We start from the raw sequence: 55,598 nt of genomic DNA, 5'->3' as shown, positions 1-55,598 counted from the left end.
TCGTGTTCGTCCACGCCGCCATCCTGCCCCTCGGGGCGGAACGCGCGGTCACCACCCACGGGATTCGACGTCGGCGTCGGGCAGGTGCGCAATCGTCCCGGGTGCCGCCGTGTCGCCCCCGGGCACCGCCTGGCCCGGCGCGCAAGGCACGACAGTCGCCAGGTGTCGGCGCGCCGCCAGCCGGTCGGCGATCAGGGCGAACAGCGAGATGGCCAGCACGTCGACGACGACCAGCTGCCAGGGCGCGTCGGCCACCGTCTCGTCCGCGGTGAGCCCGCCGTACGCGGCCGCCAGGGAGAACGCGATCAGGTTGTTCGCCACGTGCAGCGCGATCGCCGCCTCGAGCCCGCCGGTCCGGATCGTCAACCAGCCGCACAGCGCGCCCATCACGACCAGGTCCAGGACGCCCCAGCCCGTGCCGAACCCGTGCGCCCCGGCGAACAGCAGCGCCTGGAGGCCGATCGCCGGCCAGGGCGAGCGCAGGTACGAGCCGACGGCCTGCACCAGCCAGCCCCGGAAGACGTACTCCTCCGCCGCGGCCTGGAAGGGCACCAGCAGCAGGACCATCAGCAGGCCGGCGGCGAACTCCGGCGCACCCACCCACGCGTCGGCCGGGCCCAGCAGCGAATCCTCGTCGGTGGTCAGGTCGAGCAGCAGGTCCGCGCCGAGCACCATGCCGATGATCAGTGGTGCGGCGACCAGCAGGCAGCGGCCCAGCCAGCCCCACCGCAGCCGACCCGTCACCGAGGAGACCGTGCCGGCCGGACGCCGTTCCACGAGCCGGGCGGTGGCGAGCACCAGGGGAAGCAGGAGCGCCAGAGCGGCGATCAGGATCGCCGCGTCCGGGACCGGGCCGAAGACGGGCAGTCCGTCGGCGTCGCTCGGCCGGTCCGTGAGTTCGGCCACGACGGTGACGACACCGAAGAGCAGGCACATCCCCACCACCGCCGCCCCGGCCAGGGCGACGGTGCCGGCGAGCGGGCGCCACCAGCGGTACCCGGCGGTGCGGCCGAGCCGGTGGTACGGGGAACCGGGCGGGGCGCTCTGCGACATGTCTTCGATCATGGCAGCCGGGCCGTCCGGCTCGTCATCGCCCCGGCGGCGTTCCCGCACGGAGCGTCGGTCTCCGCCCGGGCCGGTACGCCAGGCAGGATGTCCCCATGACGCTCGTACTGCCCATCGACCCGGAGGCCAACCGGCTGCTGGAGCGCAGCCCGCTGGCCCTGCTCCTCGGCATGGTCCTCGACCAGCAGGTACCGATGGAGAAGGCGTTCTCCTCGCCGTACGTGCTCGCACAGCGGCTCGGCCACGAGCTGGACGCGGCGGAGCTGGCCGGGTACGACCCGGAGGCGCTTGTCGCGCTCTTCGCCACCCCTCCCGCGCTGCACCGGTTCCCGAAGGCGATGGCCGCCCGGGTGCAGGAGGTGTGCCAGGTTCTCGTGGACCGGTACGACGGGGACGCGTCCCTGCTCTGGTCCGACGTCACCGAGGGCCCGGAGCTGCTGCGCCGGGTGTCCGAGCTGCCCGGCTTCGGCAAGCAGAAGGCGCAGATCTTCGTGGCGCTGCTCGGCAAGCGGTTCGGGGTGACGCCGCAGGACTGGCGGGAGGCGGCTGGCGGGTACGGCGATCCGGGCGCGTACCGGTCGGTGGCCGACGTCACCGACGCCGACTCGCTGCGCCGGGTGCGGGAGTACAAGCAGCAGATGAAGGCGGCGGCCAAGGCGAAGACCGCCAGCGGCTGACCCGGTGGCTCAGGCGGCGGTGGGGTGCGCCAGTGACGCCAGCGCGCGCCTGACGTCGGCAAGCGAGACGGTGGCGGAGTCGTCCAGGTCGGCCAGGCCCGCCTCGATCCACTGCCGCATCAGCGTGGTGACGCCGATGCCGCGGGCGTCGGCGGCGGCGCGTACCCGCTCGTAGGTGTCCAGGGGGAGCCGGACCGACCGGCTGACCATCGGCACGTCGGTGTCGGGGGTGGGCAGGTCCACCGCCGGGCTCTCGTCGATCAGATCGGCGATCCGGTCGTCGCCGCTGTGGAACTGCTTGGTCGCGTCGTTACGGTGCATCGTCACGGCCCCCCTCATCGGCGATCTCTCCGTACGGCCTCGTCGTAGCGCTTGGACTCGACGTCGCTCAGCTCGCGGGCGGAGAGGATGTCCCAGTCGTTGTCGGTGCCATCGGCTTCGGCGAGCAGCACGGCCAGTCGGCGGCCCCGGCGGGCGGCGGCGTAGACCACCATCACGTCGTCGCCCAGGTGGCGGATCACCCGTCGGGCGCTGTGCAGCGCCTCCCAGACTTCCCCGGGTGTGACGTCGTAGACCCTCAGGTTGGCCAACGCCTCGTCGGTGAAGCTGAACCTGCTGCCCACTGCGGGAGCGTACCACGGGCGTAACACGCACCGGATCACTCGAAGTTCGCTGATCACGGTCCAGCGGTGACAGGATGAGGCGTAACCCCCTCGAGGAGGTCCATGGTGAAGCGGCAGGCGTACCAGCCGATTCTGATCACCGACGCCTCGCGCAGCCAGAACGATCAGCTCACCAGCCGTCAGCGCCGTTACGTCCTGATGATGGGCATCCGGGTGGCCTGCATCGTCGCCGGCGCGATCCTGGTCGGCGCGAACGCCCCACTGCTGTGGCTCTGGCTGCCCCTGTGCGCCCTCGGCATGGTGCTCATCCCGTGGCTTGCCGTGCTGCTGGCCAACGACCGGCCGCCCAAGGAGGAGCACCGGCTGGCCAACCGGTTCCACCGGCGGCAGGTGGACGACACCCCGCCGATGAGCCTCACCGCCGAGGAACGCCCCCACAAGGTCATCGACGCCGAACCCTGACCCGTCCCCGGGCCAGGGTCCGACAGGTCACGGCCGTGGCCGCGCACCGACGACCAGGGCAGCGCGCCGAACGCTAGGGCTCGCGCCGAACGCTAGGGCTGCGGTCGTGCGCCCACGGTGGAGACGGCCAGCGCGCCCAGGTCGGTGGCGCGGCCCATCGCCGCCGCCGGTGTGGCGCCGCCGAGCCAGGCGGTGAGCAGGCCGGCCGCGAAGGCGTCGCCCGCGCCCGTCACGTCCACCACCGCGACCCGCCGCGCCGGGGCCACGCTGACCACCGAACCCCGGTCCACCCAGACCGCGCCCGCCGCGCCGCGCTTGACCACGACCCGCCGGGCCGTCGCCGACAACGCCCGGCCCTGCGCCGCCGGGTCCAGCCCGCCCGCCAGCACCGTTGCCTCGTCCGCGTTGACCAGCAGCAGGTCGACATCGCGTACCCAGGCCAGGAACGCCGCGGCGCCGACCCGCCGCAGCGGCGCCGCGGACGCCGCGTCGACGCTTGTGGTCAGCCCGCGCTCACGGGCCGCGGCCAACGCCCGCAGTCCCGCGCCGCGCGACCCGGCGTCCAGCAGGGTGTACGCGGACAGGTGCAGATGCCCGGCGTCGGGCAGCGCCGCAAGGGCCCGCTCGACGTGCCCGTCGCTCAGCCGCAGGTTCGCGCCCCGCTGGGTGACCATTGTGCGTTCGTCGTCACCGGCCAGCACGATCACCGTGCCGGTCGGCACGTCAGAGACCCGCTGCACGGCGCAGTCGACGCCGGCCCGGTCGAGTTCGGCAACCCGGTCCCGTCCCGCCTCGTCGTCGCCCACCGCGCCGACGAGCGTGACGGGCACCCCCTGCGCGGCGACCCAGGCGGCGGTGTTGGCCGCCTGGCCACCACCGCCGAGGCTGATCTCGGCTGTGGTGTCCGAACCGGCCGCGAGCGGCCCCGCCAGTACCGCGACGACATCGGTGAGCACGTCCCCGACGACGACCACCCGGGCCGCTCGGGTCATGCCGCGACGGCGGTGTTGCGGGCGGCCGAGGCGACCGCGATCCGCGCGGCCAGGTCGGCGTTGCGCAGGATGATCCGGACGTTCACCGCCAGGCTCGCGCCCTCGGTGGCCGAGTGGAAGTGCGCCAGCAGGTACGGCGTGACTGCCTTGCCGGTGATTTCGTCGCGCTCCAGCCGGGCCAGACCGTCGGTCAGGGTCCGGTCGTGCAGCTCCGGGTCGAGCTGCTCGTCCACCGGCAGCGGGTTGGCGATGATCAGGCCGCCGGTGTGCACGGCCAGTCCGTCGCGGGCGGCGAGCACGTCCGCGACCTGCTCCGGGGACTCCAGCGACCAGTCCAGGTCGAATCCGCCGTCGGTCAGGTAGAAGCCGGGGAAGCGGTGGGTGCGGTAACCGACCACCGCGACCCCGAGCGTCTCCAGCCGCTCCAGCGTCGCGCCCACGTCGAGGATCGACTTGACCCCCGCGCAGACCACAGCGATCGGCGTCCGGGCCAGGGTGATCAGGTCCGCCGACTCGTCGAAGGTGTGCGCCGCCTCCCGGTGCACCCCGCCGAGACCGCCTGTGGCGAACACCCCGATCCCTGCCGCGGCGGCCACGGCGCTGGTCGCGGCCACGGTGGTGGCGCCGTCCGCCCCGGTCGCCGCGGCCACCGCCAGGTCGCGTACGGAGAGCTTGCTCACGCCGTCGACGGTGGCCAGCCGGGTCAGCTGCGCGTCGTCCAGGCCGACCACCAACTCGCCGCCGACCATGCCGATGGTCGCCGGGACGGCCCCGGCGTCCCGGACCGTCTGCTCGATCTCCCGGGCGACCCGCAGGTTCTGCGGCCGGGGGAGGCCGTGCGAGACGATGGTGCTCTCCAGGGCGACGACGGGCCGGCCGTCGCGCAGGGCGTGGGCGACGTCGGTGCCGTAGCTGATGCGAAATTCAGTCACGTTAAGCACGGTACGGGGTCGGGCTCCGGCCGGCCTCAAGTGGACCCGGCCGTGATGACCTGCCAAACTTGACGGTTGGAGGTGCAGACGTGAGCACAGAGGTTCTCGAACGTCCGGAACTGAAGGACGCCGACACCGGTCCCGAGATGTTCCACTACGTCCGCAAGGAGAAGATCGCCGAGAGTGCCGTCATGGGCACCTTCGTCGTCGCGCTCTGCGGGGAGACCTTCCCGGTCACCAAGGCCGCCAAGCCCGGGTCGCCGGTCTGCCCCAAGTGCAAGGAGATCTACGACTCGTACCGCGAGTGAAGCCCGGCCGGCCATCCGGCCGGCGACGTAGCCTGCGGCGGTGACCACCTCCACCGCCCTGCTCCTCGCCGACCTGACCGGGGTCGCGGTGTTCGCCGCCTCGGGCGCCTCGGCCGCGGTGGCCAAGCGACTGGACCTGTTCGGCGTCGCGTTCGTCGGCTTCGTGGCCGCGCTCGGCGGCGGGATCCTCCGCGACCTGGTCATCGACGAGGTGCCGCCGCTGGCCTTCGCCGACTGGCGGTACGCGGCCACCGCCGCGATCACCGCGCTCGCCGTGTTCTGGCTGCATCCGCAGCTCGCCCGACTGCGCACCACGGTGCTGGTGCTCGACGCGGCGGGCCTCGCGCTGTTCACCGTGACCAGCACGCTCAAGGCCCTCGACGCCCGGGTGCCCGCCGTCGGCGCCTGCCTGATCGGCATGCTCACCGCGATCGGCGGAGGGCTCGCCCGGGATCTGCTCACCGCCGAGATCCCGGTGGTGCTGCGCCGGGAGATCTACGCGCTGGCCGCGCTGGCCGGCTCGGTGCTCGTGGTCCTGCTGTACGCCACCGGACAGACCGGACCGGTGCCGCTCACCGCCGCTGCCGTGCTGGTCTTCGGGCTGCGACTGATCGCGCTGCGTCGGCGCTGGTCCGCCCCCGTGGCGACGCTGCGACCGCCGCGCACCGGCGACCCGGAGTGGTGAGGCGCCGTTCCGCTGGGGTGGCAGATGTGACCAGCGTGGCGTCGCCTGGGCTGTGCGCCCCGCTCTGGTTATGCTGAGTCGGCCTTCGCGGCAGCTACTGCGCGGAGGCGTTTTCATGGGCGGCGGTTCTCGTGGCCCTCGCCCCGGGTCCGCCGTCGTGCGGTCGGAGAGGAGCTTCGCGTGGCAGCCCGGACGCCGGTGCTCGAGACGTTCCCGGCACTACGTGCCTGGCAGCGCAAGGCCCTGGTGGAGTACCTGCGCCGGCGCACCGAGGACTTCACAGCGGTCGCCACACCCGGCGCCGGCAAGACCACCTTCGCCCTGCGGATCGCGGCGGAACTGCTCGCCGACGGCACCGTCGAGGCGGTCACCGTGGTCGCCCCCACCGAGCACCTGAAGAGCCAGTGGGCGGAGGCCGCCGCCCGGGTGGGCATCCAGCTCGACGCCGCGTTCCGCAACGCCGACGTGCACTCGGCGGCCGACTTCCACGGCGCGGTCATCACCTACGCCCAGGTCGGAATGGCCCCACAGGTGCACAGGCGGCGCACCATGACCCGGCGCACCCTGGTCATCCTCGACGAGATCCACCACGCCGGCGACTCCCGCACCTGGGGCGACGGGGTGAAGGCCGCCTTCGAGCCGGCCGTACGACGGCTGATGCTCACCGGGACGCCGTTCCGCTCCGACGACAACCCCATCCCGTTCGTCAGCTACGAGCGGGGCGGGGACGGGCTGCTGCGCTCCCGCGCCGACTCGGTGTACGGCTACTCCGACGCCCTGCGCGACGGCGTCGTGCGGCCGGTGCTCTTCCTGGCGTACTCCGGGGAGACCCGGTGGCGCACCAACGCCGGGGATGAGCTGGCGGCCCGGCTCGGCGAGCCGATGACCCAGGACCTGGTGGCGCAGGCGTGGCGTACCGCCCTGGACCCCGCCGGGGACTGGATGCCCCAGGTGCTGCGGGCAGCCGACGCCCGACTCACCGTGCTGCGCAACGCCGGAATGCCCGACGCCGGTGGCCTGATCATCGCCACCGACCAGCAGACCGCCCGCTCGTACGCCAAGCTGATCGAGCAGGTGACCGGCGAGAAGGCCGCCGTGGTGCTCTCCGACGACCAGGGCGCGTCCGCGCGGATCGCGACGTTCGCGGCGTCCGACCAGCGGTGGCTGGTCGCGGTGCGGATGGTGTCCGAAGGGGTCGACATCCCCCGCCTCGCGGTCGGGGTCTACGCCACGAGCGCCAGCACCCCGCTCTACTTCGCGCAGGCGATCGGCCGGTTCGTGCGGGCCCGGCGACCCGGGGAGACCGCGTCGGTCTTCCTGCCCAGCGTTCCGCACCTGCTCGGCCTGGCCAGCGAGATGGAGACCGAGCGGGACCACGTGCTCGGCAAACCCAAGGATTCCGACGGCCTCGACGACGACCTGCTGGAACGGGCACAGCGCGACGACCAGGCCAGCGGGGAGTTGGAGAAGCGTTTCGCCGCCCTCTCGGCGACCGCCGAGCTGGACCAGGTGATCTTCGACGGCGCGTCGTTCGGCACCGCCGCCCAGGCCGGCACCCCCGAGGAGGAGGAGTACCTCGGTCTGCCCGGTCTGCTCACCGCCGACCAGGTGTCCCTGCTGCTGACCAAGCGGCAGGCCGCCCAACTCGCCGCCCAACGCCGCCGGACCGCCGACGGGGCCGCTCAGCCGGCCGCTGCGCCCGCTGCGGCGCCTCCGGCACCAATGAGTGCCGCCCAGCGTCGTGTGGCGCTCCGGCGCCAACTGAACGCCCTCGTGGCCGCCCGCCACCACCGCACCGGCCAGCCCCACGGCAAGATCCACGCCGAGTTGCGCCGGCTCTGCGGCGGGCCGCCCAGCGCCCAGGCCACCATCGAGCAACTCGAAGAACGCATCGCCACCGTACAAACCCTCTGACCTCACCACCCCACCGGCACCGGCGGTTGTAGTGGTGTCCACGTGTCGCTGAGGCCACTACTTCCGTGGTTCGAGCGCGAGGCGCGGCGATCACACAGTTTCAGGGATGTTGCTGCCTCCCCGGCGTCTGAGGCAGCAACATCCCTGAAGTTGTGCAGATCTTGGCGAACCTCAGGCGGTGCGGCGTGCGGCCTGCCCAGAGGTGCGGCGTGCGGGACGATCGGGGCGCGAGACAGCGAAAAAGCCGGCCGGAGGCACCCTCGGGGTACCTCCGGCCGGCTATGTCGGTTTGCGGATCTAGTTCGCCATCAACTCGGCGCCACGCCAGCTGAAATCGGGCTCCGTTGCGAACCGCTCGGTGATCTTCACGAGATCCTCCGCGTACTTGTTCGCGTGGTGCCCACAGAACACCAACTCGCTCCCACCCGCCAGAGTGATCCGGAGCTTCCCGGCAGCATTGCAGCGGTCGCACCGTTCATCGGCGGCTGGGGGCGCCACCGTCTCGGGCGGCGGCGTGAGGGTCGGGGTCATCGCCTTCCTCCTCTGGTCGTCACCGATGAACAATCTCTTCGGTCGTTGCTCACCTATCGTGCAACACCCTTGACGGGCCTTGCCTTCCCTGTGTGCCCGCGGGGGACCGAGGTCACACATGGCAGGGACAGTGTGCCGTGCACCCAGGGTGCCACGTCAACGATCACATTCGTGCATCCGGACGATCACCATCTGGTGTTGCACACCAGGTGGTCAAAACGACACGTTCGGTTGACGAAACCTGCTCAGTCCAGGTAATCCCGCAGGACCTGCGAACGCGACGGGTGCCGCAGCTTGGACATCGTCTTGGACTCGATCTGCCGGATCCGCTCCCGGGTCACCCCGTAGACCTGGCCGATCTCGTCGAGCGTCCGCGGCTGGCCGTCGGTCAGGCCGAACCGCAGGCGTACGACACCCGCCTCACGCTCGGAGAGCGTCTGCAGAACCTGCTGGAGCTGGTCCTGCAGGAGCGAGAAGGAGACGGCGTCGACCGCGACCACTGCCTCGGAGTCCTCGATGAAGTCACCGAGCTGGCTGTCGCCCTCGTCGCCGATGGTCTGGTCCAGTGAGATGGGCTCCCGGGCGTACTGCTGGATCTCCAGCACCTTCTCCGGTGTGATGTCCATCTCCTTGGCCAGCTCCTCCGGCGTGGGCTCGCGGCCCAGGTCCTGGAGCAGCTCGCGCTGTATGCGGCCGAGCTTGTTGATGACCTCGACCATGTGCACCGGGATGCGGATGGTGCGGGCCTGGTCGGCCATGGCGCGGGTGATCGCCTGCCGGATCCACCAGGTGGCGTACGTGGAGAACTTGTAGCCCTTGGTGTAGTCGAACTTCTCCACGGCCCGGATCAGGCCGAGGTTGCCCTCCTGGATGAGGTCGAGGAAGGCCATGCCGCGACCCGTGTACCGCTTCGCGAGGGAGACGACGAGCCGGAGGTTGGCCTCCAGCAGGTGGTTCTTGGCGCGTTCGCCGTCGCGGGAGATCCAGCCGAGGTCGCGGACCATCTCACGGGTGAGCTTCTCCTCGCCCTCGTCGGCCGCGCGCAGCCGCTCGGCGGCGTAGAGCCCGGCCTCGATGCGCTTGGCCAGCTCCACCTCCTGCTCGGCGTTGAGCAGGGGGACCTTGCCGATCTGCTTTAGGTACGCGCGGACCGAGTCGGCGGAGGCGGTCAGCTCGGCGTCGCGCCGGGCCTGCTTGAGCGCCTCGGACTCCTCGTCGTCCCACTCGAAGTCGTTGTCGGTGGCGGAGGCGGCGGCGTCGGTCTCGGCGGCCTGGGCCAGCTCGGCCGGCTCCTCCACGACCACGTCCTCGATCGTGGCGGCGAGCTCCTCGGGGTCGATCTCGCCGTCGGCGCCCTCGCCCTTGGCCTTGCCGGCGGCCTTGGCCGGCTTGGCGCCGGCTGCCGCGGCGACCGTCGCCTTGGTGGCCCGGGTCGACTTGGTGGCCTTCGCCGGCGCGGCGGCGGCAGCCACGTCGGCGGTGCTGCCGGCGGCCTTGCGGGGGGCGACCTTGCGCGGGGCGGGCGTCGCCGGGGCCTCGTCGGAGGCGGGGGCCTGCTTCGGGGCGGGGGCGGCGGCCTTCTTGGTGGTCTTGGCGGTGGTGGCCCGGGACGCCGGCGTCGTGGACCGGGCCGCGGCGACCCGGCGGCGGGTGCTCGCCGAGCCGTCCACCACCACGGTCACTCCCGCCTCGGAGAGCGCCCGCAGAATCTTCTTGGCCTGGGCCGGAGTCACCTCGGCGGACTCGACGGTGCGCGCGAGCTGGGCCGACGTGAGCTGACCACCGGCGCTCTGCGCGTGGGCGATCAGGGTGTCGGTGAGCGAGCGAACGTCGGCGCCGGTCTGGCGGGGTTCTGTCACGAATGACCTTCCGGAGGCGAAGAGCGGGCACGGCCGGGTCGTCCGGCACAGCATGGGTCAACCAGGCCGGGCGATGTGGTTGAGGGGCCCCCGTGTCCCGGGCCGGCCGGTGGTCGGCGGTCCGTGGCGCGTGGGCAGGGGTGAATTGTAACGCCGTCTGCGGCGATCATCCTGCGCCGCACTGCGTAACGGCGGTGAGACCGCCGATTCGGCGCTGATGTGGACTTTGTAAGGATGATACTCGCGTACGGCGCTGAGGGCTCGACCGTCGTCGCCGGCCGACGGTTGACCAGCGATGGTTGCCGTGGGCGGGCCGGGGAGCTGAGCACTTAGCGCACATTACCAATACAAAGCGGACATGCCGGTCAGACCCGACACTGGCCGGCGTCGTTTTGTCGCCGCGACGATGGATCATGGTGGGGCCGCAGGGCGCCGGCGTGTGGAAAGGGACGAACCATGACCGGCTCGACGCCGACGCCGCAGGAGTTGCTAGCGATCGCGATGGACGTGGCCCGGGAGGCGGCGGACACCGCGTACCGGATGCGGGCCGCGGGGGTCGAGGTCGCCGCGACCAAGTCCACGATCACCGACGTGGTCACCGCCGCCGACCGGGCCGTCGAGCGGCAGGTCCTGGACGCCCTGGCCACGATCCGCCCCGACGACTCGGTGCTCGGCGAGGAGTACGGCGAGGAGCCCGGCGCCGGTGCCCCCGGCGCGACGGGCAGCGGGGTGCGGTGGATCGTCGACCCGATCGACGGCACGGTCAACTACCTGTACGGACTGGCGCACAGCGCCGTCTCGCTGGCCGCCGAGGTCGACGGGGTGGTCGTCGCCGGGGTGGTCCGCAACGTGTTCACCGGCGAGGAGTGGACGGCCACCCTCGGCGGCGGCGCCTGGCGGGCGGGGCAGCGGTTGCGGTGCTCGACGGAGACCGACCTCGGGCAGGCGCTCGTCGCCACCGGCTTCGGCTACGACGCCGCGCGCCGCTCGCACCAGGCCCGGGTGGTCGCCGGACTGATCGCGCACGTGCGGGACATCAGGCGCCTCGGCGCCGCCGCCCTGGACCTCTGCCTGGCCGCCGAGGGGCGGGTGGACGCGTACTTCGAGAAGGGTCTGGCGGCCTGGGACCAGGCCGCCGGCGGGCTGGTGGCGAGCGAGGCGGGGCTGCGGGTGGCCGGCCTGCGCGGGCTGCCGGCCGGCCCGGACCTGGTCATCGCTGCTCCGGAGGCCCTCTTCGCGCCGCTGCACGACCGCCTGGACGACCTGGACGCCGCCGGCGGCCCCTGAGGCGCCCCGGGCCGCCCGGCTACTTCTTGACCGGCATCGGGCAGGTGCCCTTGGGTGCCTCCGGCGCCCCGGAATCGCCGAGGGACTGGTTGACCTCGGTGGTGGTGGCCAACTGCTGGAAGCCGTTGCCGAGCACGACGTCCACCGTGTCGTCGGTGCGCTTCTCGTCGTAGCCCGGGTCGGCGTTGTTGAGGAAGTACGCCTGCAGCAGGTGCGCCGAGCCGACGCCCTTCGGGCCGTACCGCAGCACCGCGATGCCGTCGACCTGCTTCTTCTCGTTCGCGGTCTTCTTGACCTGGAACTGCCGGTTGCTGAACTCGTCGGCGACCGTGCGGGCGAGGCCGGGCTGGTTCGTGGCGTTGTAGACGTTGATCTTCACGTCCTTGCGCTCGCGCAGGGTCAGGTCGGCCAGGGGCCAGCCCTCGGGGCAGCCCGCGGCGGTGCCCGCCTTGCCCTGGCTGTCGCGGACCACGGCCACGACGACGAAGACCAGGGCGATGACCGCCAGCAGACCGACGACGACGAGTGCTCGAACTCGCGCGAAACTCATCAGGGCACTCCCCGGGACGTCAGGTGGGTGGCAACGATCTCTGACCGCCGGCCGTCGAATACGCCGCTGAGGTTAACGGTTGTCCGGCCGTCGCGTGGAAACAGTCCGACATGCCGGCGCGGCGACCGCGAACCGGGTACTACTACCCCTATCTTCGTGTCGCCTGAGTCACATTGGGAACAACTTCGCGTGCTGGGGCGTACATCTCAGCCGCAAGGGCGGTATACATGCCTCGCCCAAGGGGGGGTAAGGTTCCGCGCTCGCAGGGGAGTCGCCCCAGCGGTCCCGACCCGTTCGGTCCCCGGGTCGGGTGCCCGACACAAGTGGTGGCCGGCCAGCGGAACCGAAACAGCGTCGCCCGGCGTTACAACCGGGAAGCGACAACATCGATATGGGAGAGTGAAACCGATGGCCACCGACTACGACGCCCCGCGTCGCGACGAGGTCGACCTCGGCGAGGACAGCCTGGAAGAGCTCAAGGCACGGCGGGTCGACTCACAGTCGGGCGCGGTGGACGTTGACGAGGCCGAGGTGGCCGAGAGCTTCGAGCTGCCCGGCGCCGACCTGGCCGACGAGGAGCTCACGGTCAAGGTGCTACCGATGCAGCAGGACGAGTTCCGGTGCGCCCGCTGCTTCCTGGTACATCACCGCAGCCAGTTGGCTGTCGAGCGCAACGGCGAGCTGATCTGCCGCGAGTGCGTCTGACACGCATGACACCAGCGGCGGCCTCCTGATCGGGGCCGCCGCTCCCGGTGTAGCAGTGCGTCTCCGGTGGGTACCTGCTTGACTCGTAACGGGTAGCCCACAGCACCGGGAGGTCCGACCCATGAGCGATCGAGGCGAGACCACCGACGGTGGTGCCGACGACCTCGGCGCCACCGTTGCCGCGTTGACCGCGGACGACATCGAGCCGGCCCGACGCCGTCAACTGCTGACACGCATGGTCGGGCAGGCCCGCGCCCGGGGGATCTCCGACCTGTTCAAGCCGCGCTCCGCCGTACGGTGGATGGTCGACACCGTCGCCGAGATCGCCCCGCACGTGCCGGTCCGTGACCTGGCCACGCTGCGCGCGCACTTTCCGGGGCTGGACGACACCGCCCTGGCCGAGCGCCTGATCCGTAACGCGTCGCGGACCACCGCGGCGATCGGCGCGGCAGGTGGGGGAGTCGCCGCCGTCGAGTGGACGGTGGCACCGACCCTGCTCTCCGCACCGGTGCTGCTCGCCGCCGAGACCGTCGCCGTGGTGGCGGTGGAGCTGAAGCTGGTAGGCGAGCTGCACGAGATCCACGGCGTGGAGCTGCCGAGCACCGGCAGCCAACGGGCGGTCACCCTTGTGCACTCGTGGGCCACCCAGCGCGGCGTCAACCCGATGGTGCCCGGCGTCGGGGTGGGCGCGGTGCTCGGCACCGCCGCCCGCAAGGAGCTGCGGGACATGCTGCTGCGGCGCTTCGGCCGGAACCTCACCACGCTCGGGCCGTTCCTCACCGGCGCGGCGGTGGCCAGCTTCCTGAACCGTCGGGCCACCCAGCAGATGGCCGAGCAGCTTCAGGTGGACCTGCGCCGCCGTGGCATCGCCCGCCCGGCGCCGCCGCCGGAGCTGCCCGGGCCGCCCACCGGCACCTGAGCGGGCCGTCGACGTCGGATCAGCTCGGCTCGCCGGCCGACCGGTCGGCGAGCCGCAGCGCGTCACGGGCGGCCAGCACCGCCTCGGCCAGCTCGACCGGGCGCCTGGTGCTCACCACCCAGAAGGGCGTCGGGTCGGCCGGATCGTCGAGCACCACCTGCACGGCGCCGCCGATCCACGGCCGCTGCACCACGAAGGCGAGCGGATCCGCGCCCACCCCGAGCACCTCACGGCGGCCGGCGGCGTCCAACGGGACGACGTCGGCCACGAACCGTACCGGCAGTCGGGCGTCGTCCACCCGCAGCTCGGCGTCCACGACCGCGACCCGGATCCGACCCAGCCACCACAGCCCGGCGGCAGTCGCCGGCAGCAGCACCGCGAACGGCAGCCAGGCGCGGACGCCGGGGGCGCCCATCCAGATCTCGACGGCCAGCAGCGCGGCGGCCACCAGCCCCGCCAGCCACAGCCACCAGGGCAGGTCCAGCCGTTCGGCGTACGCCGGGCGGGCCGTCGCGGGCGACTGACCGGCGGACGGGGAGGGCGACATGCTCACTCCTGCGAGGGTACGGCGCACGACGGGCCGGCCAACCGGCAGGATGGCAGGGTCACCCCGTGAACCGGACAGAAGAGGGGACCCGTGACCGACGTCGTACCCGTGCCCGTGCGGCAGCTCGACGGTGAGCTGCCGCTGCCCACGTACGCCCATCCCGGCGACGCCGGCGCCGACCTGGTGGCGGCCACGGACGTGGAGCTGCCGCCCGGCGGCCGCGCCCTGGTGCCCACCGGCGTCGCCATCGCGTTGCCCGAGGGGTACGTGGGTCTGGTCCACCCCCGCTCCGGTCTGGCGGCGAGGCTCGGCGTGACCGTGCTCAACGCGCCCGGTACGGTCGACGCCGGCTACCGGGGTGAGATCCTGGTCAACCTGATCAACCATGATCGGGACACACCGGCGAAGATCTCCCGCGGCGACCGGATCGCCCAGCTCGTGGTGCAGCGGGTCGCGCGGGCCCGGTTCGAGCCGGTGGCCGAGCTGCCCGGGTCCCGACGGGGGACCGGTGGGCACGGCTCCACCGGCGGACACGCCGGGCTGGTGCCGACGCCGGCGGGTCAGGGTCGGGTCGAGCAGCGGCCGGACGAGCCGGGACGCGGGCGGACGGAAGAGGTGGCAGGGTGAGTGTGAACAGCGGAGGGTGGGCGCAGTGATCTTCTCCCGAAAGCGGGCAGGTGCCGAGCGGCGCACCCGCGACGAGCGGACCACCGAGGTCCTCGACCAGGGTGCCGAGGCGTCGGCGCTGGTGCGCGGCCCGTACGACATCTCCGAGGTCGACGACGACGTGCAGCGGCTCGACCTGGGCAGCCTGCACATCCCGGCGATCGCCGAGGTGGAGGTGCGGGTGCAGGCCGACCCGCAGGGTGTGGTCCAGCAGGTGGTGCTCGTGCACGGGGACAACGCGTTGCAGCTCGGCGTCTTCGCCGCCCCCCGGTCCGAGGGGATCTGGGACGAGGTGCGCGAGGAGATCCGCCAGTCGTTGCTGCGCGACGGTGCCGCCGCGCAGGAGGTCGAGGGCGAGTACGGCCCCGAACTGCACGCCCAGGTACGGACCCCGGACGGTCCGACGAACCTGCGGTTCGTCGGTGTCGACGGGCCGCGCTGGATGGTCCGCGGTGTCTTCCAGGGTCCGGTGGCGACCGACCCGGCCGCCGCCGGTCCGCTGGCCGAGTGCCTGGAGGGCCTGGTGGTCGACCGGGGCCAGGAGGCGAAGCCGGTCCGCGAGCCGCTGCCGCTGCGGCTGCCCCGGGAGATCGCCGACCAGGCCGGCGCCGAGGGCGGCTCCGCCGTCGCCGAGCCGCGCCAGGTCTGACCGACGCGCACCAGCGGCGCCGGAACCCGCCCCGTCGGCGTACGCTGGCGGCACGGTTCCGGCGCCGCCGGGGCCGGTCGAGACCGGTGAGCGTGGAGAGGGTGACGCGGAGGTCATGATGACCGACGAGGGCAGGGTGTCGCTGCGGCGGCTCCTGCAGCGGTTCACCGCCAGCGAGGCCGAGATCGACGCGCAGGAGCTGCGTCGGGAGAGCGCCGAGTGCGGCGGCATCCCGGCCCAGATGTGCTCCCGGGGTCAGGTGGTGTCGGTCGCCGGTCGGCTGCGCACCGTGGTCTACACCCCGAGGACCAACCTGCCGACGCTCGAGGCCGACCTGTACGACGGCAGTGACGTCGTCACCCTGGTCTGGCTGGGTCGGCGGCACATCGCCGGGATCGAGCCGGGGCGGCACCTGACCGCCCGCGGCCGGGTGGCGGTGCGCGACGACCGCAAGGTCATCTACAACCCGTACTACGAGCTGGACGCGCCCAAGTGACGGCACTGCGGACGGAAGGCCGGCGATGACCACGGGACAGGACCGGGCGGCGCAGCCGGACACCGGCTCCGAGGACGACGAGCGCCTGCCGACGATCGCCGAGCAGATGGCCGACCAGCTCGGCGGGTGGCGGGGGCTTGTCGAGTCCAGCATCCCGGTGGTGGTCTTCGTCCTGGCCAACATCATCGGCGAGCTGCGGCCCGCCGTGATCGCCTCGGTGACGGTGGCGGTGCTGATCGCCGGGCTGCGGCTGGCGCAGCGTCGGCCGATCCGGCACGCGATCAACGGGCTCTTCGGCGTCGGTGTCGGCGCCGCCATCGCCTGGCGGACGGGCGACGAACGGGACTTCTACCTGCCGGGCATCCTCTACGGCATCGGCTACGGCGTGGCGCTGCTGATCTCGGCGGCCATCCGGCAGCCGCTTGTCGGCTGGATCTGGTCGGTGCTGGTCGCCAAGGGCCGCTCGGAGTGGCGGGCCGACCCGAAGCTGGTGCGCACCTTCACCCAGCTGACGGTGCTCTGGGGCGTGGTCTGGCTGGCCAAGGTCGGCGTGCAGGCCGGCCTCTACCTGGCCCACCAGGACACCGCGCTGGGCGTGGCCCGGCTGGCCCTGGGCTACCCGCCGTACGCGCTGCTGCTGCTGATCACCGTTTGGACGGTGCGCCGGGTCACCCGGGAGCCGCAGCCCACCCCGCTGCCCGGCGCCTGAGCGTTCCAGGCGACCCTCAGCCGCGCGGTCAGCGCGAGCCGCGGGTCCGTTCGACGCTGTCCGGGCCGAGGATCACCGCGCGGACGTCGTCCTCCACCTCGGCGGTGCAGACGAAGATCAGCTCGTCGCCGGCCTCGATCGGGTCGTCCGGGCTGGGCACCAGGACCCGCTTGCCGCGCAGGATCGCCACAAGCGCGGAGTCGCGCGGCAACGGGACGGCGTGGATGGGCTGGCCGACGTAGGGCGCGGTCGGCGGCAGGGTGATCTCGACCAGGTTGGCCTCGCCCTGCCGGAAGGTCATGAGCCGGACCAGGTCGCCGACGGTGACCGCCTCCTCGACCAGCGCGGCCATCACGCGCGGCTTGCTCACCGCGACGTCCACGCCCCACTGCTCGGTGAAGAGCCACTCGTTCTCGGCCCGGTTGACCCGGGCCACCACGCGCGGCACCGCGAACTCGGTCTTGGCCAACAGCGACAGCACCAGGTTGGTCTTGTCGTCGCCGGTGGCCGCGACCACCACGTCGCACCCGGCGACGTTGGCCTCCTCCAGGCTGGCCACCTCGCACGCGTCGGCGAGCACCCACTCGGCCGCCGGCACCCGGTCGGGGCGCAGCATCTTCGGCTGGCGCTCGATGAGCATCACCTGGTGGCCGTTGTCGATCAACTCCTGGGCGATGGAGCGGCCCACGTTGCCCGCGCCCGCGATGGCGACCCGCATGGCTCAGTGCCCCCCTTCCGGCGGCGTCGCCGCCACCGACGTGACCGTCGCCACGATGTCGTCACTGACCAGCATGAACACCTGGTCACCCTCCTGCACGACGGTGGAGGCGGTGGGTAGCGTGCCGATGCCGAAGCGGATCAGGTAGGCCACCCGCGCCCCGGACGCCTCCTCCAGCGCGCGCACCGACCGGCCGATCCAGTCCTTGTGCACCGGGACCTCGACGATCGACACGGTGCTCGTGGGGTCGCGGAAGATCTCCACGTTGCCCTCCGGCACCAGGTGCCGCAGCATCCGGTCGGCGGTCCACCGCACGGTCGCCACGGTGGGGATGCCGAGGCGCTCGTACACCTGGGCCCGGCGCTGGTCGTAGATCCGGGCGGCCACCCGGGACACGCCGAACGTCTCGCGGGCCAGCCGCGCCGAGATGATGTTGGAGTTGTCGCCGCTGGAGACGGCCGCGAAGGCGTCCGCCCGCTCGATGCCGGCCTGCCGCAGCACCTCGCCGTCGAAGCCCGCCCCGGTCACCGTGATCCCGGCGAAGTCGGGGCCGAGCCGGCGGAAGGCGTCGGCGTCCTGGTCGATCACCGCCACCGAGTGCCCCCGGGACTCCAGGCTGTGGGCGAGGGTCGACCCGACCCGGCCACAACCCATGATCACGACGTGCACGCTGTCCCTCCCAAAGGTGCGTACCGCTCCCGCTGCCGGTGGCCTCTCGATGCAGCCTGCCACGTCCCACTGCGCGGCGGGGGACCGACCGTACCCCGTGCCGCCCGGCGGTCACGATCGCCCACCCCCGCGCTCTGGTCGTGGTGGTCGTACCCTTGGCGTTCGTGGCCAGTCCCACCTCGCTGCTGAAGCGGCTGCTCCTCGGTCGACCGTTCCGGTCCGACCGCCTGCAGCACACCCTCCTGCCGAAGCGCATCGCGCTGCCCGTGTTCGCCTCCGACGCGCTGTCCAGCGTCGCGTACGCGCCCGACGAGATCCTCCTGACCCTCTCCATCGCCGGCGCCTCCGCGTACGTGTTCTCGCCGTGGATCGCCCTCGCGGTGGTCGTGGTGATGCTGACGGTGGTGGCCAGCTACCGGCAGAACGTGTACGCCTACCCCTCCGGTGGGGGTGACTACGAGGTGGCGACCGTCAACCTGGGGCCGAAGTTCGGGGTGGGCGTGGCCAGCGCCCTGCTCGTCGACTACGTGCTCACGGTGGCGGTGTCGGTCTCCTCCGGGGTCGCCAACCTGGGCTCCGTGGTGCCGTTCGTGGCCACCCACAAGGTCCTCATCGCGGTGATCGCTGTGGTCCTGCTGACCGCCGTCAACCTGCGGGGGCTCCGCGAGTCGGGCACCGCGTTCGCGATCCCCACCTACGGCTTCGTCATCGTCATGGGCGGGATGCTGCTCACCGGGCTGTTCCGGGTGTTCGTGCTCGGTGACGACCTTCGCGCGCCGAGTGCCGACCTGGTGATCCAGGCCGAGCACAGCGTGACCGGCTTCGCGTTGATCTTCCTGCTGCTGCGGACGTTCAGCTCGGGCGCCGCCGCGCTCACCGGCGTCGAGGCGATCTCCAACGGGGTGCCGGCGTTCAAGGCGCCGAAGAGCCGCAACGCCGCCACCACGCTGCTGCTCCTGGGCGCGATCGCGGTGAGCCTGCTGGTCGGGATCATCTGGCTGGCCCGGCTGACCCACCTGCAGTTCGTCGAGGACCCGGCCCTGCAGATCGTCTCCGGCCCCGACGGGTACGTGCAGAAGACGGTCACCACCCAGCTCGGCGAGACGGTCTTCGGCTCCGGCTCGATCCTGCTCTACGTGGTGGCCGGGATGACCGCGTTGATCCTCTTCCTGGCCGCGAACACCGCGTTCAACGGCTTCCCGGTGCTCGGCTCGATCCTGGCCCAGGACCGCTATCTCCCCCGCCAGTTCCACACCCGTGGCGACCGGCTGGCCTTCTCCAACGGCATCACGTTCCTCGCCCTCTTCGCGATCGTGCTGATCGTCGGCTTCCAGGCCGAGGTGACCCGACTCATCCAGCTCTACATCGTCGGGGTCTTCGTGTCGTTCACCGTCTCCCAGGCCGGCATGATCCGGCACTGGAACCGGCGGCTGCGTACCGAGCGGGACCCCGAGGCGCGGCAGCGGATGCACCGCTCCCGGGCCATCAACACCTTCGGCATGGGGCTTACCGGAACGGTGCTGGTGATCGTCCTGGTCACCAAGTTCCTGCTCGGGGCCTGGATCGCGATCGCCGCGATGGCGGTGATCTACCTGTTGATGCTCGCCATCCGCAGGCACTACGACCGGATCGCGGTCGAGCTGACCCCACCGGACGAGGGCCGGGCCGTGCTGCCCGCCCGCAACCACGCGATCGTGCTGGTCAGCAAGCTGCACCAGCCGACCCTGCGGGCCATCGCGTACGCCCGGGCCACCCGGCCGGACACGCTCACCGCAGTGACAGTCAACGTGGACGAGGAGGACACCCGGGCGCTGCAGGCCGAGTGGGAGCGACGGGAGATGGCCATCCCGCTCACCGTGATCGACTCGCCGTACCGGGAGATCACCCGGCCGATCCTGGACTTCGTCGCCTCCACCCGCCGCAAGTCGCCCCGGGACGTGGTGACGGTCTTCATCCCGGAGTACGTGGTCGGCCGCTGGTGGGAGAACCTGCTGCACAACCAGAGCGCGCTGCGCCTCAAGGGTCGCCTGCTCTTCGAACCGGGGGTGATGGTGGTCAGCGTGCCGTGGCAGCTCGCCTCGACGGCGAGCAAGAACCTGGACCGGCTGGACGCCACGCTGTCCAACACCCCGGCGCGGGGCCCCCGGATGGGCCTGCGGGCCCCGGACGTGCCGCCGGTGGTCTCCACGCCTACCGGCGACGGCGTCCCGGGTGCCGGTGGCCCTGTCGACCAGGCGCAGGGCGGTGCCGGCCGTGACTGAGCCGGAGCTGGGCGACGCCGCGACACCTGTGGCGCCGGAGCGCGGGCTGGCCGAGGCGGAACGCGTCGAGCTGACCGTGGACGCCGTCGCGCCCGGCGGGCACTGCGTGGCCCGGGTGGACGGGCAGGTGGTCTTCGTCCGGCACGCGCTGCCCGGCGAGCGGGTGATCGCCGAGGTCACCGAGGTGCACAAGGGGTTCGTCCGGGCCGACGCGGTGACCGTGCTGGACGCCTCGCCGGACCGGGTGGAGCCGCCCTGCCCGTACGCGAAGCCGGGCGCCTGCGGCGGCTGCGACCTGCAACACGTCGCCCCGGACGCCCAGCTGGCGTGGAAGACCGCGGTGGTGCGCGAGCAGTTGACCCGCCTCGGCGGGTTGGGCGACGACGAGCTGGACGGGCTCGGCGTTCGGGTCGAGGCGCTGCCCGGCGGGCTGCTGGGCTGGCGCTCGCGGGTCCGCTACGCGGTGGACGCCGCCGACCGGGCCGGCCTGCTCAAGCACCGCTCGCACGAGGTGGTGCCGATCGACCGTTGCCGGATCGCCCACCCGGCCATCCAGCAGCTCCCGGTGCTCACCCCGACCGGGGCGAGCTGGCCGGCCGCCGACGCGGTGGAGACCGTCGCCAGCACCGGCGGGGACGTCAGCGTCGCCGAGGTCCACGACGGGGTGTCCACCCCGGTACGCGGGCCGGCCGAGGTGCGCGAGGTGGCCGCCGGACGGGACTGGACGCTGCAGGCGTCCGCGTTCTGGCAGGTGCACCCGGCGGCGGCCGACACGCTGTCCACGGCCGTGCTGGAGCTGCTGGACCCGCGGCCGGGCGAGCGCGCCTGGGACCTGTACGGCGGGGCCGGGCTGTTCGCCGCCGGGCTGGCCAACCGGGTCGGCGCGACCGGCCGGGTGACAGTGGTGGAGGCCGCGCCGCAGGGCGTCGCCGCCGCCCGGCGGAACCTGGCCGACCTGCCCCACGTCGAGGTGGTGTCGGCCCGGGTGGAGACCGCGCTGGCCCGCCGACGGATCACCGGCCCGGTCGACGTGGTGGTGCTCGACCCGCCCCGCTCGGGCGCCGGCGCCCCGGTCGTGCGCGCGCTCGCCGCCGCCGGTCCGCGGGCGGTCGCGTACGTGGCGTGCGACCCGGCCGCCTTCGCCCGGGACGTGCGCACGTTCGCCGGCCTGGGCTGGCGACTGGCCGCGCTGCGCGGGTTCGACCTGTTCCCGATGACGCAGCACGTCGAGTGTGTCGGGCTGCTGCTCCCGACAAACGGGCGCTGATGCGCGTCGTCGGCCTGATGTCGGGCACGTCGTACGACGGGGTGGACGTCGTCGCCGCGGAGTTCGACGTCGAGGGGGACACCCTGTGGCTGCGGCCGTTGGGGCACCGCGGTCTGGACTACGACGAGGAGTTGCGCGCCGAGATCGCCGCGCTGCTGCCGCCGGCGACCACCACCATCGAGGCCGTCTGCCGGCTCGACAACCGCCTCGGCGAGGTCTTCGCCGACGCGGCGGCCATCGGCCTGGAACTGGCCGGTGGGCCCGTCGACGCGGTGGTCTCGCCCGGCCAGACGGTCTTCCACTGGGTCGACGACGGCACGGCCCGGGGCACCCTGCAACTGGGCGCGGCGGCCCGGGTGGCAGCCCGGGTCGGCGTACCGGTGCTCAGTGACCTGCGCTCGGCGGACATCGCCGCCGGCGGGCAGGGCGCGCCGCTGGTGCCGGCCTTCGACGCGCTGCTGCTCGACGCCGCCGCCGGGCCGCGCGCGGCGCTGAACCTCGGCGGCATCGCGAACCTCACGGTGGTCGCGCCGGGGGCGCCGGTCCTCGGGTACGACGTGGGCCCGGCGAACGCCCTGCTGGACGCGGCGGCCCGCCGCTTCCTCGACCAGCCGTGCGACAGCGACGGCGCGCGGGCGGCGGCCGGTCGGGTGCACCAGGGGCTGCTCGCCGCGCTGCTGGCCGAGCCGTACTACGCGGCGGCGCCGCCCAAGTCCACGGGCAAGGAGCTGTTCCACGCCGGCTACCTGGACCGGCACCTCGCCGCGCTCGGCGAGCCGGTGCCGGTGGACGACCTGCTGGCCACCCTCACCGAGCTGACCGCGCGGGTGGTCGCCGCCGAGTGCGACAGGCACGGTGTGGTGGAGGTCATCGCGGCCGGCGGCGGTGTGCGCAATCCCACCCTGCTGGGGCGCCTCGCCGCGCTGGGCGCCGGCAGGTGGCCGCTGCGCGGCACCGATGAGCTGGGCGTGCCCGCGCAGGCCAAGGAGGCATACGCGTTCGCGCTGCTGGGCTGGCTCTCCTGGCACGGCCTGCCCGGATCGATCCCGTCGGTGACCGGGGCCGGCCGTGGGGCGGTGCTCGGCTCGTGGACTCCCGCCGGCCCGGCGTACTCCGGCGCACCGGCCACCCCGCCGCGCCGACTGCGGATCCGCCCCTGAGCAGGCGCTCAGCCGTCGGGAGTGACCCGGGCGGCTCGGGTCGGGCTGCGGAGTACCGGGCGGCCGATAGACTCTCCGGTCATGAGCGTTGAAGAGGACACGGCCAACCACGGCCGGTTGCTGGGGACGGTCCGCGGTCCGCAGGACGTCAAGCGGATGTCGGGCGAGGAACTGGACGTACTCGCCGCGGAGATCCGGGACTTCCTGATCGCGAAGGTCTCCCGCACCGGCGGGCACGTCGGGCCCAACCTCGGCGTGGTCGAGCTGACGCTCGCCATGCACCGCGTCTTCGACTCCCCCCGCGACCGGCTCCTGTTCGACACCGGCCACCAGGCGTACGTGCACAAGATCCTCACCGGGCGTCAGGCCGGCTTCGACAAGCTCCGCCAGCGCGGTGGCCTCTCCGGCTACCCCAGCCAGGCCGAGAGCGAGCACGACCTGATCGAGAACTCGCACGCCTCCACCGCGCTCTCCTACGCCGACGGCCTGGCCAAGGCATACGCCCTGCGGGGCGAGGCGCGCAGCGTCGTGGCGGTGGTAGGCGACGGCGCGCTCACCGGCGGCATGTGCTGGGAGGCGCTCAACAACATCGCCACCGCCGGCAACTCGCTTGTCATAGTCGTCAACGACAACGGCCGGTCGTACTCGCCGACCATCGGCGGTCTGGCCGACCACCTCTCCTCGCTGCGGCTCAACCCGGGCTACGAGAAGGTCCTGGACACGGTCAAGGACGCCCTCGGGTCCACCCCGCTGGTGGGCAAGCCCATGTACGAGGTGCTGCACGCCGTCAAGAAGGGCATCAAGGACGCGGTCGCCCCGCAGGCCATGTTCGAGGACCTCGGCATCAAGTACGTCGGCCCGGTGGACGGGCACGACGTGGCGGCGGTCGAGGCGGCCCTGCGCGCGGCGAAGAACTTCGGCGGCCCGGTGATCGTGCACGCGGTCACCCGCAAGGGCTACGGCTACCGCCCGGCCGAGGAGGACGAGGCGGACTGCCTGCACGGCCCCGGCGGCGCCTTCGATGTGGAGACCGGCGCGCTGCTGGCCGCTCCGGCGGTGAAGTGGACGCACGTCTTCGCCGACGAGCTGCTGGCCGTCGCCGACGAGCGGCCGGACGTGGTTGGGATCACCGCCGCCATGGCCGAGCCGACAGGCATCGCGAAGCTGGCCCGCAAGTACCCCGAGCGGGTGTACGACGTGGGCATCGCCGAGCAGCACGCCGCCACCTCGGCGGCCGGGTTGGCGCTGGGCGGCCTGCACCCCGTGGTAGCGGTCTACGCCACCTTCCTCAACCGCGCCTTCGACCAGGTCCTGCTGGACGTGGCGATGCACAAGCTGCCGGTGACCTTCGTGCTCGACCGGGCGGGTATCACCGGCCCGGACGGGCCGAGCCACTACGGCATCTGGGACATGTCGGTCTTCGGTGTGGTGCCCGGTCTGCGGATCGCCGCGCCCCGGGACGCCGCCACGCTGCGTGAGGAGCTGCGCGAGGCGCTGGCCGTCGACGACGGCCCGACAGTGGTGCGCTTCCCGACCGGCACCGTCGCCGCTGACCTGCCGGCCCTGCGCCGGGTCGGCCCGGTCGACGTGCTGGCCGAGTCGGCACGTACCGACGTGCTGCTCGTCGCCGTCGGCTCCTTCGGCCAACTGGGCATGGAGGTGGCCGCCCGGGTCGCCGAGCATGGCTACGGCGTCACAGTCGTCGACCCGCGCTGGGTGCGTCCGGTCCCGGCGGAGCTGGTCGACCTGGCCGCCCGTCACCGGCTCGTGGTCAGCGTCGAGGACGGCGTCCGCGTCGGCGGGGTGGGCGACGCGCTCGCCCAGGCGATGCGCGACGCCGACGTCCGGGTGCCGCTCAAGGACCTGGGCGTACCGGCCGACTGGCACCCGCACGGCACCCGCGCGCAGATCCTCGCCGACCTGGGCCTGACAGCGCAGGACGTGGCCCGCGACGTCACCGGCTGGATCTCCGGCCTGGACGCCACCCCGGACCGCCTCACCCCCAGCGACGCGGCCGCGCAGAACTAGCAGGCGCACAGACGGCGGGTATCCCCTCGGCGGTGCCCGCCGTCGCCGTGCCGCGCCGTCCCGGCGTGCCCCGCACGTCCCTCGTCCCGACGCCCCTCGTCGCGCCGATCTTGCACTTTGTGTCGCCTATGCGCGACTTCTGCCCCGCTTCGTCCCGGCAGAAAGTGCAAGATCGACGCGGGGTGGGGGGTGGGGTGGGGGGGTTAGCGGGGGCTTACCGAGCGGTAGTGGGTCTTGTCGGTGTTGGCGAGGCTGTACGTCTGCGAGCGGGTGGGCTCGGGGGCGACCACCAGGCCGGGACGTTCGACGAGCAGCGGCGTTCCGGGAGGCACGGAGAGTGAGCTGTCCCGGGTGGCCCGCCAGCTGAGCACCACCAGGGGCTGCCCCGGCACCGGCAGCTGGTACGTCTGCAGCGGGGTGGCCCGGTCGGCCGGCGAGACCACGGGCGCGCTCCCGTCCGCCGGCCGGTAGATCACGGCGGTCATCGTGCCGGCGTCGGTGTCCCAGCTCAGCTGCTGCAACTCGGCGGCCTCGCCGCCGCCGAGGGCGACCTCGCCGAGCGAGCGGACGGTCAGCTTCGCCATCGGCCAGGACGTCGGCACCGAGCGTGGCGCGTCCCGGTCCCCGACGCGGCGGGGGATGCTGCCGAACGGGCCCCGGTCACCGGCCAGCACGCAGGTGTCCAGGCCGGTGAGCGCACGCCGGCCGGCGCCTGACTCGTCGCGGACCAGCGGATAGCGCGGGTCGACGGTGCCGGTGCCCAGGTCGAGCAGCCGGTCGGCGGCCCGTCCCCGGGGCAGCGACTCGGTGGCCCGCAGGGTGGCGGTCACCGGTACCGCCGCGCAGGCCGGCACGTCGACAGGCGCGCTGAGCCCGTCGGCCACGGTCAGCGCCCGGCCCTGTGGCCCGAGCAGTGTCTGCACCCGGGCAGACACCAGGTAGCGCCGGCCGCCGGCGGTCTGCACCGGCAGCACGTCGGAGTAGACCAGGTAGCCGGGATCGGTGTACTCGGAGGCGCGGGTGACGGCGTACCGGTCGCCGTCGCCCGTGAGTTGCAGCAGCCAGGAGGCGCTTTCACCGGGTACGTCGGCGGCCACCAGGGCCACCGGGGCGCCGTCGACCCGGCCGGAGAAGAGGATGCCGGACGAGGGCAGGTGCGCCCTGTCGTCGGCAGGTGAGCGCCAGTCCCGCACCGCGTCGGTGACCGCCGCCGTCACCCCCGTGTCGCCGGCCAGGTCGCCACGGGGCGGCCACACCGCCAGCGAGCCGTCCAGGCTGTCGTACCCGACCCGCAGGTCCTTCGGTTGACGGTCGGCGACCGGACCGCACGCCGTCGCGGCCAGCACTGCGCCCAGCAGGACGGTGAGGGCCCTGCCGTGCCGACGGCCTGGAGTCACCTGGTCCGCCCCCGATCGCCTCGCCGTCGCTGTCGGAAAGCGCCATAGTACGAGATGTCCGGCGCGGGGCCTCAGGTGGTGGCCGCCGCATCCACCACAGTGGACACCGCAGGCGTTTTCGTGCCGTTTCGTCGCTCCGGTAGACTCCGCCGACTGTGACGCCTGCCGAGTCCCGCGCCCTGTCCGCGCCGCACCCGGAGGCGGCCGCCGGCCTCGACGACCTCGACGAGACGGTGAGCTACCGCACTGCGGCCACCAGATCGGCAGGCCGCGTCGCGACGGCCGCCGCGCCGGCCGAAGCCTCGGTCGGCGTCGTCGACTCCCCTGCCGCACCGACGACAACGCCCGTCGACACCCCACCGGAGGCCGTACCCGACGTGCCGGCCGACGCCGACGCCGAGGTGCCGGGCGGCGGCAGGTGGCGCGGGTGGACGCGGCGACGGCAGCACCTCGCCGTGGGTGGCCTGTTCCTGCTCGCCGCGCTCTGGGTGACCAGCCGGATCTGGCTGGACCCGGCCGGCCGGGTGGCCTCGCTCTACACCGGTGACCCGGCCCAGGTGCAGTTCTTCCTGGCCCACTCGGTCCGTGTGGTGCTGCACGGCGAGTACCCGTTCTACACCGAGCAGTTCAACTATCCCGACGGCGTCAACCTGATGGCCAACACGGCGGTGCTGGCGCTGGGCATCCCGATGGTGCCGGTGACGCTGCTCTTCGGGCCGGCGGTGTCCTTCGTGGTGCTGGTGACGCTCGGTCTGGCCGGCACCGCCCTGGCGTGGTACCTCGTGCTCTCCCGCCACCTGGTCCGCAACCCGCTCGCGGCGGCGGTCGGCGGCTGGTTCTGCGGGTTCTCCCCGGCGATGCTGTCGCACGCCAGTTGGCACCCGAACATCATCAGCCAGTTCCTGCTGCCGTTCATCGTCTGGCGGGTGCTGGTGCTGACCCGGTCGACCCGACCGGTACGCGACGGCGCGCTGCTCGCCCTGCTGGTCACCGCCCAGGCGTTCATCAACGAGGAGATCCTGCTCTTCACGGCCCTGGCCTGCGGCGTGTTCCTGATCGCCGTGCTCGTCCAGGAACCGGCCCGCTGGTCGGCGGCGTGGCGGCCGTTGGGCGCCGGCCTGGCCGTGTGCGCGCTGCTGGCCGGGGCGCTGCTGGCGTACCCGCTGTACGTGCAGTTCGCCGGACCGATGGCGTACCACGGGCTCAGCGACGCGGTGCAGGACTACGGCAACGACATCGCCGCCTTCTTCGCGCCCGGTTCGCCCACCCTCGGTGGCAACCAGCGGGCCAACATCAACCTGGCGCCGAACTACTCCGAGGAGAACGCCTTCTTCGGCTGGAGCCTGTCGCTGCTCGCCATCGGCATCGTGGTGTGGCTGCGCCGGGACCTGGTCGTCCGGGCGCTCGCGGCCACCGGCGTGTTCTTCGCCGTGCTCTCCCTCGGCGAGCGGATCTCCTGGTGGGACCGGGAGCTGATCAGCGGCCCGTGGCAGTTGCTGGTCCACCTGCCGCTGCTGGACGCTGTCGTACCGACCCGGTTCGGTCTGATCACCAGCGTGGTGATCGGCCTGCTGCTCGCGCTCGCCGTCGAGCGGGCGTGGGAGCTGCGCCCGGCCGACCGACGCACCCTCCGGACGCTCACCGCCGCCGGCCTGGCGTTCGCGCTGCTGCCGGTCGCGCCGATGCCGCTGCGGATGGTGTCCCGACCGCCGGTGCCCGACTTCATCACCGCCGACAGGTGGCGGGAGTACGTGGGCCCGGACCAGACGCTGGTGCCCATTCCGGTGCCGAGCATGGGCAACACGCACGGCATGCGCTGGGCGGCGGCCACCAACCTCGACTTCAAGATCCCGGGCGGCTACTTCCTCGCCCCGCGCAACGGCAACACGGGTGACCCGGGGCGGTTCGGCGGCCGACCCAGCGGCGTGGGCCAACTGCTGGAGGAGGTGGCCACCACCGGCCGTACCCCGAAGCTCGACGACCGGCAGCGCCGCCGCTTCACCGACGAGCTGCGCCACTGGCGGGCCGCCATCCTGGTGCTGCCGGTCCGCCAGCAGAACGCCGAGCCGCTGCGACGTGCCGTCGAGGACCTGGTCGGCCCCGGCCGCCAGGAGCTGGACGTCTGGGTGTGGGACGTCCGGACGCTCACCGACCGCTCGGTCTGATGGTCACCGGGACGGCGTCCCCCGCGACGGTTGCCCCGGCGCCGGCGCGGTGGGCCCGGCCGAGCTGGCTCCCGGACGCGGTGGTGGTGACCGGCTATCTGTGCCTGGCCGTCCTGCTGACCAGCGGGCAGTGGGGGCATCCGTGGCTGCTGTTCCACCAGGCCGGCGACCAGGTCCTCTTCGAGTGGATGCTGGCCCACGCGGCGCACGCCGTCGTCGAGGGGGAGAACCCGCTCTACAGCACGGCGTTGAACGCGCCGGACGGCGTCAACCTGATGGCGAACACGTCGGTGCTCGGCCTGGGTGTGCCGCTGACCCCTGTCACGCTGCTGTTCGGGTCGCAGGTGTCGTTCTGCGTGGTAGTCGTCTGCTGCCTCGCCGGCACCGCGACGGCCTGGTACGCGCTGCTGCGCCGGCGGCTGGTCAGCGCCAGGTCGGCGGCGGTGGTCGGTGGGCTGATCTGTGGGTTCGCCCCCGGCATGATCGCCCAGGCGGGCGCACACCTGCACATCGCCGCGCAGTTCCTGGTGCCCCCGATCCTCGCCCTGCTGTTCCGGCCCGCGAACGGGCCCGCGTGGCGGTCCGGCGTCGGCCTCGGACTGCTTGTCGTCTGGCAGGCCTTCATCGGCGAGGAGGTGCTGGTCTTCCTGGCGCTCGCCGCCGGGGTGCTCGCGCTGGGCTGGGCGCTCGCCGACCGCCCGGCCGCCCGCCGGCACGCGCCGGCCCTGATCGGGCGGCTCGCGGTGGCGGCCGTGGTGGCGACGGCGCTGCTGGCGTACCCGCTGTGGTTCCAGTTCCGCGGCCCGCAGCACTACGCGGGGATGGCCTTCGCCGCGCACGCCTTCCAACTGGACGCTGCCTCGTTCACCGCGTCGGCCCGGCAGACCGTGCTCGGCGACGACTGGCTGCCCGGCCTGCTCTCGCCGAACCCGACCGAGGAGAACTCGTTCTTCGGCCCGGGGCTGCTCGTGCTCGCCGTGGTGATCGTGATCTGGTTGTGGCGACGGCCGCTGGTCCGCGCGCTGGCCGCCTGCGGCCTGGTGTTCGCCCTGCTGTCGCTCGGCACCGAGCTGCGGGTGGACGGCGCCGCCACCGGGATCGCCGGGCCGTACCGGCTGGTGGCCGGCCTGCCGTTGCTCGACCTCGCGGTGCCGGCCCGGTTCGCGCTGGTCTGCGTACCGGTGCTGGGGGTGCTGGTGGCACTCTCGGTGGACCGGGTCCGGGCGGCACGCCGGCTGTCGGCCGCGCCGGGACTGCCGGTGCGGCTGCTCTGGGCCGGGGCGGTGGCCGCCGCGCTGCTGCCCCTGGCTCCGACACCGATCCGGGTGGTGCCGGTCCCGCCGGTGCCGGGGTTCGTCGCCGACGGCGCGTGGCGTCCGCTGGTGCCGCCCGGCCGGACGGTGGTCGCCGTACCCCCGGTCACCGGCGCGGCGCGGAGCCCGGTGATGCTCTGGTCCGCCCGCACCGGGCTCGCCTTCGCGGCGCCGGGCGGCTACTTCATCGGGCCGGCCGGCCCCGACGACCCGACGGCCCGCTGGGGCGCGCCCGACCGGCCCACGTCGGTGCTGCTGCGCGCGGTGGCCGAGACCGGAGTGGTGCCGGTGCTCACCGACGCAGACCGCCGGCGGGCCGTGGAGGACCTGCGGCACTGGAGGGCCGCGCTCGTGGTGCTCGGTCCGTCGACCCATGGCGACCCGCTGCGCCGCACCGTCGACGACCTGCTCGGCCCGGGCCGCCCGGTCGACGGCGGATGGGTGTGGGACGTGCGGGGCAGCGTCTAACCCACAAGCGGGCGGACGTCCCAGACCCAGACGTCGTCGACCCGCTGCGGCGGCCCGATCAGGGCGGTGACCAGCTCACGCAGCACCGCCTCGCGCGGGTGCGCACCGAGCACCACCACCGACGCCCGCCAGAAGCGCAGGTCCTCCACGGCCTGGCGACGGTTCTCGTCGGTGAGCGCCGGGACCTTGTCCGTGTCCATGGTGGAGTAGATGAGGCTGCTGGTCGGCCGGTTCGGCGCCCCGAAGACGCCCTCGCCCAGCTCGTTGGGGCCGATGAAGTAGCCACCCGGGACGGGGAACTCCTGCCCGGTCAGGGCGCTCCAGCGCAGCGTGGGCAGGCCGTGGACGTTGCTCGGGATCGGCACCGGCACCAGGGTCCGGCCCGCCGGCACGTACGGCCGCCAGCCGCCCGCGGTGATGAAGTGCGGCGGCGGCTCCACCTGCTGGGCGGGCAGCGGCCGGGGGAGGAGCGGCAGCACGGCGAGCGCGACAGCCGCGTACCCCACCGGGCGCAGCCACCGCCGACGCGCCGCGACAGCCGGTTCGCCCGTGCGCTGGGCCGGCACCCGCGGTGCCTCGGCGGGACGTCCCTGCCGGGACGCGGCGTCCCAGGTCAGCGCGAGCAGTACGCCCACCGCGGCGGCGACGACCAACGTCAACCGGGTAGGCATCATCATCTCGACCAGCGGCAGGTCGTCAGGCACGTACGACCACGGGCCGCGCACATCGGTCTCGACGCCGTTGAAGCGCACCACCGGCCCGATCGCGGCCACCGTGAAGACCACGATCAGCACCGCGACGATCCGGGCGGCCAGCGACCGGCGCACGAGCAGCACCAGGGCCACCACCGAGAGCAGCACCAGCGGCCAACCGAACCAGGTGTTCTGCTCGGTCATCCCGATCGTCTTCTCCACGGCCGGGTCGCCGGCCCAGGTGTCCCGGGCGAAGGTGACGAACGCGACCAGGTCCTCGCCCCAGTTGTGGAAGACGCCGCCCTGCAGGCCCCGGTAGGACTGCGGGCCGTTGAACTGGAACCAGATCGGGTACGCGGCGAGCAGCAGCGCCAGCCCGCCAGCCACACCCAGCCCGGCCACGAACGTGCCGGCGACGGCCCGCGTGGCCGCCGGCCGCTGCACGGCGTACGCCAGCACGACGACCAGGCAGGCCAGCGCCGTGAGCAGCAGCATCTCCTCGTTGATGAAGATCTGGTACGTGACAAGCGCTCCGAGCACCAACCCGTTGCGCCGCCACCGGCCCGGCTCGCCGAGACGCAGCACCCGCACCACGATCAGGGGCAGCAGGAAGTTGGACACGAAGTTGGGCTGGCCGTTGGCGTGGTGGATGATGCCCGGCGCGAAGCCGAGGAACGCGCCGCCGACGAACGCCGCCGCCCGGGAGCGCACCAGGTGGCGGGAGAGCATCCAGTACGCGGTGCCGGCGGTGGCGGCGAGGGCCGCGCCCAGGTAGAGCGCGTACATCACCTGGGGGCCGAGCAGCATGGTCAGCGGCGCCAGCGGCAGGGTCACCCCGAGCAGCGAGGTGTTGGCCATCATGTTCACCCCGTCCGGGGCGTTCTGCCGGGCCGTGAACAGCGGGTTCTCCAGGTGCCGTACGGAGTACGCGCCGTGCGCGAACAGCCACTCGAACCAGCTGTGGTCGGTGGGCAGGTGCGAGGACACCCGACCGGTCACGTCACCCCAGTAGTTGAGGCAGACGAACACACCCAGCACCACATAGGCTCCGAGGGCCACGAGATCGGCGCGGGCGGGTCGGCGTCGAGGCCGCCGTGTCGCCTCGGCCTCGGCCGGGTCGGCGTCGGTTACGGGATTCAGCGAGGGGTCTACCACCGGCACAGCCACGACGCGCCATCGTACAGGCGAGGACGCGTCGGATTTGCCGGGCCGGTGTGCCCACGGTCGGGTTTGCCGGGAAGCGCCACCGGCCAGCCACGACGGGTGACGGAGGGACGGTCGGTGTCGATCATCGAACTGGGCGAGGTCCGGGACGAGGACGTCCCGCCGCGGCCGGTCCGCCGACCACGCGCGGCAGGTCGTCCGCTGCGCTGCGCCGCGGTGCTGCTGCTGGCACTTGTCGTGCTGGCCTCGGCGGCACCGGCGCCCGAGCGGACGGTGAGCCCGGTGCCGGGCGCGCGGGCCGCGGCGGCGTACCTCGCCGCGGACGGTGTCTTCGTCGTCGACCCGCCGACGCCCACCGGGGACCGGTACCTGACCGCGTACGCCCCGCCGACACCGGGTGGCGGCGTGCCGCGGCGGTGGCGGGCGCCCCTTCCCCGCGCCGGCGACTACCTCGGTGTGCGGGTCGAGCAGGGGTTGGTGCTGGCCGTGGGGATCAGCGCCCAGAACGGTGTGTTCGAGACCACCGCCTTCGACCCGGAGACGGGGTCGCAGCGCTGGCGGCTCGCCGGGATTCCCCAGGCGACTGCCGACGGCGGTCTGCTGCTGGTGGTGGACGACATGACCGACGAGCCGGGCGCGATGAGACGTGTCGACCTGGACAGCGGCCGGCTGCTCTGGTCGGTGCCCATCCCGCCACCCGGCAACCCCGGTTACCAGGTACGCGACGGCCGGGTCGACAGGTTCGTGCTCGTGCAGCCGACAGGCGAGGTGCAGGTGTACGACGCCGGCACCGGTGACCTGCTGCGCAGCGTCGACACGCTGACCGGTGACCGGTCGGCGTACCAGCGGGTGCAGGTCGTCGACGATCTGCTGCTGCTCGTTCCGCCCGGCGCGACCAGGCTGGTCGGCCACCGTCTGCCCGGGCTCGATCCGTTGTGGACAGCCGAGGTGCCGCTGGTGTCGTACGCGGTCGGTTGCGCGGGCCTGCTCTGCGCATTGCAGCAGACCGGCGGCCTCCAGGTCATCGATCCGGCCACCGGCGCGGTCCGCTGGTCGGACCCGGGGCGCGACACCCTGGCCGACGTCCGGGACGGCCGGCTGCTGGTGGCGGGGCCGGGCCAGCGGTACGCGGCACGCGACGCGGCTACCGGAGGAGGCCGGGCCGAGCTGGGCCGGTGGAACCTGGTGCCGTCGCTGGGCCGCGACGACCCGTTGCTGGGGGTGCGTCCGCTGGACGACGGGCGTCTGGTCGTCGCCGAACTGGACCTGGCGGCCGGCCGGTCCCGGATCGTCGACGTGCTCCCGGACGTCGTCGGCAACTGCCAGGCGTCCCTGCCGACCCTGCTGTGCCAGCGCCTCGACGGCTCGACCGCGCTGTGGCGGTTGCCGTCGTGACCGGCCCGCTCATCGACCTCGGCGAGCTGCGGCACACCTCGGATGCCGGCCCGCTGCCCCGCCCACCCCGGGCCGTCGGCCGGCCGCTGCGGTGCGCCCTGGTGCTGCTGCTCCTGCTGGCCACCCTCGCCTCCGCAGGGGTTCCGCCCCGGCGGGACGTGGTGAACATCCCGGCCGGGCTCGCGGCCGAGACGTTGCTCGCCGGCGACCTGTTCGTGGTCCTCGACCCGAGCCCCGCGCAGCCCACCCAGCGGACGCTGCGCGCCTTCCGGCTGCCCGGCGGCGAGTTGCTGTGGCAGACGCGGGTACCGGCGCAGGGGCGCACCTGGGGGGTTTCGTCGGTGGGCGGGGTGCTGCTGGCCACCGTCCACGAGAGCAACATGCCGGGGCAGGGCACCCTGTCCGTGGCGTTCGACAGGGACACCGGGGCGTACCAGTGGCAGCAGCCGGGCAGCCCGGTCGAGCTGGCCGACGGCACCGTGCTGATGCAGTCCGGCGGCGGGGACGAGCCGTTCGGTCTGCGGGCGCTCGATCCCTGCTGCGGCACCCTGCGCTGGCAGATGACCACGGACGCGGAGGTCAGCTTCCGGTACGGGGGGCGCGGGGTGGACCGGGTGGTGCTCAAGCAGGCGGACGGCCCGGTCGAGGTACGTGACGCCGGCACCGGCGCGGTGCTGGCCCGCGCCGACGTCCGGCCACCCGGCAGCGGCTGGCCGGGGGTCATGCAGGTGGTGGACGACCTGCTGGTGACCATCTCGGGGACTCCGGCCACCATCACCGCGTACGGACTCGACCGGCTGGACCGGCGGTGGAGCATCCCGGCCGACCGGGCGGAGTTCGCCCTGGGCTGCGGCCCGGTCCTGTGTCTGCACGTCGGTGGCGTGGGGCTGCGGGCGGTCGACGCCGCCACCGGCCAACCGCGGTGGCAGAGCGACCGTTGGACGTGGGTCTTCCCGTACGACGGCCGGTTGATGGCCAGCACGGCGAACAGCTCCGGCACCCGCCTGGAGCAGCTCGTCGTGCTCGACCCGACGACCGGCCGGCAGATGGCCGGGCTGGGCCGGTGGGAGCTGGCCCAGTCCGGCTTCGGCGACCCACTGTTCGGCGTGCGCCGGCATCCCGCCGGTGGGCTCTACGTCACGCGGTTGGACGCCCGCGCCGGCGAGGCCCGCCCGCTGGACGTGCTGCCCGAGGCCGCCGGCAACTGTCAGGCGAGCGTCAGTTGGCTGCTCTGCCAGCGGATGAACGGCTCCTACCAGATGTTCCGATGGTCCGACTGATCACCAGTTGGCCTGGGCGGGAGGCGGGGGCAGCGGCACCGACGCGGGCCGCAGCACGTACGCCACACCGCCGCTGCCGCGCTGCCACACCGCCTCGAACGCCTGCCGGGGCACCGTCCGGCGCACCGCGTCGTCGTCGGGCGCGTACGGGTCGTTGAGCACCGGGTCGCCGTCGGCGGTGAAGCCGACAAGCACCATCAGGTGCCCCTTGGTGTCGTAGGCCAGCCCCGGCACCTCGTCGGCCCGGAAGGCCGCGGAGACGATCAGGGGGATGCCTGCGGCAACGAACGCCTCCGCCTCGGCCAGCGACCGCAGCCGGGTGACGAACGCGTCCACCCCGTGCAGCCCGGCGTACGCGGTGTTGAACGGCCAGTTGCCGGCGCTGGCGTACGCGTGGTCGTAGCAGTGCCGGGCGGCGTGCACCACCACCGGTCGTGGGCCGGGCGGCCGCACCCAGGAGCAGTGCTCCGCCGTCGGCCCGAGACCCCAGTAGGCGAGCACCATCGAGGTGCAGGTGGGGCTGCACCAGGAGTCGCCGCCCCCACCCCACTGCGGGTACTGGCCGGCGTGCAGCCGCTGCGAGTAGCGGGGCACATCCAGCACCCGTCCACGGGCAGCGGACGAGGTGGGCTCCGGCGCGCCGGTCGGGCCGGGGAGCGCGGGGCCGGTGGCGACCGCGCCGATGCTGCGCAGCACCGGGCCGGTCAGGCTGCCGGCCGGTCGGCACAGGGTCACCCGCGCCTGCCAGCCGGTGACCATCGCACCGGTCACGACCAGGGTGTCGGTGTCGACAGTGGCGTCGCCGTCGCGCTGCCCGGGAATCGAGGTGCGTCGTACCGTCAGGTCGTCGGCCGCCCAGCGGGCCAGCAGGTACCAACCGGTGGCGGGCGCGTCGCCGTGCCAGCCGCGCAGCTCGACCTCGATCCAGCAGCCGTCCGGGGTGTCGGCGGTCCACGACGGCACCACCTCGGCGACGGCGAAGCCGACAGGCACCGGCGGGGACGTCCAGCTGCCCCGCTCGTCCACGACGCCGGCCGCGGAGTCCGCCGGGAGGTGGAAGCCCCGGTAGGCGATGTCCCGCCGGGTGGGTGGTGCCGTGCTGCTCATACCGCGTCCGTCCCGTCGTTCGGTGTCGGCAGCATCGCGTACGCCGCGCGTGTCCGCAACGCCGACCGCCGCGGACGGCGAGAGACGATTGTTGCCGGCCGGCACTAGGTTGTCGGTGGTCAGCAGCGAGGAGGCCGGGAATGCGGGTACTGGTGGTGGAGGACGAGCGCAACCTCGCCGACGCGATCGCGCGCGGGTTGCGCAAGCGGGGGATGGCGGTCGACGTGGCGTACGACGGCGACGCCGGCCACGAGGCGGCGTTCGTCACCAGGTACGACGTGGTGGTGCTGGACCGCGACCTGCCGGGCGTGCACGGTGACCAGATCTGCGCCGACCTGGCCGCCTCCGGCGCGCTGACCCGGGTGCTGATGCTCACCGCGAGCGGCACCGTCGCCGACCGGGTGGAGGGGTTGCAGCTCGGGGCCGACGACTACCTGCCCAAGCCGTTCGCGTTCGACGAGCTGGTCGCCCGGGTTCAGGCGCTGGGCCGACGGGCCACCCCGGCGGCGCCGCCGGTGCTCGAACTGGCCGACCTGGTGCTCGACCCGGCCCGTCGGGTGGCGACCCGCGCCGGTGTGCCGGTCGACCTCACCAACAAGGAGTTCGGGGTGCTCAGCGAACTGCTCAAGGCGCGCGGGGCGGTGGTCTCCAGCGAGGAGCTGCTGGAACGCGTGTGGGACGCCAACACGGATCCGTTCACCACCATTGTCCGGGTCACCGTGATGACACTGCGCAAGAAGCTCGGCGATCCGCCGCTGATCGAGACGGTGGTCGGCGCGGGCTACCGCACGGCCGAGGTGAGCGCGTGAGCCGCCGCCCCCTGCGGCCCACCCTGCGGCTGCGGCTGACCTTGCTCAACGGGGTCCTGCTGATCGGCGCGGGGGCGATCCTCGTGCTGCTGGCCTGGCTGCTGGTCCGCGACGCGCTGCGACCCACCGACGAGCTGCTGCCCGGTACGACAGTGGTGCTCTCCGACGGCAGGTCGCTGGACGCGGCCCAGTGGCAGCGGCAACTGGTCGACTCCGCCTCCGGGGAGTTGCTGGCCAAGGGCCTCGTCGCGCTCCTGGCGATCAGCGTGGTCGGGGTGGCCGGGGCGTACGCGGTGGCCGGTCGGGCGCTGCGCCCGCTGCACCAGGTCACCGCCACCGCGCAACGGCTCGGTGAGGCGACGCTGGACCAGCGGATCGGCTACTCGGGCGCCGACGACGAGGTGGCCGAGCTGGCCAAGACGTTCGACGCCATGCTGGACCGGATCGCGTCCGCGTTCGAGGCGCAGAAACGGTTCGTGGCGAACGCCTCGCACGAGCTGCGGACCCCGCTCGCCGTGATGCGGACCGAGATCGACGTGACACTCAGCGACGACGACGCGGACGCCGCCGAGTACCGCCGGATGGCCACAGTGGTCCGCGACGCGTCCGAGCGGGCCAACGGCCTGGTGGACGCCCTGCTGGTGCTGGCGCGCAGCGAGGCGCAGGCCGGGCGGCAGTTGGGCAGGCGTACCGAGTGCGACCTGGCCGCCGGCACCGCCAACGCGTTGTCGGCGATGCGCCGCGAGGTGGAGCGGATCGGCCTGCGGGTGCAGACGTCGCTGGAGCCCGCGCCCGTGGTCGGCGACCCGGGGCTGCTCGACCGGCTGGCCGGCAACCTCATCGAGAACGCGGTCCGCTACAACCACCTGCACGGCCGGCTCTGGGTGCGTACCGGAACCGACGGCGAGCGCTCCTGGCTGGTGGTCGGCAACACGGGCTTCGAGGTGGACCAGGCCGACGTGCCGGGGCTGTTCGAGCCGTTCCGGCGCGGCGGCCGGGAACGCACCGGCGCCCGCGGCTCCGGCCTGGGGCTCTCCATCGTCCGGGCGGTCTGCACGGCGCACGGCGGCACGGTACGGGTGATCGCGCAGCAGGGCGGGGGACTGGAGGTGACGGTCACCCTGCCGTCGGCGGACGCCCCGGTGGTGACCGCCGCCGGCTGAGCGGGGTTGCGCGGCCCGCTGGGCCGATGACAAGATCGCGCTGTCAGTTCGCGATCGAAGGGGGTGCGTCGATGTCCACCACTGTTGGCTCCGCGCCCCGGGTCCTCGCCGGCTGACATCCCCGAAGCGGAGCGTCCCCATCCAGCACCACGGAGGGACACCCGTGTATCCACGGATCCGCAACATCAGTTTCGACTGTCACGACACGTACGCCCTGGCCGGCTTCCGGGCCAGCATGGTCGCCGACCGACGGCACCCCGACGGTACGGGTTGGGCGGTGCTCGCCGACCCGGAGGGCAACGAGTTCTGCGTCGTACGCAGCGCCGGGGAGCGTGTCGACACCACCACTGTGGAGGACCAACTGTGAGTTCGACGATCCACAACATCAGCATCGACTGTTCCGACACGTACGCACTGGCCGGCTTCTGGTCGCAGGTCTTCGACTGCCCCCGGCAGCCCGACGACTTTCCCGGTGACCCGGAGGCGATGCTCCTGCCGCCGGGGGGCCCGGAGGTGCTGTTCATCGCCGTACCCGAGGGCAAGACGGTGAAGAACCGGCTGCACCTGGACCTGCAACCCGCCGACCGCACCCGGGCCGAGGAGGTCGAGCGCCTGCTCGGCATCGGCGCGACGCTCGTCGACGACCGGACCCAGCCGGACGGCACCGGCTGGGTGGTGCTCGCCGACCCGGAGGGCAACGAGTTCTGCGTGCTGCGCAGCGCGGCCGAGCGGGCGGCGACGACTGACGCCTAGCCTCCGCCACCCCGTCGTTCTCATGATCGACGGGGTGGCGGGACGCGCGCCAGGTGCTGTTAGATGAGCGGCCACAACAGGCTGAAGGGTGTGTGGCAGATGGACACGACGGCGACGGAGCCGGTGCAGGCGTATCTCGCCGCGACCGGGGAGCGGCTGCGGGCCGACGGCTGCGAGGTCCGGATCGAGGACTGGGGTGGCACGCCGGTGCTGATCGGCTACCGGGGCGACTTCAAGATGCGCTGGATGGCCACCAAGCTGCACCTGTTCACCATCGCCGCGCCGGCTACGCGGGTCACGGCCGCCTCCCTGGAGACGTTCAGCACCTCGGCCATGGACTACGTGCTGGCCCGCAAGGGGCAGCTGCGTGGCTTCCAGAACGGGGTGGCGTTGTTCCCCGCCCTGGTGGGCACCGAGATCGAGCCGGCCGCTGCGGCATGGGCGCAGGAGAAGCAGCGGTTGCGGTTCGCGGCGCTGGCCCGGCCGGTGACGGTGGACGCCCGCACCGGCGCGGCCGCCGCCTTCCGGGGCAACCCGAGCCTGGGCTTCATCTACGCGGCCCACCTGCGCAAGAAGCTGAACGCGTACTTCCCGGTGGCCTGACGGTCGCCGTACGGCACGGGGCCCCGGCCACCCGAGGGTGGACGGGGCCCCGGTCGGCACGGGTCAGGAGCGCTGTTCGATCTGGCCCCGGATCGTGGTGAACTCGGCCTTCACCTGCTCGGCGGTCTTGAAGTACACGACCACCAGGCCGACGCTGCCCCGGTCGGCCCAGACGCAGACGCCCAGCGGCACGCCCTCGGCCTTGCCGTCGCCGCAGCGCGCGTCACCACCGAGCGGGCCCGGCTCGACCGGCGCCATGTTCGTCACGGCCAGCTCGCTGGAGAGCCCGGTCACCGCCTCGTCCAGCTCCTTCTTCGGGTCGGCCATCACGCCGGACACCGCGGTGATCATGATGAGGTCCTGCTTGGCCGGGTCGCCGTAGAACGCGCCGACGGTGCTCGTCTCGTTCTGCACCTCGGACTTCATGTCGGTGACCATCTGGTCGGCGACCGTCTGCAACTGCGGGTCGGTGTTCTTCGCCCGGCCGGCGAGGGTGGCCGGCGCGACGACCCGGGTCTTGGTGGCGTCGACGACGTCGCCGACGTCGTCCTTGACGGCGAACCAGGTGATGGCCGCGCCGCCGAGGCAGAGCACCAGCACCACGGCCAGCACGATCAGGATGATCTTGCCAACCTTCGACTTCTTCGCCGGCGGCGGGCCGACGGGGGCGCTCGGGTCGCCGTACGGCTGCCCCGGCTGGGGAGCCGGGAAGCCCTGCTGCTGCGGCACCCCCGGCTGGGAGGAGGAGTAAGGGGAATCGTGTGGCGGGCCGTAGGGGGTGGCCGGCGGCTGGGACATTCGGTCAGCTCCAGGTTCGGGTGGCAAAGCGGGTGATCTTAACCCGACCACGACCTCGCGCGTTGTCCCCCGACGAGAGCCGAAAATGGCCGCGGTGGCCGGCCGTCCACCAGGGACGGGCCGACCACCGCGGCGGTGGAGCTGCGAACGGTCAGGCGGGCAGGCTCGCCGCCCCGCGCGGCAGGAACCGCTTACCGGTGACCCGCTCGGACGTGCCGGTCCGGTCCAGGTACGGCGTGACGCCGCCCAGGTGGAACGGCCAACCCGCGCCGAGGATCATGCACAGGTCGATGTCCTGCGCCTCGGCGACCACGCCCTCGTCCAGCATCAGCCGGATCTCCTGCGCGAGCGCGTCGAGCGCGTTCTGGCGGACCTGCTCCTCGGTGAGCGGCTGGTCGCCCACCACGAGCAGCTTCGCGACCTCGTCGTTGACCTGGTCGTCGACAACGATCGGCTGGCCCGAGTCGGCGATCCGCTTGAGGTTCTCGCTGACGCCGAACCGGTCCGGGAACGCCGCGTGCAGGGTGCCGCCCACGTGGTACGCCACGGCCGGCCCGACCAGCTGGAGCAGGGCGAGCGGGCGCATCGGCAGGCCCAGCGGGTCCAGTGCGCTGTTCGCCACGTCCAGCGGGGTGCCCGCGTCGACAGCGGCGAAGACGGTCCCGAGGAAGCGGGTGAGCAGCCGGTTCACCACGAACGCCGGGGCGTCCTTGACCAGCACGCTCGACTTCTTCAGCTGCTTGCCCACGGCGAACGCGGTGGCCAGGGTGGCGTCGTCGGTCCGCTCGCCCCGGACGATCTCCAGCAGCGGCAGCACCGCCACCGGGTTGAAGAAGTGGAAGCCGACCACCCGCTCCGGGTGCTCCAGCTCCGCGGCCATCTCCGTGATGGAGAGCGAGCTGGTGTTGGTGGCGAGCACCGCCTCCGGGGAGACGATCTTCTCCAGCTCGGCCCAGACCTGCTTCTTGACGCCCAGGTCCTCGAAGACCGCCTCGATGACGAAGTCGGCGTCCGCGAAGGCGCTCTTGTCGACAGTGCCGCTGACCAGGCCGTACAGCTTGGCGGCGGTGTTCTTGTCCATCCGGCCCTTGGTGACGGCCTTCTCGATCTGGGTGTGCACGTAGCCGACGCCCTTGTCCACGCGGGACTGGTCGAGGTCGGTCATCACCACCGGCACCTGGAGGCGACGGGCGAACAGCAGCGCCAACTGGCTGGCCATCAGGCCGGCGCCGACGATGCCGACCTTGGTGACCGTGCGGGCCAGGCCCTTGTCCGGTGCGCCGGCCGGCCGCTTGGCCCGCCGCTGCACCAGGTCGAACGCGTACAGGCCGCTGCGCAGCTCCTCGGAGAAGACCAGGTCCGCGAGGGCCTCGTCCTCGGCGGCGGTGCCGGCGGCGAAGTCGCCGTCCTTCGCCGTCTCCAGCAGGTCCAGCGCCCGGTAGGCGGCCGGAACCGCGCCGTGCAGCCGCTGGTTCAGCGTCTCCCGGGCGAAGTAGAGCACGCCCGCCCACATGTCCTTGTCGACCTCGGGCCGGGTCACGGTGACCTGGCCGCGCACCACACCCGCGGCCCATTCGAGGGACCGCTCCAGGAAGTCGGCCGGCTCCAGCAGCACGTCCGCGATGCCCAGCTCGGCGGCCTGCTTCGGCTTGAGCATCTTGTTCTGCATCAGCGGGTTCTGGATGATCACCTGGGTGGCGGCGGGGATGCCGATCAGGTTCGGCAGCAGCTGGGTGCCACCCCAGCCGGGCACCAGACCGAGGGAGACCTCGGGCAGGGCCAGAGCCGCCGCCCCACCGGAGAGCGTCCGGTAGTGGCAGTGCAGCGCCAGCTCCAGGCCGCCGCCCATCGCCGCGCCGTTGACGAACGCGAACGTGGGCACGGTGCTGTCCTTGAGCCGGGCGAACACCCGGTGACCGAGACGGCCGATCTCCAGTGCCTGCTCGCGGTCGGCGAGCTGCGGCAGCCCGACGATGTCCGCGCCCACGCAGAAGATGTACGGCTTACCGGTGACCGCGATGAACGCCGGGTCGGCGGCGAGGGCGGCGGTGATCGCCTCGTCCAGGCTGGTCAGCCCGGCCGGGCCGAAGGTGTTCGGCTTGGTGTGGTCGAAGCCGTTGTCCAGGGTGATCAGGGCGGCGGGTCGGTCCAGCCCCGGTACGTTCACCTGGCGCAGCAGCGCCTTGGTGACGACCTCGTTCGGTGCGGCGAGTGCGCTCACTTGTTGCCACCCTCCCAGTGCGGGTTCTCCCAGATCACGGTGCCGCCCATGCCGATGCCGATGCACATGGCGGTCACGCCGTAGCGGACCTCGGGGTGCTCGGCGAACTGGCGGGCCAGCTGGGTCATCAGCCGTACGCCTGACGAGGCGAGGGGGTGCCCGATGGCGATGGCGCCGCCCCAGGGGTTGACCCGCGGGTCGTCGTCGGCGATGCCGAAGTGGTCGAGGAAGGCGAGCACCTGCACGGCGAACGCCTCGTTCAGCTCGAACAGGCCGATGTCGTCGATGCTGAGCCCGGCGAGGCGCAGTGCCTTCTCCGTCGACGGGATCGGCCCGACGCCCATCACCTCGGGCTCCACGCCGACGAAACCGAACGACACCAACCGCATGGCGATCGGCAGACCCAGCTCGCGGGCGGTGGCCTCGTCGGCGAGCAGGCTCGCCGTCGCGCCGTCGTTCAGGCCGGCCGCGTTGCCCGCGGTGACCTTGCCGTGCGGGCGGAACGGGGTCTTGAGGGTGGCGAGCTTCTCCATCGAGGTGTCCCGGGGGGCTTCGTCCACAGTGGCCAGACCCCAGCCGCCCTCGGCGTCGCGGATCGACATCGGGACCAGGTCGTCCTGGAGCTTGCCGTTGGCGTACGCCTTCGCGGTCTTCTGCTGCGAGGCGAGCGCGAACGCGTCGGTGCGCTCCTTGGTGATGTGCGGGACCAGGTCGTGCAGGTTCTCCGCGGTGGCGCCCATGACCAGCGCGGACGGGTCGACCAGCTTCTCCGCGACGATGCGCGGGTTGGGGTCGACGCCCTCACCCATCGGGTGACGGCCCATGTGCTCGACACCGCCGGCGATGGCGACGTCGTACGCGCCCATGGCGATGCCGCTGGCAACCGTGGTCACGGCGGTCATCGCGCCGGCGCACATCCGGTCGATGGCGAAGCCGGGAACGGTCTTGGGCAGCCCGGAGAGCAGCGCCGCGGTGCGGCCGATGGTGAGGCCCTGGTCGCCGATCTGGGTGGTGGCCGCGACGGCGACCTCCTCGACCCGCTCCGGCGGCAGCTGCGGGTTGCGACGCAGCAGCTCACGGATACAGCGGATCACCAGGTCGTCGGCGCGGGTGTTGGCGTACATGCCACCCGCCTTGCCGAACGGGGTACGGACGCCGTCGACGAAGACGACATCCCGAACTTCACGGGGCACTGGAGCCTCCTAATCGACCACGGCAGGTTCCCCCGAATGCTACTCGCCAGTAACCAACCCCGTCCCGACCCCCCGCTGTGGCCCACCCCACAGTGGCGTCAGGAAACGGTAGGTGGCTGCGTGGGAGAGAGGGCCTCGGTCAGGTCGGTGACGAGCAGACCGATCTGCCACTCGCGGGCGTTGAAACCGCGCAGGGTCTCCGCCACCGTCTCCTCGGTGAGCTCCTCCGGCGGGGTCCACGCCAGCCGGCGGACCGAGTCCGGGGTGATCAGGTTTTCCGGAGGCAGGTTGTGCTGCGTGGCGATGCGGACCACCACCTCGCGGCAGCGGGCGAGCCGACCGGCGGCCACCGGATCCCGCTCGGCCCACCGGTGCGGCGGAGGCGGACCCTCGACCGCCGGGGTGACCGGCAGCGCGTCGTCCGGCAGCTGCCGCGCGTCGTCGAGGGCGGCCAACCAGGTACGTGCCAGCCGACGCACCGACCGCCCGCCGAAACCGGGAAGCGTCAGCAGCGTCTTCTCGTCCTTCGGGTCCAGCTCGGCGGCGGCGATGATCGCCGAGTCGGGCAGCACCCGACCGGGCGCCGAGTCCCGTCGGGCGGCGATCTGGTCCCGGGCGTACCACATCGAGCGCACCCGGGCCTGCGCCCGCGCCCCGCGTACGCGGTGGATGCCCGAGGTACGCCGCCACGGCTCCGCCCGGACCCGGGGCGGACGCGCGCCGGTGCGCACCAGCGCCGCGAACTCCTCGGCGGCCCACGCCGACTTGCCCTGCCTGGCCAACTCGGCGGCCAGCGCGTCACGCAGGTCGGTGAGCAGCTCCACGTCGAGCGCCGCGTACGTCAACCACGACTCCGGCAGCGGCCGGCTCGACCAGTCGGCCGCCGAATGGTGCTTCTCCAGGGTGAAACCGAGCAGCTGCTCGGTCAGCGCGGCCAGGCCGACCCGCTCGAATCCAGCCAGCCGAGCGGCCAGTTCCGTGTCGAACAGACGGCGCGGGCGCAACCCCACCTCGGCGAGGCAGGGCAGATCCTGGCTCGCCGCGTGCAGCACCCACTCGGCGTCGCCGATCGCCGCGTCCAGCGTGCTGAGGTCGGGCAGCGGCAGCGGGTCGATCAGCGCCGTGCCGGAGCCGGCCCGGCGGAGCTGGACCAGGTACGCGCGCTGGCTGTAGCGATACCCCGATGCCCGTTCGGCGTCCAGGGCGACCGGGCCGGTGCCGGCCGCGAAACGGGCCACGACCTCGGCAAGCTCGGCCGGCGCGGCCACCGGATCGGGGGTGCCGTCACGCGGGGCGATCAGCGGAACGGGCCCACCGTTGGTCGGGTCGGTTCCCTCGCCCGCCGGCTGCGGCTGGGCCGACGGCGGGTCCTGGGGGACGTTTCCCGGAAGGTCTTCGGCGGGCCGACGGCGCAGGGGTGGTTCGTCGGTCACCTGTCAACCCTAGTGCGCGCGATGATCCGGCGGGTGCAGCCGGTCCGGCGTGTGTCGGTCAGGTGTCCACAAGGTGTCCTTTCCGATGCCGGACATCGGGGGAGACAAAGCCCGTTCGCGCAGGTACGTTCCATCGGGCCGCTGAGCCGTGGAACGCGTGACACGCGGGTCGATGGCGGCACGGGGAGACCACGGAAGGGCAAGACGATCATGACGGCTGGCTTCGGTTCGGCTGACGGACGACCGGCGGGCGCCGACCCGGACGGCGTGGGCGTGCCGACCCCCCGTACCGGCTGGGCCGCCCCACCCGCCGCCGGCCAGTGGGGCAACCCGCAGGCGCCGCCGAGTGTCGGTGCGTACCCGCAGCCCAGCGCCCCAGGGTTCGCCACCCCGAGCTACCCCGCGCAGCCCGGCCACCCCGCGCAGCCCGGTTATCCGGCGCAGCCCGGTTGGCCGGCTGCCGCGCCGCCGCCGGCTCCCGGGAGGAAGCGTCGCCGCTGGCCGGTCGTGCTCGCCACGCTGCTCGTCGTCGCGCTGGCGGCGGTGGCCGGGGTGCAGGCCTTCCAGCTCGACCGCCTCGGCGACCGGCTCGCCGACACCGACCGCCGGTTGGCCCAGGCCCAGGACGGCGACGGCACCCGCCTCGACGGCCTGGAGAAGCGTGCCGAGGCGCTGGAGAAGCAGGCCGGCGCCGCGTTCAACCCGGAGGCGGTGGCCAGCGCGGTGCTGCCCAGCGTGTTCCGGGTCCGGGCCGGCCAGTTCACCGGCAGCGCGTTCGCGGTCGGCAAGCCGGCAGCCGGTGGCGGCACGAACCTGTTCACCAACTTCCACGTGGTCGAGGCGGTCTGGAACGGCGGCGGTCGCCAGGTCTTCCTGGAACGGACCGACCAGCGTTTCCCGGCGACCATCGTCAAGGTCGACAAGACGAACGACGTGGCCCACCTGCGCACCACCGGCAAGTTCACGGGCCTCGTCACCGCCCCCACCGCCGTGAAGTCCGGTCAGCAGATCGTCGTCGTCGGCGCTCCGCTCGGTCTGGAGGACAGCGTCACCACTGGTGTGGTGAGCGCCCTGCGCTCCGCGTCGGGAAGCTCCGGGCCGTCCATCCAGTTCGACGCGCCGATCAACCCGGGCAACTCCGGCGGTCCGGTGATCAATGGCAGCAAGCAGGTGGTAGGCATCGCCACCGCCAAGGCCCGCGACGCCGAGGGCATCGGGCTCGCCGTACCGATCAAGGTCGCCTGCGACGGCTTCAAGATCTGCTGATCGACGGCCCGGCGTCGTCGCCGGCCCCGCCGCACCATCCACGGCCGGCACCTGCCGCTCCTGATCCCGCCCGGGTCCCCGGACCCGGGCGATCCCGCCGCTGTACCCGGTCCGCGCGCCCACCGGCGTGGGGCCCGCTCACCTGGAGGAACAGACATGTCCCAGCCACCGACCGGGCCGGACGGGCTTCCGCCGGCCACCCCGACGCCGCCCAGCGGCGACCCGACCGTCCAGTACCGGGCCGGCGGTGAGCCGACGGTCCGCTACCCGGCCGGCCAGCCGGTGCCCCAGCAGTACACGCCGGGCCAGCCCGCGCCGCAGTACCCGACGCCGCAGTACGGCGCCCCGCAGGCCGCGCCGGGACAGCACAGCGCCCAGCCCGCGCAGTACGGCGCCCCGCCGGCGCAGCACAGCGCCCCGCCGGCCCCGTCCGGCTACCCGGCCAGCGCCCCGCCGGCGCAGCACAGCGCCCCGCCGGCCCCGTCCGGCTACCCGGCCAGCGCCCCGCCGTACGCCGGGCAGGTCTCCGGACCGCCGGTCTCCGGTCCGGCGTACGGGCAGCCGATGTCGGCCCCGCCCGGGATGCCGCCGTACGGCCCGCCGAAGGCCGGTCGGAGCCGAACGGTGCTGGTGCTGGCCGTGGTGGCCGCCCTGCTCTTCGTCGTCAGCGGGGTGATGACCGGGCTGTTCGTGACCAAGAACAGCGAGCTGAATCGGACCGAGAAGCGCCTCACCGGTCAGGTCAGCCAGCGTGACGGCACCATCGCGGCCAACACCACCGAGATCAGCAAGCTGAAGACCGACCTCCAGACGATGCAGGACAAGCTCGACAACACCGAGCAGGACCTGACCGGCACCCGTAACGACCGTGACGAGCAGGCGCGGCAGAAGAAGGTCATCGCGAGCTGCCTGGACAAGCTGACCACCGCGCTCGGCGCGGCGGCGGCCGGCAACAAGGGCGCGTACGACGCCGCCATGAAGGGCCTCGACAAGGTCTGCGACGAGGCCGAGAACTACCTCTGACTGTCGCGCCGCCCGCCGCCGCCGGGGTTCAAGCGGTGGCGGCGGGGCGGCGGTCGGACAGGGCGGTCACCCCGGGTGGGGGCAGGCCGGCCGTCGAGGCGAGCAGCGCGCACCAGCCGAGCAGGTGGGGGGCCAGGTCGTCGTCGAGAGGCGTCCACGAGGCGCGGATCTCGATGTCACCCGCGGTCGGCGGGCCGGCCAGGTCACCGAACCGGGTCGACATGGTCTGGGTGACGGTCCCGCCGATCGCCCGGTGGGCGGCGTCGTGGGCGTCCAGCGCGTCGGTGAGCCACGTCCAGCCGACCCCGGGCAGCAGCGGGTCGGCGGCCAGGTCGACCTCCAGCTCGGCGGTCACGTAGGTGACCAGCCGCAGGGTGCCCTGCCACGCCTCGTGCCCGACCGGGTCGTGCAGCAGGATCAGCCGCCCGGTGGCCACCTCGTCGCCGTCGCGCAGCACTGCCGCGGCGAGCGCGAACGTGTACGGGGCGAGGCGCTGGGGCGCTCCGACCTCCTCGAGGGTGATCTCCGGCCGGGGCGCCGCGGACCGCAGCCCGGCGACCGCGCGGGCGAAGGTCTCCGGGAGCGCGATCGGGGGGGCCATGTCGGCAGCCTATGCCGCCGCCGGTCACCCGCTTCGACGGCGCGCCGACGCCCGGAGCCGTTGGGAAGGTGTCTTTCCTTTCACCCCCGGCAAGCTGGGGGTGGGGGGCGTGGCACGATTGCGGCGATGACCACGCAAGCCACGGGCACTGCCGCCCGAGACGGAGACCCACGCCCCGGCGGACCAGCCGACTCGCCCTTCATCCGGGCCTGTCGTCGCCGCCCCGGCCCGCACACGCCCGTCTGGTTCATGCGCCAGGCCGGCCGCTCCCTGCCGGAGTACCGGGAAATCCGGGCGAGCGTGCCGATGCTGGAGTCCTGCCGTCGTCCGGAGCTGGTCACCGAGATCACCCTCCAGCCGGTACGCCGCCACGGCGTGGACGCGGCCATCCTGTTCAGCGACATCGTGGTGCCTGTCGCCGCGGCCGGCATCGACCTCGACATCGTGCCGGGCACCGGCCCCGTCGTCGCCGAGCCGATCCGTACCGCCGCCGACGTCGAGCGGATCCGCCCGATCACCCGCGACGACGTCCCGTACGTCGACGAGGCCGTCCGGCAGTTGGTGGTCGAGCTGGGGGACACCCCGCTCATCGGGTTCGCGGGCGCGCCGTTCACCCTGGCCAGCTACCTGGTCGAGGGCGGGCCGTCGCGGACCCACGCCAAGACCAAGGCCCTGATGTACGGCGATCCGGAGCTGTGGCACGCGCTCTGCGGCCGGCTGGCCGAGGTGACGCTTGCGTTCCTGCGGGTACAGATCGAGGCCGGGGTCTCCGCCGTGCAGCTGTTCGACTCGTGGGCCGGCGCGCTCTCCGAGGCGGACTACCGCCGCTACGTGCTGCCGCACTCGACGGCCGTGCTGAGTGGGCTGGCTGACGACTGCTCCGGGTCGGGGCGCGGCGACAGACGCGCCGAGCCGGAGGGGTCGCCCGCCGGGGTGCCGCGGATTCACTTCGGGGTGGGCACCGCCGAGCTGCTCGGCGCGATGGGTGAGGCCGGCGCGGACGTGGTGGGTGTCGACTGGCGTACCCCGCTGGACGTGGCCACCGGCCGGATCGGCCCGGACAAGGCGGTTCAGGGCAACCTGGACCCGGCCGTGCTGCTCGCGCCGTGGCCGGTGGTGGAGGCCGAGGTGCGCCGGATCCTGGAGCAGGGCCGCGCCGCGCCCGGGCACGTGTTCAACCTCGGTCACGGCGTGCTGCCGGAGACCGACCCGGACGTGTTGACCCGGGTGGTCGCGCTGGTGCACGAGCTCTCCAGCCGCCGGGCCGACCGGGGCTGAGCAGCGATGCGGCAGCCCTGGCGGGTGGCGGTGGTCGGTGGCGGGATCGCCGGGTTGGCCGCCGCGGTCCGGTTGCGTGACCGCGCCCCCGAGGGCACCGAGATCACCGTGTACGAGCAGTCCGGCGCGCTGGGCGGCAAGCTGCGCACCGGCGCGTTGGCCGGTGCGCCTGTCGAGTTCGGCGCCGAGTCGTTCCTGATGCGGGATCCCACAGGCGCCGAGAGCGCGGCGGTGACGCTGGCCCGCCGGCTGGGGCTGGCCGAGAAGATCGTGCACCCCACCGTCGGGCAGGCCGCGCTCGTCGTCGACGGAGGGCTGCGCCCCGTCCCGGGCGGCACCCTGGTGGGCGTACCCGGTGATCTGGACCGGGTGGCCACTGTCGCCCGGCCGGCCGCGGACGCCGACACCGACGACGGCCGGCCGCTTGTCGGGCCGGACGCGGACGTCTCGGTGGGCGCGCTGGTCCGGTCCCGCTTCGGCGACGAGGTGGTCGACCGGCTTGTCGACCCGATGCTCGGCGGCGTGTACGCGGGCCGCGCCGACGATTTGTCCCTGGTTACGACGATGCCGGCGCTGGCGCGTGCCGCGCGGGTGGAGCACACCCTCGTCGGCGCGGTCCGGGCCGCGCAGGCCGCCGCGCCGCGCGCGCCCGGCGCCCCGGTCTTCGGCACCCTGGCCGGCGGGCTGAGCACCCTCGTCGAGGCGGCGGTGACGGCGAGCGGCGCGACGGTGCGGCGCGACGCCGCCGTGCGGGAGGTGACAGCGACCGCCACCGGCTGGCGGCTCACGGTCGGCCCGACCCGTGACCCGGAGCTGGTGGACGTGGACGCCGTGGTGCTGGCGGTGCCGGCGCGACCGGCGGCACGACTGCTGGCCGGTCCGGCGCCGGCGGTGGCGGCGGGCGTCGGTGAGCTGGACTACGCGAGCGTCGCGTTGGTCACCCTGGCGTTGCCGCAGCCGCGACTGCCCGAGCTGTCCGGCTTCCTGGTGCCCAGCACCGAGGGTCTGCTGATCAAGGCGGCGACGTTCTTCACCACCAAGTGGGGGCACCTGCGCCGGCCGGACGGGCTGGCGATGGTGCGCGCCTCGGTGGGCCGCTACGGCGAGGAGGCGCAGCTCCAGCGCCCGGACGCGGACCTGGCGGCCACCGTGCACCGGGAGTTGTCGGCGGTGCTGGGCACCCCGCTGCCCGCCCCGGTTGACGGGCACGTGCAGCGGTGGGGCGGCGCGCTGCCGCAGTACACCCCGGGGCACGCCGACCGGGTCACGGCGGCGCGGACGGCGCTGCGGGCCGAACACCCCACCCTGGTCCTCGCCGGCGCCGGCTACGACGGCGTCGGCATCCCGGTCTGCGTCCGCTCCGGCGAGACGGCGGCCGACGAGATCATCACAGCACTGGGAGGATCGGCGAGATGACCGAGCAGACGAACGCGGCCCGGTTGCGGGAGCTGAACGACAGCATCCGCTACACGATGTGGTCGGTGTTCCGGGCCAGCGCCCCGCTGCCGTCGCTGCGGGACAACGTCACAGGCGAGGTCGAGTCCCTCTTCGAGGAGCTGGCCGGCAAGGACGTGGTGGTCCGGGGCGTGTACGACGTCTCCGGGTTGCGCGCCGACGCGGACGTGATGATCTGGTGGCACTCCGCGTCCAGCGATGCCCTCCAGGACGCGTACCTGCGGTTCCGCCGCACCACCCTCGGTCGGGCGCTGACCCCCGTGTGGTCGCAGATGGCGCTGCACCGGCCGGCGGAGTTCAACAAGAGCCACATCCCGGCGTTCCTGGCCGGCGAGGAGGCCCGCCCCTACATCTGCGTGTACCCGTTCGTCCGCTCCTACGAGTGGTACCTGCTGCCCGACGCCGAGCGGCGGGAGATGCTGGCCGAGCACGGCAAGATGGCCCGCGGCTACCCGGACGTACGGGCCAACACGGTCGCCTCGTTCGCGCTGGGCGACTACGAGTGGATGCTCGCCTTCGAGGCCGACGAGCTGCACCGGATCGTGGACCTGATGCGGGACCTGCGCGCGTCCGGCGCCCGCCGGCACGTCCGCGAGGAGGTCCCGTTCTACACGGGACGCCGCCGCTCGGTCGCCGAGATCGTCAACTGCCTGGTCTGATCCCCGCCGTCCGGCGCCGCACCCCCGCCCGGGTGCGGCGCCGGACGGGGATCAACTGGTCGTGGTGCAGGAGACCAGCGGAACCGGGTTGCTGCCGTTCCACGAGCCGAGGAAACCGAATGTGGTGCTCGCTCCGGCGGCAAGTGTGCCGTTGTGGCTGACGTTGCGGGCGGTGACCTGCGTGCCGTTGGTGCTGATCGTGGCGTTCCACGACGAGGCGATCTGCTGGCCGTTGTTGTAGTTCCAGCTCACCGACCAGCCGCGGGCGGGTGAACCGCCGGCGGTGACTTTCACGTCCGCCTGGAAGCCACCGGCCCACTGGCCGGTGATCTGGTACGTCGCCGTGCACGCGCCGGCCGGCGGCGGCGTGGTGGGCGGGGGAGTGGTGGGCGGCGGCGTGGTGGGCGGCGGGGTCGTCGGCGGCGGCGTGGTGGGCGGCGGGGTGGTGGAGCCTCCGCCGAAGTCCACGTCACTGCACAGGTAGTACGACTGGTCCAGGTGGCTGGCCTGCCAGACGGTGTAGACGATGTGCCGACCGGTGCGTCCCGGCGCGCTCACCGGAATCTGGATGGAGACACCACCGGTGTCCGGGTTCCACTGCGAGGCGGGGGTGTTGCCGATCTGGCCCGCCAACTCCAGGTTGCCCCAGCCCAGCGGTTGGGTGGCCGAGTTGAAGCCCTGCTTGGTCACGTACACCCGGATGTAGTCCGCGCCGTGACTGGCCTGGTCGAAGAAGCGCAGCCGGAAGTTGTTCGACACCGACGTGGTCTTCCAGGCGCCGACGGTGTCCAGCGCGTTGTAGCGGGGGCTCTGGGTGCGTCCGCCGCTGCACAGCTGGCCGTCGGGGACGGCGGCCTGGTGGTTGCCGGCGACACCCTCCCGGAACAGGCCGTTCCAGTTCCACATGGCGGCCGGGTCGGCCTGCCAGGCCTGCCAGCACATCGGGTCCTCGGTGGCCATCCGCGGATTCTGGAAGTCGCTGCCCCAGCGTTGCCAGCAGCTGTAGTTGCGCGAGGGCGGGTCGACGACCGAGCCGTGCGCCGAGGCGGACTGGCCGAGCACGACGGTGATCGCGGTGGTCAGCAGAAGCGTGGCGGCCGCCGCGACGGCGAGCGGCCGGAGCACGCGTGGTGATCGGGCGAGAGTGGACATGGAGCCCCCGGGGGGATGAGGTACGGACGACGATGCCCGAACTGCCGGGAGATGCCCGCTCCCGTGCCTACTCGCTGGCTCCCGCGATGGCTCTACCCGGCACCATGCCAGGCTGATCGTCAGACGTCAATGGCTTCGCGGCGCATCGGGGTGTGCGGGATGCCGTCCTCGACGTACTCCGGGCCGCTGACCGCGAAGCCGTGCCTGGCGTAGAACGCGACCAGGTGCGACTGCGCCTCCAGCACGCACGGTCGGTTGCCCACCACCTCCAGCGCCGCCGTCATCAGCCGGCCGGCGTGCCCGCCGCCACGGGCCGTCGGGGCCACCACCACGCGGCCGATCCGGGCGGTGCCGGCCGGGTCGGCGAGGATCCGCAGGTACGCCAGCGGCGCGTCGCCGTCGGTCAGCCAGAGGTGCCGGGTGCCCGGCTCCACGTCCCGCCCGTCGAGTTCCGGGTACGGGCAGTTCTGCTCCACCACGAACACGTCGATGCGCAGCTTGAGCAGGTCGTGGAAGGTGCGGGCGTTCAGGTCGGCGAAGGAGGCCGTGTGGATCTCGGTGGTCTGCTGGTGCACCCACCGATGGTAGGCCGGGCCCGTTCACCGGGAGCCCGCCCGGGTCGGCGCCAGGTAGGTGGCGGCCACGGCGGTGAGCAGCAGGACGCCGCCGACGATGACCGGCAGCGGGAGCGGCTCGCGCAGCAGCGCCACCGCCAGCGCCGCCGCGGTGAGCGGTTCGAGCAGGGTCAGCACGGCGGCGACGCTGCCCGGCGTGGTGCGCAGGCCCGCGTAGAACAGCGCGTACGCCACGGCGGTGGTGACCACGCCGAGGTGCAGCAGCAGCGCCAGGGTGTCGGGGCGGACCGGGACGGCGACGCCGGCGACCAGGGCCAGCGGCAGCAGGGTCAGCGCGCCGACCACCGTGGAGATGGTGGTGAGCGCCATCGGAGCGACGCGCTGCGACACGTGCCCGCTGATCAGGGTCGTGACCGCGTACCCGAGACCGGACCCGGCGGCCGCGAGCAGGCCGAGCAGCGGCGCGGGCGCCGCAGCGGTGGGGTCCGCGGTCGCCCCGGTGATCAGGGCGAGGCCGGCCACCGCGGTGACGAGCGTCGCGAGGCGCAGCGGGTTGGGGATCCGGCGGGCCCGCAGCGACTCCCAGGTGGCGGCGAGCACCGGTGCCAGGCCCAGGCTGACGACGGTGGCCACGCTGACCCCGGCGAGCGCCACGGCCGCGAAGTAGAGCGCCTGGTAGAGGCCGAGGCCGACGCCGGTGAGCAGCAGCGGTACGGGTGCCGCGCGCAGGGCGGCCACGATGGCGCCGAGTCGACCCGCGGTGCACGCCAGTAGGACGAGCGCGGCGATGGCGAGGCGGTGAAAGCCGATGCTCACCGGGCTGATCCCGGTGCCCTCGCGCAGGAGTTGCACAGCCACGCCTGTGGTGCCCCACAGCACTCCGGTGACGGTGATCTGGATGAGGCCCGTGCGGGCGTGGCGGGTGGCCGGCGCCGCTGCGACCGGGCGCGCGGTACGGGAGGTGGACACGGATGCGCTCCGAAGGGTGAGCCGTTGACGGGGACGACGTCGACGGAGCGCGTACGGCAGGGCGGCCGGGCGGGTCAGTCACCCGCTCGGCTGAGGCGCGGCGCTCCGTTCAGGAGCGCGGCGGGGGCAGGACGCCCGGGAACGGCCGCATCGGACGACCGTACCGCAGGGTGTCGCTCAGGCGGGGCGCGCGCCCACGGCGTCGCGGATCTCGGCGCCCTCGGCGCCCTCGACCGTGCGGGCGCAGTGCCCGCAGCAGAAGAAACGGCCGTTGACCTCGACGCCGTGCCCGACGATCTTGATCTGGCAGTGCTCGCAGATGGGTGCCATCCGGTGGATCGCACACTCGAAGGAGTCGAAGACGTGCACGTCGCCGCTGACGGTGCGCACCTCGAACGCCATCCAGTAGTCGTTGCCGCAGACCTCGCACGTTGCCATCGGAACCCCCCGTATCAGGACATGTGCCATCAGATTTCCTCAGGGTGGTGCCCGGGTGGGGCGAAATGTCGGTGTCCGGGCCGGCGGGCGGCGTGTCGGTGCCGGCGTGTCGTCCGTTGTGCCCGGTGAACCGCCGCAACCACCGGAGGATCGCAGTGATCAAGCGCAACAGACTCTTCGGCAACCAGACCCGGGTCACGTTCTGCCTGCCCCGGGACGCCCCGCCCGGTCCGGTGAGCGTGGTGGGCTGCTTCAACGAGTGGGAGCCCGGCCGGCACGAGTTGGTGGCACGCCGCGACGGCACCCGGACGGTGACGGTGAAGCTCCCGCCGGGGGAGTACCGCTTCCGCTACCTCGCCGACGGCGGCGTGTGGCTGGACGACGAGTCGGCCGACGAGGTCGACGACCGGGGCAGCCTGCTCCGACTCTGACGGGAAAACTCGTCACCATCGATGGATTTATCGATCGGACTCTTTACTGTTAACAAAGTTTAAATTACGTTGAGGGCACCTCACCGCACCTGGAGAAGGAGCTGCCCGATGCGTCGAAGAATCACCGTCCCGCTGGTGGCGGCGGGTGCCGTCGCCGCCACCCTCACCGTCGCCGCCCCCGCGCAGGCACACGGCTACGTCTCCGCCCCGCCGAGCCGGCAGGCGCTCTGCGCGCAGGGCCGGGTGCCCGACTGCGGGCAGATCAAGTACGAGCCGCAGAGCGTCGAGGGCCCCAAGGGCCTCAAGAGCTGCAACGCCGGCATCGCCCAGTTCGCCGTCCTCAACGACGACAACCGCGGCTGGCCGGCCACCTCCGTCGGCTCCTCGCTGACCTTCACCTGGGTCAACACCGCCCGGCACGCCACCAGCAACTGGGAGTACTGGATCGGCAACACCCGCGTCGGCGTGGTCAACGGCAACGGGCAGCAGCCGGGCGCGACCGTCTCGCACACGGTCAACCTGGGCGGCTTCTCCGGCCGTCAGAAGATCCTCGCGGTGTGGAACATCTCCGACACCGCGAACGCCTTCTACTCCTGCATCGACGTCCAGATCGGCGGCGGGTCGAACCCGACCCCCACCCCGACGCCGACGGCCTCACCCACCCCGCGACCCACGCCGACCGCCACGCCGACGACCACGCCCGCGCCGGGTGGCAGTTGGACGACCGGCCGGGCGTACCAGGTCGGCGACCAGGTCACCTACGGCGGGCTCACGTACCGCTGCCGGCAGGCGCACACCGCCATCCCCGGCTGGGAGCCGCCGAACGTCCCGGCGCTCTGGCTTCAGGTCTGACCGCACGGGTGCGGCCGACGGTCGCACCCGTGCCGCTACCTCCCGCGTGATCGGAGCACCGGCATGCCGCGTACCCCACTCGTGTCGCTGCTCGCGGCGGTGCTGCTCACCGGCGGCTGCGCCGGGCCGCCGACGCCGGTCGGGCCGCCCGCGTCCCCGACCGCGTCGGGGGGGGGGCGGGGGGGGGGCGGCCCCCCCCCGTGTGGGGGGGGCGGGGGGGGGGTGGTGTGGGGCGGGGGGGGGGGGGGGGCAGGGTGTGTTTGGGC

At 73.1% G+C, this 55,598-nt stretch carries 55 protein-coding genes and 1 pseudogene (1 of these 56 running past the window's edge); 32 read left to right on the top strand and 24 right to left on the bottom strand.

Annotation, left to right across the window (positions count from 1 at the left end):
- Together AB0N27_RS10240 and AB0N27_RS10235 are read right to left on the bottom strand one after the other, a co-directional pair.
- Positions 1 to 14: the beginning of a methyltransferase gene (locus AB0N27_RS10240; protein WP_364366391.1), read on the bottom strand. The gene continues 1,471 nt to the left of window position 1, outside the view; the window shows 14 of its 1,485 coding nt (coding positions 1-14); its start codon is at positions 12 to 14; the stop codon falls past the left edge of the window.
- A 34-nt stretch (positions 15 to 48) separates the two neighbouring features.
- Positions 49 to 1,053, bottom strand: a complete 1,005-nt coding sequence (locus tag AB0N27_RS10235) for a CPBP family intramembrane glutamic endopeptidase (protein ID WP_364366388.1) — start codon at positions 1,051 to 1,053, stop codon at positions 49 to 51.
- Positions 1,054 to 1,160: 107 nt separating this feature from the next.
- On the opposite strand from AB0N27_RS10235, the gene AB0N27_RS10230 reads away from it, so the two are divergent.
- Entirely contained in the window at positions 1,161 to 1,742 is a 582-nt protein-coding gene (locus tag AB0N27_RS10230) for an HhH-GPD-type base excision DNA repair protein (protein ID WP_364366385.1), read from the top strand.
- 9 nt (positions 1,743 to 1,751) lie between these two features.
- Here AB0N27_RS10230 and AB0N27_RS10225 read toward each other — a convergent pair whose 3' ends face one another.
- Complete coding sequence (locus tag AB0N27_RS10225) at positions 1,752 to 2,063, bottom strand: hypothetical protein (RefSeq protein WP_124771984.1); 312 nt, start codon at positions 2,061 to 2,063, stop codon at positions 1,752 to 1,754.
- A 14-nt stretch (positions 2,064 to 2,077) separates the two neighbouring features.
- On the bottom strand, positions 2,078 to 2,365 hold the full coding sequence (locus AB0N27_RS10220; RefSeq protein WP_124771959.1) for a hypothetical protein: 288 nt from the start codon (positions 2,363 to 2,365) through the stop codon (positions 2,078 to 2,080).
- A gap of 102 nt (positions 2,366 to 2,467) precedes the next feature.
- On the opposite strand from AB0N27_RS10220, the gene AB0N27_RS10215 reads away from it, so the two are divergent.
- The gene (locus AB0N27_RS10215) at positions 2,468 to 2,827 is read left to right on the top strand and encodes a DUF3099 domain-containing protein (protein WP_364366382.1); all 360 of its coding nucleotides are present in this window, start codon (positions 2,468 to 2,470) and stop codon (positions 2,825 to 2,827) included.
- 92 nt (positions 2,828 to 2,919) lie between these two features.
- On the opposite strand, the gene AB0N27_RS10210 is transcribed toward AB0N27_RS10215, so the two are convergent.
- Both AB0N27_RS10210 and AB0N27_RS10205 read right to left on the bottom strand, forming a co-directional pair.
- Positions 2,920 to 3,819, bottom strand: coding sequence for a PfkB family carbohydrate kinase (locus AB0N27_RS10210; protein WP_364366379.1), 900 nt, complete (start codon positions 3,817 to 3,819; stop codon positions 2,920 to 2,922).
- Entirely contained in the window at positions 3,816 to 4,751 is a 936-nt protein-coding gene (locus tag AB0N27_RS10205) for a pseudouridine-5'-phosphate glycosidase (RefSeq protein ID WP_364366376.1), read from the bottom strand. The genes AB0N27_RS10210 and AB0N27_RS10205 overlap by 4 nt, the downstream gene beginning before the upstream one ends.
- An 89-nt stretch (positions 4,752 to 4,840) precedes the next feature.
- On the opposite strand from AB0N27_RS10205, the gene AB0N27_RS10200 reads away from it, so the two are divergent.
- The 3 genes from AB0N27_RS10200 to AB0N27_RS10190 all read left to right on the top strand — a co-directional run bounded on the left by AB0N27_RS10200 (position 4,841) and on the right by AB0N27_RS10190 (position 7,658).
- Positions 4,841 to 5,059: a DUF3039 domain-containing protein gene (locus AB0N27_RS10200; protein ID WP_007456912.1), complete on the top strand. Its 219-nt coding sequence runs from the start codon at positions 4,841 to 4,843 to the stop codon at positions 5,057 to 5,059.
- A 40-nt stretch (positions 5,060 to 5,099) separates the two neighbouring features.
- Positions 5,100 to 5,744 (top strand): trimeric intracellular cation channel family protein, encoded by a 645-nt coding sequence (locus tag AB0N27_RS10195; protein ID WP_364366372.1) that lies wholly within the window; start codon positions 5,100 to 5,102, stop codon positions 5,742 to 5,744.
- A 180-nt stretch (positions 5,745 to 5,924) separates the two neighbouring features.
- Positions 5,925 to 7,658 carry a DEAD/DEAH box helicase gene (locus AB0N27_RS10190; protein ID WP_364366369.1) on the top strand — a complete coding sequence of 578 codons (1,734 nt, stop codon included), beginning with the start codon at positions 5,925 to 5,927 and terminating at the stop codon, positions 7,656 to 7,658.
- A gap of 297 nt (positions 7,659 to 7,955) precedes the next feature.
- Here the strand turns inward: AB0N27_RS10190 and AB0N27_RS10185 are convergent, their stop codons facing one another.
- Together AB0N27_RS10185 and AB0N27_RS10180 are read right to left on the bottom strand one after the other, a co-directional pair.
- Entirely contained in the window at positions 7,956 to 8,189 is a 234-nt protein-coding gene (locus tag AB0N27_RS10185; RefSeq protein WP_139586187.1) for a hypothetical protein, read from the bottom strand.
- A 245-nt stretch (positions 8,190 to 8,434) separates the two neighbouring features.
- A complete protein-coding gene (locus AB0N27_RS10180; protein WP_357987182.1) occupies positions 8,435 to 10,048 on the bottom strand; it encodes an RNA polymerase sigma factor in 1,614 nt (537 codons plus the stop codon).
- Positions 10,049 to 10,504: 456 nt separating this feature from the next.
- On the opposite strand from AB0N27_RS10180, the gene AB0N27_RS10175 reads away from it, so the two are divergent.
- Positions 10,505 to 11,335 carry an inositol monophosphatase family protein gene (locus AB0N27_RS10175; RefSeq protein WP_364366365.1) on the top strand — a complete coding sequence of 277 codons (831 nt, stop codon included), beginning with the start codon at positions 10,505 to 10,507 and terminating at the stop codon, positions 11,333 to 11,335.
- A 19-nt stretch (positions 11,336 to 11,354) separates the two neighbouring features.
- Here the strand turns inward: AB0N27_RS10175 and AB0N27_RS10170 are convergent, their stop codons facing one another.
- Positions 11,355 to 11,885 (bottom strand): LytR C-terminal domain-containing protein, encoded by a 531-nt coding sequence (locus AB0N27_RS10170; RefSeq protein WP_357987176.1) that lies wholly within the window; start codon positions 11,883 to 11,885, stop codon positions 11,355 to 11,357.
- A gap of 408 nt (positions 11,886 to 12,293) precedes the next feature.
- Between AB0N27_RS10170 and AB0N27_RS10165 the strand changes: the two genes are divergently transcribed.
- Both AB0N27_RS10165 and AB0N27_RS10160 read left to right on the top strand, forming a co-directional pair.
- Positions 12,294 to 12,590, top strand: coding sequence for a DUF4193 domain-containing protein (locus AB0N27_RS10165; protein WP_007075406.1), 297 nt, complete (start codon positions 12,294 to 12,296; stop codon positions 12,588 to 12,590).
- A 121-nt stretch (positions 12,591 to 12,711) separates the two neighbouring features.
- Positions 12,712 to 13,509, top strand: a complete 798-nt coding sequence (locus AB0N27_RS10160; protein WP_364366360.1) for a hypothetical protein — start codon at positions 12,712 to 12,714, stop codon at positions 13,507 to 13,509.
- A 19-nt stretch (positions 13,510 to 13,528) separates the two neighbouring features.
- On the opposite strand, the gene AB0N27_RS10155 is transcribed toward AB0N27_RS10160, so the two are convergent.
- Positions 13,529 to 14,056, bottom strand: a complete 528-nt coding sequence (locus AB0N27_RS10155; RefSeq protein WP_364370598.1) for a DUF3093 domain-containing protein — start codon at positions 14,054 to 14,056, stop codon at positions 13,529 to 13,531.
- Between the two features lie 90 nt (positions 14,057 to 14,146).
- Between AB0N27_RS10155 and dut the strand changes: the two genes are divergently transcribed.
- The 4 genes from dut (at position 14,147) to AB0N27_RS10135 (ending at position 16,576) form a co-directional block, all read left to right on the top strand.
- On the top strand, positions 14,147 to 14,683 hold the full coding sequence (gene dut, locus AB0N27_RS10150) for a dUTP diphosphatase (protein ID WP_364366357.1): 537 nt from the start codon (positions 14,147 to 14,149) through the stop codon (positions 14,681 to 14,683).
- 25 nt (positions 14,684 to 14,708) lie between these two features.
- A complete protein-coding gene (locus tag AB0N27_RS10145) occupies positions 14,709 to 15,371 on the top strand; it encodes a DUF3710 domain-containing protein (protein ID WP_364366354.1) in 663 nt (220 codons plus the stop codon).
- A gap of 115 nt (positions 15,372 to 15,486) precedes the next feature.
- Positions 15,487 to 15,867 (top strand): OB-fold nucleic acid binding domain-containing protein, encoded by a 381-nt coding sequence (locus AB0N27_RS10140; RefSeq protein ID WP_364366351.1) that lies wholly within the window; start codon positions 15,487 to 15,489, stop codon positions 15,865 to 15,867.
- A gap of 25 nt (positions 15,868 to 15,892) precedes the next feature.
- The gene (locus AB0N27_RS10135; protein WP_364366348.1) at positions 15,893 to 16,576 is read left to right on the top strand and encodes a DUF3159 domain-containing protein; all 684 of its coding nucleotides are present in this window, start codon (positions 15,893 to 15,895) and stop codon (positions 16,574 to 16,576) included.
- A gap of 28 nt (positions 16,577 to 16,604) precedes the next feature.
- Here the strand turns inward: AB0N27_RS10135 and AB0N27_RS10130 are convergent, their stop codons facing one another.
- Positions 16,605 to 17,294, bottom strand: a complete 690-nt coding sequence (locus AB0N27_RS10130; RefSeq protein WP_357987158.1) for a TrkA family potassium uptake protein — start codon at positions 17,292 to 17,294, stop codon at positions 16,605 to 16,607.
- 3 nt (positions 17,295 to 17,297) lie between these two features.
- Positions 17,298 to 17,963, bottom strand: coding sequence for a TrkA family potassium uptake protein (locus tag AB0N27_RS10125; RefSeq protein ID WP_364366345.1), 666 nt, complete (start codon positions 17,961 to 17,963; stop codon positions 17,298 to 17,300).
- Between the two features lie 164 nt (positions 17,964 to 18,127).
- Between AB0N27_RS10125 and AB0N27_RS10120 the strand changes: the two genes are divergently transcribed.
- The 4 genes from AB0N27_RS10120 (at position 18,128) to dxs (ending at position 24,679) form a co-directional block, all read left to right on the top strand.
- Positions 18,128 to 20,224, top strand: coding sequence for an APC family permease (locus tag AB0N27_RS10120; RefSeq protein WP_364366341.1), 2,097 nt, complete (start codon positions 18,128 to 18,130; stop codon positions 20,222 to 20,224).
- Between the two features lie 28 nt (positions 20,225 to 20,252).
- A complete protein-coding gene (locus tag AB0N27_RS10115) occupies positions 20,253 to 21,491 on the top strand; it encodes a class I SAM-dependent RNA methyltransferase (protein WP_364370595.1) in 1,239 nt (412 codons plus the stop codon).
- Positions 21,491 to 22,651: an anhydro-N-acetylmuramic acid kinase gene (locus AB0N27_RS10110; protein WP_364366338.1), complete on the top strand. Its 1,161-nt coding sequence runs from the start codon at positions 21,491 to 21,493 to the stop codon at positions 22,649 to 22,651. Before AB0N27_RS10115 ends, AB0N27_RS10110 begins: the two co-directional genes overlap by 1 nt.
- 81 nt (positions 22,652 to 22,732) lie before the next feature.
- Positions 22,733 to 24,679: a 1-deoxy-D-xylulose-5-phosphate synthase gene (dxs, locus tag AB0N27_RS10105; RefSeq protein ID WP_364366335.1), complete on the top strand. Its 1,947-nt coding sequence runs from the start codon at positions 22,733 to 22,735 to the stop codon at positions 24,677 to 24,679.
- Between the two features lie 203 nt (positions 24,680 to 24,882).
- Here the strand turns inward: dxs and AB0N27_RS10100 are convergent, their stop codons facing one another.
- A complete protein-coding gene (locus AB0N27_RS10100) occupies positions 24,883 to 26,037 on the bottom strand; it encodes a hypothetical protein (protein WP_364370592.1) in 1,155 nt (384 codons plus the stop codon).
- Positions 26,038 to 26,453: 416 nt separating this feature from the next.
- Between AB0N27_RS10100 and AB0N27_RS10095 the strand changes: the two genes are divergently transcribed.
- Both AB0N27_RS10095 and AB0N27_RS10090 read left to right on the top strand, forming a co-directional pair.
- Complete coding sequence (locus tag AB0N27_RS10095) at positions 26,454 to 28,241, top strand: hypothetical protein (RefSeq protein ID WP_364370589.1); 1,788 nt, start codon at positions 26,454 to 26,456, stop codon at positions 28,239 to 28,241.
- Positions 28,241 to 30,022, top strand: a complete 1,782-nt coding sequence (locus AB0N27_RS10090) for a hypothetical protein (protein WP_364366332.1) — start codon at positions 28,241 to 28,243, stop codon at positions 30,020 to 30,022. Before AB0N27_RS10095 ends, AB0N27_RS10090 begins: the two co-directional genes overlap by 1 nt.
- On the opposite strand, the gene AB0N27_RS10085 is transcribed toward AB0N27_RS10090, so the two are convergent.
- Positions 30,019 to 31,869 carry a hypothetical protein gene (locus AB0N27_RS10085; protein WP_364370586.1) on the bottom strand — a complete coding sequence of 617 codons (1,851 nt, stop codon included), beginning with the start codon at positions 31,867 to 31,869 and terminating at the stop codon, positions 30,019 to 30,021. The genes AB0N27_RS10090 and AB0N27_RS10085 overlap by 4 nt on opposite strands.
- Positions 31,870 to 31,995: 126 nt before the next feature.
- Between AB0N27_RS10085 and AB0N27_RS10080 the strand changes: the two genes are divergently transcribed.
- On the top strand, positions 31,996 to 33,273 hold the full coding sequence (locus AB0N27_RS10080) for a PQQ-binding-like beta-propeller repeat protein (protein ID WP_364366329.1): 1,278 nt from the start codon (positions 31,996 to 31,998) through the stop codon (positions 33,271 to 33,273).
- Positions 33,270 to 34,553 (top strand): PQQ-binding-like beta-propeller repeat protein, encoded by a 1,284-nt coding sequence (locus AB0N27_RS10075; protein WP_364366326.1) that lies wholly within the window; start codon positions 33,270 to 33,272, stop codon positions 34,551 to 34,553. Before AB0N27_RS10080 ends, AB0N27_RS10075 begins: the two co-directional genes overlap by 4 nt.
- On the opposite strand, the gene AB0N27_RS10070 is transcribed toward AB0N27_RS10075, so the two are convergent.
- Positions 34,554 to 35,660 carry a peptidase C39 family protein gene (locus AB0N27_RS10070; protein ID WP_364366324.1) on the bottom strand — a complete coding sequence of 369 codons (1,107 nt, stop codon included), beginning with the start codon at positions 35,658 to 35,660 and terminating at the stop codon, positions 34,554 to 34,556.
- Positions 35,661 to 35,800: 140 nt separating this feature from the next.
- Between AB0N27_RS10070 and AB0N27_RS10065 the strand changes: the two genes are divergently transcribed.
- The 5 genes and pseudogenes from AB0N27_RS10065 to AB0N27_RS10045 all read left to right on the top strand — a co-directional run bounded on the left by AB0N27_RS10065 (position 35,801) and on the right by AB0N27_RS10045 (position 38,988).
- Positions 35,801 to 36,469: a response regulator transcription factor gene (locus AB0N27_RS10065; RefSeq protein ID WP_139586209.1), complete on the top strand. Its 669-nt coding sequence runs from the start codon at positions 35,801 to 35,803 to the stop codon at positions 36,467 to 36,469.
- Positions 36,466 to 37,632: a HAMP domain-containing sensor histidine kinase gene (locus AB0N27_RS10060; protein WP_364366320.1), complete on the top strand. Its 1,167-nt coding sequence runs from the start codon at positions 36,466 to 36,468 to the stop codon at positions 37,630 to 37,632. Before AB0N27_RS10065 ends, AB0N27_RS10060 begins: the two co-directional genes overlap by 4 nt.
- A 229-nt stretch (positions 37,633 to 37,861) precedes the next feature.
- Positions 37,862 to 37,999, top strand: a pseudogene (locus AB0N27_RS10055) (VOC family protein); the annotation flags it as partial.
- Positions 37,996 to 38,385: a VOC family protein gene (locus AB0N27_RS10050; protein ID WP_364366317.1), complete on the top strand. Its 390-nt coding sequence runs from the start codon at positions 37,996 to 37,998 to the stop codon at positions 38,383 to 38,385. The pseudogene AB0N27_RS10055 and the gene AB0N27_RS10050, both read left to right, overlap by 4 nt.
- A gap of 63 nt (positions 38,386 to 38,448) precedes the next feature.
- Entirely contained in the window at positions 38,449 to 38,988 is a 540-nt protein-coding gene (locus AB0N27_RS10045; RefSeq protein WP_364366314.1) for a levansucrase, read from the top strand.
- A 63-nt stretch (positions 38,989 to 39,051) separates the two neighbouring features.
- Here AB0N27_RS10045 and AB0N27_RS10040 read toward each other — a convergent pair whose 3' ends face one another.
- The 4 genes from AB0N27_RS10040 to AB0N27_RS10025 form a co-directional block, all read right to left on the bottom strand.
- Complete coding sequence (locus AB0N27_RS10040) at positions 39,052 to 39,786, bottom strand: hypothetical protein (protein ID WP_364366311.1); 735 nt, start codon at positions 39,784 to 39,786, stop codon at positions 39,052 to 39,054.
- A gap of 151 nt (positions 39,787 to 39,937) precedes the next feature.
- A complete protein-coding gene (locus AB0N27_RS10035; RefSeq protein WP_364366309.1) occupies positions 39,938 to 42,007 on the bottom strand; it encodes a 3-hydroxyacyl-CoA dehydrogenase NAD-binding domain-containing protein in 2,070 nt (689 codons plus the stop codon).
- Entirely contained in the window at positions 42,004 to 43,200 is a 1,197-nt protein-coding gene (locus tag AB0N27_RS10030; RefSeq protein WP_364366307.1) for a thiolase family protein, read from the bottom strand. The genes AB0N27_RS10035 and AB0N27_RS10030 overlap by 4 nt, the downstream gene beginning before the upstream one ends.
- Before the next feature lie 98 nt (positions 43,201 to 43,298).
- Complete coding sequence (locus AB0N27_RS10025) at positions 43,299 to 44,633, bottom strand: ribonuclease D (protein WP_364366305.1); 1,335 nt, start codon at positions 44,631 to 44,633, stop codon at positions 43,299 to 43,301.
- A gap of 210 nt (positions 44,634 to 44,843) precedes the next feature.
- On the opposite strand from AB0N27_RS10025, the gene AB0N27_RS10020 reads away from it, so the two are divergent.
- Positions 44,844 to 45,899: a S1C family serine protease gene (locus AB0N27_RS10020; RefSeq protein ID WP_364366302.1), complete on the top strand. Its 1,056-nt coding sequence runs from the start codon at positions 44,844 to 44,846 to the stop codon at positions 45,897 to 45,899.
- A 156-nt stretch (positions 45,900 to 46,055) separates the two neighbouring features.
- A complete protein-coding gene (locus tag AB0N27_RS10015; RefSeq protein WP_364366299.1) occupies positions 46,056 to 46,922 on the top strand; it encodes a hypothetical protein in 867 nt (288 codons plus the stop codon).
- Positions 46,923 to 46,950: 28 nt separating this feature from the next.
- Here the strand turns inward: AB0N27_RS10015 and AB0N27_RS10010 are convergent, their stop codons facing one another.
- Positions 46,951 to 47,523: a DUF3000 domain-containing protein gene (locus AB0N27_RS10010; protein WP_364366296.1), complete on the bottom strand. Its 573-nt coding sequence runs from the start codon at positions 47,521 to 47,523 to the stop codon at positions 46,951 to 46,953.
- A gap of 126 nt (positions 47,524 to 47,649) precedes the next feature.
- On the opposite strand from AB0N27_RS10010, the gene hemE reads away from it, so the two are divergent.
- Genes hemE through hemQ form a run of 3 tightly spaced genes read left to right on the top strand, consistent with a single transcriptional unit; the run spans position 47,650 to position 50,915 of the window.
- Positions 47,650 to 48,801, top strand: a complete 1,152-nt coding sequence (gene hemE / locus AB0N27_RS10005; protein ID WP_364366294.1) for a uroporphyrinogen decarboxylase — start codon at positions 47,650 to 47,652, stop codon at positions 48,799 to 48,801.
- A gap of 6 nt (positions 48,802 to 48,807) precedes the next feature.
- Positions 48,808 to 50,217, top strand: a complete 1,410-nt coding sequence (hemG, locus tag AB0N27_RS10000; protein WP_364366291.1) for a protoporphyrinogen oxidase — start codon at positions 48,808 to 48,810, stop codon at positions 50,215 to 50,217.
- Positions 50,214 to 50,915, top strand: coding sequence for a hydrogen peroxide-dependent heme synthase (gene hemQ, locus AB0N27_RS09995; RefSeq protein WP_203177457.1), 702 nt, complete (start codon positions 50,214 to 50,216; stop codon positions 50,913 to 50,915). The genes hemG and hemQ overlap by 4 nt, the downstream gene beginning before the upstream one ends.
- A gap of 51 nt (positions 50,916 to 50,966) precedes the next feature.
- Here the strand turns inward: hemQ and AB0N27_RS09990 are convergent, their stop codons facing one another.
- From AB0N27_RS09990 to AB0N27_RS09975, 4 genes are all read right to left on the bottom strand, one after another.
- On the bottom strand, positions 50,967 to 52,067 hold the full coding sequence (locus AB0N27_RS09990) for a lytic polysaccharide monooxygenase (RefSeq protein ID WP_364366287.1): 1,101 nt from the start codon (positions 52,065 to 52,067) through the stop codon (positions 50,967 to 50,969).
- 119 nt (positions 52,068 to 52,186) lie between these two features.
- A complete protein-coding gene (locus AB0N27_RS09985) occupies positions 52,187 to 52,642 on the bottom strand; it encodes a GNAT family N-acetyltransferase (protein WP_364366284.1) in 456 nt (151 codons plus the stop codon).
- Positions 52,643 to 52,666: 24 nt separating this feature from the next.
- Complete coding sequence (locus tag AB0N27_RS09980) at positions 52,667 to 53,611, bottom strand: DMT family transporter (RefSeq protein ID WP_364366281.1); 945 nt, start codon at positions 53,609 to 53,611, stop codon at positions 52,667 to 52,669.
- Between the two features lie 177 nt (positions 53,612 to 53,788).
- A complete protein-coding gene (locus AB0N27_RS09975) occupies positions 53,789 to 54,049 on the bottom strand; it encodes a Prokaryotic metallothionein (RefSeq protein ID WP_357987085.1) in 261 nt (86 codons plus the stop codon).
- A gap of 155 nt (positions 54,050 to 54,204) precedes the next feature.
- On the opposite strand from AB0N27_RS09975, the gene AB0N27_RS09970 reads away from it, so the two are divergent.
- Positions 54,205 to 54,480 (top strand): isoamylase early set domain-containing protein, encoded by a 276-nt coding sequence (locus AB0N27_RS09970; protein WP_364366277.1) that lies wholly within the window; start codon positions 54,205 to 54,207, stop codon positions 54,478 to 54,480.
- A 108-nt stretch (positions 54,481 to 54,588) separates the two neighbouring features.
- Complete coding sequence (locus AB0N27_RS09965; protein ID WP_364366275.1) at positions 54,589 to 55,332, top strand: lytic polysaccharide monooxygenase; 744 nt, start codon at positions 54,589 to 54,591, stop codon at positions 55,330 to 55,332.
- Positions 55,333 to 55,598 lie beyond the last annotated feature (266 nt).

This window comes from Micromonospora sp. NPDC093244 (assembly GCF_040683695.1).
Lineage (GTDB): Bacteria > Actinomycetota > Actinomycetes > Mycobacteriales > Micromonosporaceae > Micromonospora.
This window is presented reverse-complemented; position numbering and strand designations above follow the sequence as displayed.

What these genes read in the sequence shown, in the direction of transcription:
- AB0N27_RS10235 (WP_364366388.1), bottom strand. Translation starts at nt 1,053, where the DNA reads ATGTCGCAGAGCGCCCCGCCCGGTTCCCCGTACCACCGGCTCGGCCGC.
- AB0N27_RS10230 (WP_364366385.1), top strand. Translation starts at nt 1,161, where the DNA reads ATGACGCTCGTACTGCCCATCGACCCGGAGGCCAACCGGCTGCTGGAG.
- AB0N27_RS10225 (WP_124771984.1), bottom strand. Translation starts at nt 2,063, where the DNA reads ATGCACCGTAACGACGCGACCAAGCAGTTCCACAGCGGCGACGACCGG.
- AB0N27_RS10215 (WP_364366382.1), top strand. Translation starts at nt 2,468, where the DNA reads ATGGTGAAGCGGCAGGCGTACCAGCCGATTCTGATCACCGACGCCTCG.
- AB0N27_RS10210 (WP_364366379.1), bottom strand. Translation starts at nt 3,819, where the DNA reads ATGACCCGAGCGGCCCGGGTGGTCGTCGTCGGGGACGTGCTCACCGAT.
- AB0N27_RS10185 (WP_139586187.1), bottom strand. Translation starts at nt 8,189, where the DNA reads ATGACCCCGACCCTCACGCCGCCGCCCGAGACGGTGGCGCCCCCAGCC.
- AB0N27_RS10175 (WP_364366365.1), top strand. Translation starts at nt 10,505, where the DNA reads ATGACCGGCTCGACGCCGACGCCGCAGGAGTTGCTAGCGATCGCGATG.
- AB0N27_RS10170 (WP_357987176.1), bottom strand. Translation starts at nt 11,885, where the DNA reads ATGAGTTTCGCGCGAGTTCGAGCACTCGTCGTCGTCGGTCTGCTGGCG.
- AB0N27_RS10165 (WP_007075406.1), top strand. Translation starts at nt 12,294, where the DNA reads ATGGCCACCGACTACGACGCCCCGCGTCGCGACGAGGTCGACCTCGGC.
- AB0N27_RS10160 (WP_364366360.1), top strand. Translation starts at nt 12,712, where the DNA reads ATGAGCGATCGAGGCGAGACCACCGACGGTGGTGCCGACGACCTCGGC.
- AB0N27_RS10155 (WP_364370598.1), bottom strand. Translation starts at nt 14,056, where the DNA reads ATGTCGCCCTCCCCGTCCGCCGGTCAGTCGCCCGCGACGGCCCGCCCG.
- AB0N27_RS10140 (WP_364366351.1), top strand. Translation starts at nt 15,487, where the DNA reads ATGATGACCGACGAGGGCAGGGTGTCGCTGCGGCGGCTCCTGCAGCGG.
- AB0N27_RS10135 (WP_364366348.1), top strand. Translation starts at nt 15,893, where the DNA reads ATGACCACGGGACAGGACCGGGCGGCGCAGCCGGACACCGGCTCCGAG.
- AB0N27_RS10130 (WP_357987158.1), bottom strand. Translation starts at nt 17,294, where the DNA reads ATGCGGGTCGCCATCGCGGGCGCGGGCAACGTGGGCCGCTCCATCGCC.
- AB0N27_RS10110 (WP_364366338.1), top strand. Translation starts at nt 21,491, where the DNA reads ATGCGCGTCGTCGGCCTGATGTCGGGCACGTCGTACGACGGGGTGGAC.
- dxs (WP_364366335.1), top strand. Translation starts at nt 22,733, where the DNA reads ATGAGCGTTGAAGAGGACACGGCCAACCACGGCCGGTTGCTGGGGACG.
- AB0N27_RS10090 (WP_364366332.1), top strand. Translation starts at nt 28,241, where the DNA reads ATGGTCACCGGGACGGCGTCCCCCGCGACGGTTGCCCCGGCGCCGGCG.
- AB0N27_RS10070 (WP_364366324.1), bottom strand. Translation starts at nt 35,660, where the DNA reads ATGAGCAGCACGGCACCACCCACCCGGCGGGACATCGCCTACCGGGGC.
- AB0N27_RS10065 (WP_139586209.1), top strand. Translation starts at nt 35,801, where the DNA reads ATGCGGGTACTGGTGGTGGAGGACGAGCGCAACCTCGCCGACGCGATC.
- AB0N27_RS10045 (WP_364366314.1), top strand. Translation starts at nt 38,449, where the DNA reads ATGAGCGGCCACAACAGGCTGAAGGGTGTGTGGCAGATGGACACGACG.
- AB0N27_RS10040 (WP_364366311.1), bottom strand. Translation starts at nt 39,786, where the DNA reads ATGTCCCAGCCGCCGGCCACCCCCTACGGCCCGCCACACGATTCCCCT.
- AB0N27_RS10020 (WP_364366302.1), top strand. Translation starts at nt 44,844, where the DNA reads ATGACGGCTGGCTTCGGTTCGGCTGACGGACGACCGGCGGGCGCCGAC.
- AB0N27_RS10015 (WP_364366299.1), top strand. Translation starts at nt 46,056, where the DNA reads ATGTCCCAGCCACCGACCGGGCCGGACGGGCTTCCGCCGGCCACCCCG.
- AB0N27_RS10010 (WP_364366296.1), bottom strand. Translation starts at nt 47,523, where the DNA reads ATGGCCCCCCCGATCGCGCTCCCGGAGACCTTCGCCCGCGCGGTCGCC.
- hemE (WP_364366294.1), top strand. Translation starts at nt 47,650, where the DNA reads ATGACCACGCAAGCCACGGGCACTGCCGCCCGAGACGGAGACCCACGC.
- hemG (WP_364366291.1), top strand. Translation starts at nt 48,808, where the DNA reads ATGCGGCAGCCCTGGCGGGTGGCGGTGGTCGGTGGCGGGATCGCCGGG.
- hemQ (WP_203177457.1), top strand. Translation starts at nt 50,214, where the DNA reads ATGACCGAGCAGACGAACGCGGCCCGGTTGCGGGAGCTGAACGACAGC.
- AB0N27_RS09990 (WP_364366287.1), bottom strand. Translation starts at nt 52,067, where the DNA reads ATGTCCACTCTCGCCCGATCACCACGCGTGCTCCGGCCGCTCGCCGTC.
- AB0N27_RS09975 (WP_357987085.1), bottom strand. Translation starts at nt 54,049, where the DNA reads ATGGCAACGTGCGAGGTCTGCGGCAACGACTACTGGATGGCGTTCGAG.
- AB0N27_RS09965 (WP_364366275.1), top strand. Translation starts at nt 54,589, where the DNA reads ATGCGTCGAAGAATCACCGTCCCGCTGGTGGCGGCGGGTGCCGTCGCC.